The 56,404-nt window shown below is 61.1% G+C and carries 54 protein-coding genes (2 of these 54 cut by a window edge); 36 read left to right on the plus strand and 18 right to left on the minus strand.

From position 1 onward, the window contains the following. Together AMK02_RS26580 and AMK02_RS26585 are read right to left on the minus strand one after the other, a co-directional pair. Positions 1-121: the start of a hypothetical protein gene (locus AMK02_RS26580; RefSeq protein ID WP_064807639.1), read on the minus strand. 728 nt of this gene lie to the left of the window's left edge; only the first 121 of its 849 coding nucleotides appear in the window; the start codon lies at positions 119-121; its stop codon lies beyond the left edge, outside the window. Between the two features lie 52 nt (positions 122-173). Continuing rightward, on the minus strand, positions 174-1,967 hold the full coding sequence (locus tag AMK02_RS26585) for a heparinase II/III domain-containing protein (RefSeq protein WP_064807641.1): 1,794 nt from the start codon (positions 1,965-1,967) through the stop codon (positions 174-176). Between the two features lie 222 nt (positions 1,968-2,189). On the opposite strand from AMK02_RS26585, the gene AMK02_RS26590 reads away from it, so the two are divergent. From AMK02_RS26590 to AMK02_RS26620, 7 genes are all read left to right on the plus strand, one after another. Next, positions 2,190-3,146, plus strand: coding sequence for a carbohydrate ABC transporter permease (locus AMK02_RS26590; RefSeq protein WP_064807643.1), 957 nt, complete (start codon positions 2,190-2,192; stop codon positions 3,144-3,146). Continuing rightward, on the plus strand, positions 3,143-3,979 hold the full coding sequence (locus tag AMK02_RS26595; protein ID WP_064807645.1) for a carbohydrate ABC transporter permease: 837 nt from the start codon (positions 3,143-3,145) through the stop codon (positions 3,977-3,979). The genes AMK02_RS26590 and AMK02_RS26595 overlap by 4 nt, the downstream gene beginning before the upstream one ends. Positions 3,980-3,983: 4 nt before the next feature. After that, entirely contained in the window at positions 3,984-5,156 is a 1,173-nt protein-coding gene (locus tag AMK02_RS26600) for a glycoside hydrolase family 88 protein (protein WP_064807647.1), read from the plus strand. 15 nt (positions 5,157-5,171) lie between these two features. Further along, positions 5,172-6,281 carry an ABC transporter ATP-binding protein gene (locus AMK02_RS26605; RefSeq protein WP_064807649.1) on the plus strand — a complete coding sequence of 370 codons (1,110 nt, stop codon included), beginning with the start codon at positions 5,172-5,174 and terminating at the stop codon, positions 6,279-6,281. An 18-nt stretch (positions 6,282-6,299) separates the two neighbouring features. Next, positions 6,300-7,025, plus strand: coding sequence for a YesL family protein (locus AMK02_RS26610; protein ID WP_064807651.1), 726 nt, complete (start codon positions 6,300-6,302; stop codon positions 7,023-7,025). Between the two features lie 40 nt (positions 7,026-7,065). Continuing rightward, positions 7,066-8,340 carry an ABC transporter substrate-binding protein gene (locus tag AMK02_RS26615; protein WP_064807653.1) on the plus strand — a complete coding sequence of 425 codons (1,275 nt, stop codon included), beginning with the start codon at positions 7,066-7,068 and terminating at the stop codon, positions 8,338-8,340. A gap of 74 nt (positions 8,341-8,414) precedes the next feature. After that, the gene (locus AMK02_RS26620; RefSeq protein WP_064807655.1) at positions 8,415-10,265 is read left to right on the plus strand and encodes a DUF2264 domain-containing protein; all 1,851 of its coding nucleotides are present in this window, start codon (positions 8,415-8,417) and stop codon (positions 10,263-10,265) included. Between the two features lie 65 nt (positions 10,266-10,330). Here the strand turns inward: AMK02_RS26620 and AMK02_RS26625 are convergent, their stop codons facing one another. The 6 genes from AMK02_RS26625 to AMK02_RS26650 form a co-directional block, all read right to left on the minus strand. After that, positions 10,331-10,837 carry an HIT family protein gene (locus AMK02_RS26625; protein ID WP_064807657.1) on the minus strand — a complete coding sequence of 169 codons (507 nt, stop codon included), beginning with the start codon at positions 10,835-10,837 and terminating at the stop codon, positions 10,331-10,333. 88 nt (positions 10,838-10,925) lie between these two features. Continuing rightward, positions 10,926-13,262: a PAS-domain containing protein gene (locus AMK02_RS26630; protein WP_064807659.1), complete on the minus strand. Its 2,337-nt coding sequence runs from the start codon at positions 13,260-13,262 to the stop codon at positions 10,926-10,928. A 230-nt stretch (positions 13,263-13,492) separates the two neighbouring features. Continuing rightward, the gene (locus AMK02_RS26635; protein ID WP_064807661.1) at positions 13,493-13,912 is read right to left on the minus strand and encodes an HD domain-containing protein; all 420 of its coding nucleotides are present in this window, start codon (positions 13,910-13,912) and stop codon (positions 13,493-13,495) included. A gap of 5 nt (positions 13,913-13,917) precedes the next feature. Then, positions 13,918-14,244, minus strand: a complete 327-nt coding sequence (locus tag AMK02_RS26640; RefSeq protein WP_064807663.1) for a DUF2934 domain-containing protein — start codon at positions 14,242-14,244, stop codon at positions 13,918-13,920. A 221-nt stretch (positions 14,245-14,465) separates the two neighbouring features. Then, the gene (locus tag AMK02_RS26645) at positions 14,466-14,822 is read right to left on the minus strand and encodes a hypothetical protein (RefSeq protein ID WP_064807664.1); all 357 of its coding nucleotides are present in this window, start codon (positions 14,820-14,822) and stop codon (positions 14,466-14,468) included. A 108-nt stretch (positions 14,823-14,930) separates the two neighbouring features. Next, complete coding sequence (locus AMK02_RS26650; protein WP_064807666.1) at positions 14,931-15,221, minus strand: hypothetical protein; 291 nt, start codon at positions 15,219-15,221, stop codon at positions 14,931-14,933. Between the two features lie 353 nt (positions 15,222-15,574). Between AMK02_RS26650 and AMK02_RS26655 the strand changes: the two genes are divergently transcribed. The 3 genes from AMK02_RS26655 to AMK02_RS26665 all read left to right on the plus strand — a co-directional run bounded on the left by AMK02_RS26655 (position 15,575) and on the right by AMK02_RS26665 (position 17,977). Continuing rightward, positions 15,575-15,889, plus strand: coding sequence for a co-chaperone GroES (locus tag AMK02_RS26655; protein ID WP_064807668.1), 315 nt, complete (start codon positions 15,575-15,577; stop codon positions 15,887-15,889). 150 nt (positions 15,890-16,039) lie between these two features. After that, a complete protein-coding gene (gene groL, locus AMK02_RS26660; protein ID WP_064807670.1) occupies positions 16,040-17,668 on the plus strand; it encodes a chaperonin GroEL in 1,629 nt (542 codons plus the stop codon). 57 nt (positions 17,669-17,725) lie between these two features. Next, positions 17,726-17,977: a hypothetical protein gene (locus AMK02_RS26665; protein ID WP_064807672.1), complete on the plus strand. Its 252-nt coding sequence runs from the start codon at positions 17,726-17,728 to the stop codon at positions 17,975-17,977. 142 nt (positions 17,978-18,119) lie between these two features. Here AMK02_RS26665 and AMK02_RS26670 read toward each other — a convergent pair whose 3' ends face one another. Then, complete coding sequence (locus AMK02_RS26670) at positions 18,120-19,250, minus strand: HPP family protein (protein WP_064807673.1); 1,131 nt, start codon at positions 19,248-19,250, stop codon at positions 18,120-18,122. A gap of 56 nt (positions 19,251-19,306) precedes the next feature. Further along, a complete protein-coding gene (locus AMK02_RS26675; protein WP_064807675.1) occupies positions 19,307-20,212 on the minus strand; it encodes a LysR substrate-binding domain-containing protein in 906 nt (301 codons plus the stop codon). A gap of 315 nt (positions 20,213-20,527) precedes the next feature. Between AMK02_RS26675 and AMK02_RS26680 the strand changes: the two genes are divergently transcribed. Both AMK02_RS26680 and AMK02_RS26685 read left to right on the plus strand, forming a co-directional pair. Next, a complete protein-coding gene (locus AMK02_RS26680) occupies positions 20,528-20,839 on the plus strand; it encodes a hypothetical protein (RefSeq protein ID WP_064807983.1) in 312 nt (103 codons plus the stop codon). 162 nt (positions 20,840-21,001) lie between these two features. Continuing rightward, complete coding sequence (locus AMK02_RS26685; protein WP_082240395.1) at positions 21,002-21,202, plus strand: hypothetical protein; 201 nt, start codon at positions 21,002-21,004, stop codon at positions 21,200-21,202. A 6-nt stretch (positions 21,203-21,208) separates the two neighbouring features. Here the strand turns inward: AMK02_RS26685 and AMK02_RS26690 are convergent, their stop codons facing one another. After that, a complete protein-coding gene (locus AMK02_RS26690; RefSeq protein ID WP_064807679.1) occupies positions 21,209-22,111 on the minus strand; it encodes a GNAT family N-acetyltransferase in 903 nt (300 codons plus the stop codon). A 262-nt stretch (positions 22,112-22,373) separates the two neighbouring features. On the opposite strand from AMK02_RS26690, the gene argE reads away from it, so the two are divergent. From argE to AMK02_RS26720, 6 genes are all read left to right on the plus strand, one after another. Then, entirely contained in the window at positions 22,374-23,498 is a 1,125-nt protein-coding gene (argE, locus tag AMK02_RS26695; RefSeq protein WP_064807681.1) for an acetylornithine deacetylase, read from the plus strand. 18 nt (positions 23,499-23,516) lie between these two features. After that, positions 23,517-24,440 (plus strand): 2-hydroxyacid dehydrogenase, encoded by a 924-nt coding sequence (locus AMK02_RS26700; RefSeq protein WP_064807683.1) that lies wholly within the window; start codon positions 23,517-23,519, stop codon positions 24,438-24,440. A gap of 37 nt (positions 24,441-24,477) precedes the next feature. Continuing rightward, on the plus strand, positions 24,478-24,831 hold the full coding sequence (locus tag AMK02_RS26705) for a cupin domain-containing protein (protein ID WP_064807684.1): 354 nt from the start codon (positions 24,478-24,480) through the stop codon (positions 24,829-24,831). Between the two features lie 149 nt (positions 24,832-24,980). Beyond that, on the plus strand, positions 24,981-26,444 hold the full coding sequence (locus tag AMK02_RS26710) for an aldehyde dehydrogenase family protein (protein WP_064807685.1): 1,464 nt from the start codon (positions 24,981-24,983) through the stop codon (positions 26,442-26,444). Positions 26,445-26,453: 9 nt separating this feature from the next. Then, complete coding sequence (locus AMK02_RS26715; protein ID WP_064807686.1) at positions 26,454-27,497, plus strand: tartrate dehydrogenase; 1,044 nt, start codon at positions 26,454-26,456, stop codon at positions 27,495-27,497. Positions 27,498-27,571: 74 nt separating this feature from the next. Then, positions 27,572-29,029 (plus strand): NAD-dependent succinate-semialdehyde dehydrogenase, encoded by a 1,458-nt coding sequence (locus AMK02_RS26720; protein WP_064807985.1) that lies wholly within the window; start codon positions 27,572-27,574, stop codon positions 29,027-29,029. A 144-nt stretch (positions 29,030-29,173) separates the two neighbouring features. Here the strand turns inward: AMK02_RS26720 and AMK02_RS26725 are convergent, their stop codons facing one another. From AMK02_RS26725 to AMK02_RS26740, 4 genes are all read right to left on the minus strand, one after another. Further along, positions 29,174-30,448, minus strand: a complete 1,275-nt coding sequence (locus tag AMK02_RS26725; protein WP_064807687.1) for an NAD(P)/FAD-dependent oxidoreductase — start codon at positions 30,446-30,448, stop codon at positions 29,174-29,176. A 13-nt stretch (positions 30,449-30,461) separates the two neighbouring features. Beyond that, entirely contained in the window at positions 30,462-31,130 is a 669-nt protein-coding gene (locus AMK02_RS26730; protein ID WP_064807688.1) for a haloacid dehalogenase type II, read from the minus strand. 145 nt (positions 31,131-31,275) lie between these two features. After that, the gene (gene otnC, locus AMK02_RS26735) at positions 31,276-31,944 is read right to left on the minus strand and encodes a 3-oxo-tetronate 4-phosphate decarboxylase (protein WP_064807689.1); all 669 of its coding nucleotides are present in this window, start codon (positions 31,942-31,944) and stop codon (positions 31,276-31,278) included. Between the two features lie 16 nt (positions 31,945-31,960). Further along, entirely contained in the window at positions 31,961-32,959 is a 999-nt protein-coding gene (locus tag AMK02_RS26740) for a LacI family DNA-binding transcriptional regulator (RefSeq protein ID WP_064807691.1), read from the minus strand. A 232-nt stretch (positions 32,960-33,191) separates the two neighbouring features. Here AMK02_RS26740 and ltnD point away from each other — a divergent pair, with 232 nt between their 5' ends. The 10 genes from ltnD to AMK02_RS26790 all read left to right on the plus strand — a co-directional run bounded on the left by ltnD (position 33,192) and on the right by AMK02_RS26790 (position 44,355). Beyond that, the gene (gene ltnD / locus AMK02_RS26745; RefSeq protein ID WP_064807693.1) at positions 33,192-34,136 is read left to right on the plus strand and encodes an L-threonate dehydrogenase; all 945 of its coding nucleotides are present in this window, start codon (positions 33,192-33,194) and stop codon (positions 34,134-34,136) included. 11 nt (positions 34,137-34,147) lie between these two features. Then, entirely contained in the window at positions 34,148-34,924 is a 777-nt protein-coding gene (gene otnI, locus AMK02_RS26750; RefSeq protein ID WP_064807695.1) for a 2-oxo-tetronate isomerase, read from the plus strand. A gap of 3 nt (positions 34,925-34,927) precedes the next feature. Further along, the gene (gene otnK, locus AMK02_RS26755; protein ID WP_064807697.1) at positions 34,928-36,205 is read left to right on the plus strand and encodes a 3-oxo-tetronate kinase; all 1,278 of its coding nucleotides are present in this window, start codon (positions 34,928-34,930) and stop codon (positions 36,203-36,205) included. Positions 36,206-36,354: 149 nt separating this feature from the next. Then, a complete protein-coding gene (locus tag AMK02_RS26760) occupies positions 36,355-37,191 on the plus strand; it encodes a GNAT family N-acetyltransferase (protein WP_064807987.1) in 837 nt (278 codons plus the stop codon). Positions 37,192-37,202: 11 nt separating this feature from the next. After that, positions 37,203-38,579: an aspartate aminotransferase family protein gene (locus tag AMK02_RS26765; RefSeq protein ID WP_064807699.1), complete on the plus strand. Its 1,377-nt coding sequence runs from the start codon at positions 37,203-37,205 to the stop codon at positions 38,577-38,579. A 217-nt stretch (positions 38,580-38,796) separates the two neighbouring features. Then, a complete protein-coding gene (locus AMK02_RS26770; protein WP_225884108.1) occupies positions 38,797-39,150 on the plus strand; it encodes a hypothetical protein in 354 nt (117 codons plus the stop codon). A gap of 53 nt (positions 39,151-39,203) precedes the next feature. After that, positions 39,204-40,817 (plus strand): ABC transporter substrate-binding protein, encoded by a 1,614-nt coding sequence (locus AMK02_RS26775; protein WP_004678982.1) that lies wholly within the window; start codon positions 39,204-39,206, stop codon positions 40,815-40,817. Positions 40,818-40,898: 81 nt separating this feature from the next. Further along, a complete protein-coding gene (locus tag AMK02_RS26780; RefSeq protein WP_037145646.1) occupies positions 40,899-41,849 on the plus strand; it encodes an ABC transporter permease in 951 nt (316 codons plus the stop codon). Further along, the gene (locus tag AMK02_RS26785; RefSeq protein ID WP_064807701.1) at positions 41,846-42,700 is read left to right on the plus strand and encodes an ABC transporter permease; all 855 of its coding nucleotides are present in this window, start codon (positions 41,846-41,848) and stop codon (positions 42,698-42,700) included. The genes AMK02_RS26780 and AMK02_RS26785 overlap by 4 nt, the downstream gene beginning before the upstream one ends. After that, positions 42,700-44,355 (plus strand): ABC transporter ATP-binding protein, encoded by a 1,656-nt coding sequence (locus AMK02_RS26790; RefSeq protein WP_064807703.1) that lies wholly within the window; start codon positions 42,700-42,702, stop codon positions 44,353-44,355. The genes AMK02_RS26785 and AMK02_RS26790 overlap by 1 nt, the downstream gene beginning before the upstream one ends. 255 nt (positions 44,356-44,610) lie before the next feature. On the opposite strand, the gene AMK02_RS26795 is transcribed toward AMK02_RS26790, so the two are convergent. Beyond that, a complete protein-coding gene (locus AMK02_RS26795) occupies positions 44,611-45,312 on the minus strand; it encodes an aspartate/glutamate racemase family protein (RefSeq protein WP_064807705.1) in 702 nt (233 codons plus the stop codon). A 499-nt stretch (positions 45,313-45,811) separates the two neighbouring features. Here AMK02_RS26795 and AMK02_RS26800 point away from each other — a divergent pair, with 499 nt between their 5' ends. From AMK02_RS26800 to AMK02_RS26830, 7 genes are all read left to right on the plus strand, one after another. Further along, entirely contained in the window at positions 45,812-47,134 is a 1,323-nt protein-coding gene (locus tag AMK02_RS26800; RefSeq protein WP_064807707.1) for an NAD(P)/FAD-dependent oxidoreductase, read from the plus strand. Positions 47,135-47,191: 57 nt separating this feature from the next. Then, a complete protein-coding gene (locus tag AMK02_RS26805; RefSeq protein WP_064807709.1) occupies positions 47,192-48,319 on the plus strand; it encodes an NAD(P)/FAD-dependent oxidoreductase in 1,128 nt (375 codons plus the stop codon). Beyond that, complete coding sequence (locus AMK02_RS26810) at positions 48,300-48,602, plus strand: (2Fe-2S)-binding protein (RefSeq protein ID WP_064807711.1); 303 nt, start codon at positions 48,300-48,302, stop codon at positions 48,600-48,602. The genes AMK02_RS26805 and AMK02_RS26810 overlap by 20 nt, the downstream gene beginning before the upstream one ends. After that, entirely contained in the window at positions 48,599-50,080 is a 1,482-nt protein-coding gene (locus AMK02_RS26815; RefSeq protein WP_064807713.1) for an NAD(P)/FAD-dependent oxidoreductase, read from the plus strand. Before AMK02_RS26810 ends, AMK02_RS26815 begins: the two co-directional genes overlap by 4 nt. Before the next feature lie 193 nt (positions 50,081-50,273). Continuing rightward, on the plus strand, positions 50,274-51,269 hold the full coding sequence (locus AMK02_RS26820; protein ID WP_064807715.1) for an ornithine cyclodeaminase family protein: 996 nt from the start codon (positions 50,274-50,276) through the stop codon (positions 51,267-51,269). Beyond that, positions 51,266-52,234: a threonine/serine dehydratase gene (locus tag AMK02_RS26825; protein ID WP_189637036.1), complete on the plus strand. Its 969-nt coding sequence runs from the start codon at positions 51,266-51,268 to the stop codon at positions 52,232-52,234. The genes AMK02_RS26820 and AMK02_RS26825 overlap by 4 nt, the downstream gene beginning before the upstream one ends. A gap of 147 nt (positions 52,235-52,381) precedes the next feature. Then, on the plus strand, positions 52,382-53,809 hold the full coding sequence (locus AMK02_RS26830) for an aldehyde dehydrogenase family protein (RefSeq protein ID WP_064807719.1): 1,428 nt from the start codon (positions 52,382-52,384) through the stop codon (positions 53,807-53,809). 137 nt (positions 53,810-53,946) lie between these two features. Here the strand turns inward: AMK02_RS26830 and AMK02_RS26835 are convergent, their stop codons facing one another. Both AMK02_RS26835 and AMK02_RS26840 read right to left on the minus strand, forming a co-directional pair. Continuing rightward, entirely contained in the window at positions 53,947-54,303 is a 357-nt protein-coding gene (locus AMK02_RS26835) for a cupin domain-containing protein (protein ID WP_064807721.1), read from the minus strand. 301 nt (positions 54,304-54,604) lie between these two features. Next, positions 54,605-55,081, minus strand: a complete 477-nt coding sequence (locus AMK02_RS26840; RefSeq protein ID WP_064807989.1) for an Lrp/AsnC family transcriptional regulator — start codon at positions 55,079-55,081, stop codon at positions 54,605-54,607. Between the two features lie 236 nt (positions 55,082-55,317). Here AMK02_RS26840 and AMK02_RS26845 point away from each other — a divergent pair, with 236 nt between their 5' ends. Beyond that, a protein-coding gene (locus AMK02_RS26845) for an NAD(P)/FAD-dependent oxidoreductase (RefSeq protein WP_064807722.1) crosses the window boundary here: on the plus strand, positions 55,318-56,404 show its 5' portion. Its footprint extends 239 nt past the window's final position; 1,087 of the gene's 1,326 nt are visible here — the first part of the coding sequence; the start codon lies at positions 55,318-55,320; its stop codon lies beyond the right edge, outside the window.

Consider the following 56,404-nt stretch of genomic DNA (forward strand, 5'->3'; position numbering starts at 1 on the left):
CCACAATCACCTGCTCGCCCTCGCGATAGCTTTGGCGATAGACCAGGAACGTCTCATCCTGCCCAGTGGCGCTTGCCAATACGGACCCATCGGCATCCACGATCTTCAGCGTCAATTCCATGTTCGTCCTCCTCAGAGCCTGAAGAGTTCTGACAGCATCAGGCTCTAACTATCTAATTTATCAGTAATTTCAGGAGCTTTCCGGCAAGCGGAATGCGCAGGCGATAGAGCTTCTCCGGCCAGGCCGATTTCAGCCTGAGATCATTCACCTCGATCTCGTCGATTTCGATCGACCCGGCGCCGTCGACAAAAATGCTGCCGAGATCGGCAAGATCGATCCTGTCCCGGGTGATCGTCGGCGGCAGGCATGTCATCAGCGACAGAACCGCCGCTTTGTCGCCGTCATAGCTATCGACGATCTCGACATGGCGTCCGCGGATCAAGGAGACGGCACGCCGATAGCTGCGCAGTTGCGCTTCCACCGGATAGGCGCCAGCGATGTCGAGAGATATGCGCGCCAGGTTCTCACCGAATTCCGTTTCGACGTCCTGCGCGCCGAAAGCTTCGCCCGCGGACTGCATGACGCCGTCGAATGTCGGCAGGTTGTGATAGGCCGACTGCATCGTCCAGATCTCGTAGCGCCGCGGCGAAAAGGTCTTCGCCGTGTAGGTCTCGACGCCGACATCGATCAGGAATGGGCGCCCGTCCTTGTAGAGGGTCACGCTGCCGACGTCGTTGTGATTATGGCCCTCGCCATTGTTGCCGCCCTTGACCGCAAGCGAGAACCGATCGTCGCGAGCGACAAGCAGGCCGATGCCGGGATAAAAAATGTCCCGGGGCGACAGCGCATGCGGCTCGATGATCGGGATCTGCGGGCCGGCCAGCAGTTCCTGCACGCGATACCAGAGGTTCCATTCCTCGGGCAAATGCGGGTGTTCGACGGCAGCCCTGTCGGCTGCGGCGAAGTCCGCCAGCATCTGCGAACCAACCGCTTTGCCGAACAAATATTCCCGTGCGCTGCAGGGCTCGACGACGGCGGAGGAATCCGCGAAGTTGAAATAGTAGCGGCCGGCCACATGCATGTTGGCGATATATTCGGCCATGTTGCGGATCTTCGGCTGCTGCCAGATCCCGGCAAAAAGGCCCGGCGCCGCGGCGTCCAGAACCGTCAAGGCGCCATGAAGGCAGAGGGCGGCGTGACGATAGTAGACTACGCCCTCCTCACAGGCTCCATCCTCGGCATAGTCCTTGAGGAAAGCGTCTAGGCTACCGAGCGCCTTCTCGACAACCGCCCGGCGCGTCGCCTGATCAGTGTTCAGCGAGAAGGTCGCCAGCAGGACGTTCTGGGTAATCCAGGCTGTCCAGTTGTTCATCCTCTCATTGCCACGGCCCATCCACCAAAAGTGCCGCCCGAGATAAGGCAAGAGAATGCGGCCCTCGATCTCGCGCGCCACCCGTGTGGTGATCTCAGGGCTGACGCCGTCGAGCGCCTTGCCCAGCAGGGCGACGATCGTTGCGAGCAGGGCTGCCGTTTCGGCGGCGAAGAGGTCGACAACGGGCTGCGAATTATCGGGAAGCGACAGGCGCGGGCCACCACGTTCATAGCCATTGTGCGCCGGAAGCTGCCAGCCGCTCTCCTCCACGATCAGGAAGATGCCGTCAATGATCTTCGGCAGGAACCGCCCATTGCCTTCGACGAGTTCGCCGAGCACCACATCATTGAGCATCCGCCGCCGGGTGAAATAAAGCTCCTCAAAACGCGAGCGATTGCCGCTCGTCGTGTATTCGCGGTAATCTGAAGCCGTGATCAGAGGCCAGACCCGCGCAAGTGTGGCTTCGGCATCGCGAATAACCGCGTCGCGCATCGCCTGCGGCACCGCGCTCCATCTCCCGCGATCGGAAGAAACCGCTCCGGGCGTGAAGTCGCCCAAGCTGTCCGGCAGACCTCCTGAAATCTCGCTGAACATGTTCCTCACTACGCTGAAAATGCCGCCACGAGCGTGTGGCCTTCCATGCTCACCTATCATATGTTTCCAGCGTCCGCTATAAAATTTGTATGATCTATTCAGAACTTGTTTGACCAGTGCCAGATATGTGTTATGCCGTTGGTCGAGGGGAGAATGGCAGCGGCCGGCAGAGGAATCCACAAGCCGTCAGCCGCAGAAGATCCGCGCAGGAGGAAAGCATCGGTGTCCATATCGAATTCGATCATCGCAACGGATGGCGCCCCGGCAACTTCTGACCGGAAGGTGGCGGTCCTGTCCAAGCGGCAGCGCAAGATCCGCAGCGCGCTCGTCGCTTACTCTTTCATCGCGCCGAATTTCCTCGGCTTCGCCGTCTTCACGCTCGGGCCGATCCTCTTCGCTTTCGCGCTTGCTTTCATGCATTGGGACGGCTCGAACGCGATCACCTTCGCGGGGCTCGACAATTTCTGGCGGCTCTTCGAGGACAAGGCTTTCATCGCAGCCTTCTGGAATACGATCATCTACACGGTCGCCTCGGTGCCGGCGACATTGCTCTGCGCGCTCGGCCTCGCCGTTCTCCTCAACCAGAAGATCGTAGGCCGCGAGTTCTTCCGCACCGCGATGTTCTTTCCCTACGTCGCCTCGCTGGTCGCCGTCGCGGTCGTGTGGAACATGATCTTCAACCCCGAGATGGGGCCGGTGAACATGATCCTCTATACGCTCGGCCTCGATCCGAAAAACATGCCGGGATGGGCGGCCGACCGCCATTGGGCGATGGTCACTGTGATCCTCTTCGGCATCTGGAAGAACATGGGCTATTACATGGTCATCTATCTGGCCGGGCTGCAGGGGATCAATGCCGAACTCTATGAGGCAGCCGATCTCGACGGCGCCAATTCCTGGCAGAAATTCATCCATGTCACCGTGCCGCAGCTCGGGCCGACGACCTTCTTCGTCACCGTCATGCTGACGATCCAGTCCTTCAAGGTGTTCGACCAGATCTACATGATCACCCAGGGCGGCCCCGGCACCTCGACGCTGGTTCTCGTCTACCACATCTATAACGAGGCTTTCATTTCCTGGGATCTCGGCTATTCCAGCATGGTGGCACTCGTTCTGTTCTTCCTCGTGCTCGCCGTCACCGTCTTCCAGTTCCGCCGCCAGCGGGAGGACGAGGCATGAGGATCGCGGGACGCAAGGTGACCGCCAAAACGGTCTTGCTCTATGCCATCATTGTCACGGTGACGATTGTCATGCTGATGCCCTTCGCCTGGATGCTTTCGGCATCCCTGAAGCTCAGCCGCGACGTCTTCGCCTTCCCGATCGAGTGGATACCGTCACAGCCGCAATGGCAGAACTACGTCGACATCTGGACGAAGATCCCGCTTGCGCTCTTCATTTACAACACCTCGAAGCTGACGATCATCGTCACGCTGCTGCAGCTTCTGACTTCAAGCTTTGCGGCCTACGCCTTCGCCAAGCTGAATTTCCCCTACAAGAACACGCTGTTCCTCGGCTATATCGCCACCATCGCCATGCCTTGGCAGGTCTATATGGTGCCGCAATTCCTGCTGATGCGCGAGTTCGGCCTCAACAACACGCATCTGGCGCTGATCTGCCTGCAGGCCTTCACCGCCTTCGGCGTCTTCCTGATGCGGCAGTTCTACATGTCGATCCCGACCGAACTTTGCGAGGCGGCCCGCATCGACGGCATGAACGAATATCAGATCTGGGCGCGCATCATGCTGCCGCTGTCGAAGCCCGCCCTCTCGACGCTGACGATCTTCACCTTCGTCAGCACCTGGAACGATTTTCTCGGGCCGATGATCTATCTCACCAAGACCGAACTGAAGACCGTCCAGATCGGCCTGCGCATGTTCATCTCGCAATATTCGGCCGAATACGGGCTGATCATGGCGGCCTCCGTCGTCGCCCTCATTCCCGTTCTCGTCGTCTTCCTCGCGCTGCAGCGCTTCTTTGTCGAAGGCATCGCCTCGACGGGACTGAAGGGGTAAAGCCATGAATGCCGTTTCAACAGTCGCCCCGCAGCCGATCACTGATAAGGAAGTGAATACCGCGCTCGATCTTGCCGTCGAGCAGGTCCGGCGCAATCTTCCCATATTCACCTACGCCGCGCAGAACCATTCGAGCGTCAATAATTTCTATCCCGCCGTCGCCAACGACCAATGGACCGCCGGCTTCTGGCCGGGCGAGCTGTGGCTCGCCTTCGAGCATAGCGGCGATCCTGTGTTCCGGCATGCCGCGCAGATCCAGGTCCAGTCCTTCCTGCATCGGATCGTCAACCGCATCGAGACCGATCATCACGACATGGGCTTTCTCTATTCGCCCTCCTGCATCGCCGCCTGGAAGCTCGTCGGGGACGAGGACGGCCGCAAGGCCGCGATCCTGGCCGCCGACCAGCTGATCGAGCGCTTCCAGCCGATCGGCCAGTTCATCCAGGCCTGGGGCCGCAAGGGCAGGCCGGAGGAATACCGCTACATCATCGATTGCCTGTTGAACCTGCCGCTTCTCTACTGGGCCAGCAGCGAGACGGGCGATCCGAAATACCGTGAGATCGCGCTCACCCATGCTCGCACCACGCTCGCCAACTCGGTGCGTCCCGACGATTCCACCTATCACACTTTCTACATGGACCCGGTCACCGGCGCGCCGGTGCGCGGCGCCACCAAGCAGGGCTACCGGGACGACAGCGCCTGGGCGCGCGGGCAGGCCTGGGGCATCGCTGGCATGGCGGTCTCCTACCGCTACGAGCGGATCGAGGAATATCGCCAGACCTTCGACCGGCTGCTCGCCTTCTACCTCAACCGGCTGCCGGCCGACATGGTGCCCTATTGGGATCTCGTCTTTTCGGATGGCGATGGCGAGCCGCGCGACAGTTCATCAGCCTCGATCACGGCCTGTGGCCTGCTTGAAATGGCCGAGCTCGTCGAACCTGAAGCCGCCGAGCGCTACCGCACGCTGGCGCGGCGCATGATGAAGAGCCTTGCCGATCACTATGCGGTCAAGGACCCCGCGGTTTCAAACGGCCTGGTGCTGCACGCCACCTATTCGAAGAAATCGCCCTTCAACACCTGCCGCGGCGAGGGCGTCGATGAATGCGTCTCCTGGGGAGATTATTATTACATGGAAGCTTTGACGCGCCTGTCGCGCCGCTGGTCTTCCTACTGGTGAGGTGAGGAGAATCCGATGGCCAGCATTTCCCTTAAAGAGCTGAACAAATCCTACGGCGCGCTCACCGTCGTCCATGACATCGATCTTGAGATCGCCGATAAGGAATTCATCATCCTGGTCGGCCCCTCCGGCTGCGGCAAATCGACGACGCTGAGAATGATCGCCGGCCTCGAGGAAATCTCCGGCGGCGAACTCCGGATCGGCGGCGACGTCATGAACGATGTCCCTTCCAAAGACCGCGACATCGCCATGGTCTTCCAGAACTATGCGCTATACCCGCATATGACCGTCTACAAGAACATGGCTTTCGGCCTGCAGCTGCGGAAGGTTTCGCGCGATTTCATCGACAAGCAGGTCCAGGATGCCGCCAAGATCCTTGACATCACCCATCTCCTGAACCGCAAGCCGAAGGCGCTTTCGGGCGGGCAGCGCCAGCGCGTGGCGCTCGGCCGCGCCATGGTGCGCAATCCCGCCGTTTTCCTGCTCGACGAGCCGCTTTCCAACCTCGACGCCAAGCTGCGCGGGACGATGCGCTCGGAAATCACCAAGCTGCACAAGCGCCTCGACGCCACCTTCATCTATGTCACCCACGACCAGGTGGAAGCCATGACCATGGCGGACCGGATCGTCGTCATGAAGGACGGGCACATCCAGCAGGTCGATACGCCGCAGAACCTTTACGACCGTCCCGTCAACATGTTCGTCGCCGGCTTCATCGGCGCGCCGCAGATGAACATGCTGCCCTCGGCCATTCAGCGCCGGGGCGACGGCTTCATCGCCGTCTTCGACGGACGGGAACTGCCGCTGCCCGATCATTTCGACAAGGGCAGGATCGCCCCTTACGAGGGCCGCGAGCTGGTGCTCGGTATCCGTCCGGAGAACTTCCACGAACTGCCGCCGGCCGACATTCCGCCCGAGAACCTGGCACCGCTCAAGGCGGTGGTGGAATTGGCCGAACCGATGGGCTCGGAAGTGCATCTGAACATGGTCGCCGGCGGGCGCAATCTCATCGCTCGCGTATCGCCGCGCTTCCGGCCTGCGATTGGCGACGCGGCGACGCTGATGGCGGATATGAGCAATGCCCAGCTGTTCGACAAGGAAACCGAACGCTCGATTCTTTACTGAGGCCAGCGGGAGACGGCGATGCAGTGGCTGCGGGACATGTGGACGAAGGAGGGGCCGGGCATTCCGAAGGATGCGCCTGCGAAGACCGGCCTTGCCCTGTTCATCGAGACGCTCGTCCGCGAATGGTGGGAGATGGTCAAGCTCAACATCCTGTTCCTCCTGGCCTCGCTCCTCGTCGTGACGCTGCCGGCGGCACTCGCCGCCATGGCGCGGGTTTCGGTGGCTTTGGTGGAGGATCGCAACACCTATCTCCTCAGGGATTTCACGGAAGCGTTCCTGCATTATTTCTGGCGCGCCACCGCCTGGGGTCTGGCGCTGGCCGCGGCCTTTGCCATCTGCATCTATGTGATCCTCACCTATGGCGTCGGAGCGCGGGACAACTTGATTCTTGCCGCCCCGCTCGCCGTGGCACTTGTCGCCACCGCCTTCCTTGCGGTCACTGCCTGCCATCTCATCGTGCTGATGGTGATGCGCGACCTGCCGGCTCTGCGGCTCCTTCGTCTCGCCGCGCTCGCTTCCGTCGTCCGTCCGCTTCCGGCGATCGTGGCACTGGCCTTCAACGCTGCCCTGTGGCTGGCGCATATCCTCTTCTATCCGGTTTCCGTGTTCATGCCGGCGATCTTCAATTTTTCACTCGGAATGTTCGCCGTCGCATTCGGCGTCCATCGGGCGGCGGTGATGGTTCTGGACCAGCCGGAGACATCGCAGCCGCACCGTAAACCGCATGCACCAAACGCATCATAAAACAGTCGATCCAGAGACGATCCAGGGAAGGAGAACAGAAATGTATTTGGATAAATTCGGGAGGACGGTGAAACTCGCCGTAGCGGGTTTCACCTTGGCCGCAACAACGGCCGGCGCCGCACTTGCACAAGACGCCGTAACGCTGAAATGGGCTTTGTGGGACTGGGACAAGACAGCCTATTACAAGCCGCTGATCGAGGCCTATCAGGCCAAGCACCCCAATGTGAAGTTCGAGCCGATGGACCTCGGCTCGCAGGACTACCAGCAGATGATTTCGACGCAGTTGACCGGCGGCTCGAAGGACATCGACATCGTCACCGTCAAGGACGTGCCCGGCTACACCAACCTGGTGCGCGCCGGCAACATCGCCGATCTCAGCGGCTTCATGAAGGATCAGAAGATCGATCCGGCGCCCTATGGCGGCCTGATCGAGGAACTGACGATAGACGGCAAGATCTATTCCATTCCGTTCCGATCGGACTTCTGGATCGTCTATTACAACAAGGACATCTTCGATAAGGCCGGCGTTCCCTATCCCACCAATGACATGACCTGGGCGCAGTTCGATGCAACGGCCGAGAAGCTTGCCGGCGGCATGGGCACCAACAAGACCTATGGCGCGCTGCTGCATACCTGGCGCTCCACCGTCCAGTTGCCCGGCATCCTCGACGGAAAACACACGCTCGTCGATGGCGATTATGCTTTCCTGAAGCCGTGGTACGAGCGAGCGCTCACCCTGCAAAAGGACGGCGCCATTCCCTCCTACGCCTTCCTGAAGACGTCGAACACGCATTACTCGGCGCTCTTCTTCAACGGCACGATCGGCATGCTGCCGATGGGAACCTGGTTCGTCGGCACCCAGATCACCAAGGTGAAATCCGGTGAATCGAAGAGCAAGAACTGGGGCATCGTGAAGTTCCCGCATCCGGACGGCGTGGCCGCCGGCACGACGGCTGCGCAGATCTCAGGTCTGGCGGTCAACGCCAATTCCACTCACAAAGAAGCTGCGCTCGACTTCATCAAGTTCGTCACCGGCTCGGAAGGGGCGGCCGTTATCGCCTCGACAGGCACCTTCCCGGCGCTCAAGACCGCTGACGTCAGTGCAAAGATCGCGGCGACGCCTGGTTTCCCTGAGGACGCGGCCAGCAAGGAAGCGCTGATACCGTCGAAGACCTACCTGGAGATGGCGGTCAATCCGAACGCCGCTAAAATTGAGGTCGTCCTGAACCGCGCCCATGACGCGATCATGACCGATAACACCTCCGTCGACGACGGCTTGAAAGAAATGACTGAAGGCGTGAAGGCCATCAAGTAAGCGCCATACGACATCGCGGCCGCGGGTGAGCATTTCGCCTGCGGCCGGTTCTGTTTTAAAAATTCGGACTGACGATGATCTACGATCCCACCAAGGCCAATCCGCTTTCCGGCAACCCGCTTAAGACACGCGACGATCTGGCCAAGGCCGTCATCGATCTCTTCAGACCGCTGCTGCCCTATTTCTCCGAAGGCGGCGCCCGTGTGCGCCTTAGCGCTACCGGCGCGATTTTCGACCGGGCGGCAGCGGATCTCGAAGGATTTGCACGCCCGCTCTGGGGCATCGTTCCGCTCGCTGCAGGCGGCGGCCACTTCCCGCATTGGAATCTCTATCGGCGCGGACTGGCGAATGGGACCAATCCTGCGCATCCCGAATATTGGGGCGATCTGGCCGACCGCAATCAGCGGCTGGTCGAGCTCGCCGCCGTCGGCTTTGCGCTGGCGCTGGTGCCCGAACACATCTGGGAACCGCTGAGCGATGGCGAGAAAAGAACCGTCGCCGCCTATCTTCTTGCCGCGCGCGAACTGGAATTCATCGACAACAACTGGAAATTCTTCCGCGTCCTGATCGATCTTGGACTGGAGCGCGTCGGTGTCGCGTTCGACATGGCGAAAACCGCCGCCTATCTCGATGAACTGGAAGCTTTCGACATCGGCGAAGGCTGGTATCGCGACGGGCCGGTGCGGCGGGTCGACCACTACATTCCCTTCGCCGTGCATTTCTATGGCCTGATCTACACGGTACTGGCGTGCGGCGACGAGGCGCGAAAGAACCGGTTCCGCAATCGCGCCGAGATCTTCGCCGGGGATATCCGCCACTGGTTCGGCCCTGATGGCGCAGCACTCGCCTTCGGCCGCAGCCAGACCTACCGCTTCGCGGCCGGCGGCTTCTGGGGCGCGCTCGCCTTCGCCGGGGTGGAAGCGCTGCCTTGGGCGGAGATCAAGGGCTATTATATGCGCCATATCCGCTGGTGGTCGGCGATGCCGATCGCCGATCGCGACGGCGTGCTCTCCATCGGCTACGGCTATCCGAACCTGCTGATGAGCGAGAGCTACAATTCGCCTGGCTCGCCCTATTGGGCGCTGAAATTCTTCCTGCCGCTCGCCCTTCCCCGGGATCATCCGTTCTGGACCGTCGAAGAGGCGCAGCAGCCGGATTTCCCCAAGCCGGTGGCATTGAAGTCGGCCGGCATGGTCGCCATGCACACGCCGGGAAATGTGGTCGTGCTCTCTTCCGGCCAGCAGCACGACAAGATGCGCGGCGCAAACGAGAAATATTCGAAATTCGCCTATTCCACCCGCTACGCCTTCAACATCGAGGCCGACGACCGGAATTTTTCGGCCGCAAGCTTCGACGGCATGCTCGGTCTTTCCGACGACGGCGTTCATTTCCGTATGCGCGAAACCATGGAGGAGGCGCTGATCGCAGGCGACCGGCTCTACTCGCGCTGGCGTCCCTGGAACGACGTCAACATCGAAACCTGGCTACTTCCCGCCAATCCCTGGCATATCCGCATTCACCGCATCGCCACGCCGCGTTCGCTCAGCACCATCGAGGGCGGCTTTGCGATCGAACGCGCCGATTTCAACGCCGACCGATCCGAACAGGCAGAAGGCCGCGCCGTCTGGTACGGTCAGACCGATGTCAGCTCGATCGTCGACCTATCGCCGAAGCCCAGGGCCGGCCACGCGATGAGCCCGATCCCGAACACCAATCTCATCCACGCCAAGACCCTGCTGCCGCAGCTGCGCGGCGAAATCGGCCCGGGAACCGCCCTGCTGGTCACCGCGGCACTGGCTCTGCCTGTTCAGGAGAATTGGGCACAGGCACTGGAGCACCCGCCGGCCTGCCCGGATCTTGATGAAGTGGAGCGGCACTTCCGCGAAAAGGGCGTTCGGGTGCCGGCATTCGCTCTTCTGACATAGCTTGGTGAGGCGGGCGCCGTGCGGCTACTTTCCATACGCGTTGATGGCAGACCACCCGTCGCCAATCATGACGGGCTCAGCTCGACACGATAGGCTTCAGCAATCCGCCGCGCCAGCTCCGCCATCTCGTTATCGGGCATCTGCAGAACGCCATGTTCCGCCATCAACGCATGGTATTGCTGCTTCTCAAGAGGCACGCCTCCAGGCAAAGGAACGACATGAAAATGTAAGTGGCTGTTGGCCTGCTGGCTGCCGAGCGAAAGCACGTAAATTCGTTCGGCGTCGAAGACGCGTTTCAGCGCCCGAGACAAAACGTGCACCTTCTCCTGCAGTCGAAGATACTCATCTGTCGACATGTCTTGCGCCAAATCCTCCCGATGCTCCCTCGGGCAGACAAGGCAATAACCGGGCAGTGTCGGATATTTGCTCAGGAAGATAATCGTCTCATCGTCTTCGAAAATACGATGATGAAAACAAGCCGGATCATTCTCGATCAAGCCGCAGATAAAGCATGGCCTCGCCGCAGTGTCACGCACATAGGCCTTGAGATCGAAGGGTTGGCGATCGATCATTCTGAACCTCCATCTCCCCAGCGGCGAGCGCACTCAACAATGCGACCAACAGCGAAGGCAGCCGCCGCTCGGAGAAGATGCCGCCTGCCTATCCGGCAGCGACACGCAACTGGTCTGGCAGCTCCGCGCCGATCGGAATCCGCAGCGTAAACGTCGTGCCGTTTCCGCGGCTGCTTGCCACTTCTATCGATCCCCCGTGAAGTTCGATGATCTGCTTGACGAGATTGAGGCCGATGCCGGTGCCGGCAATGCCCGTGGAACTTCTGGCGCGGAAATAACGCTGGAACATCTTCGGGAGGTCATCGGCGTCGATGCCGATGCCTTCGTCGCGGACGGTGATGCAAACGCTGTCCCCTTCCTGCCATCCGGTAACGTGGACGTTCGGCGAATCCGGTGCGTATTTCACGGCGTTCGAGAAGAGATTGCTGAAGACCTGGTCGAGCGCAGGATGATCCCCATAAATGGCCGGAGGAAGCCGATCGAGGTCAAGCAGAAAGCGGTGGGTGCGCCGGATGCTCTCCTGGCGGGCGCCACAGACTTCGATGATTTCGGCAATCGAGCACGGCTTATGCACGATGGTGATCCTGCCGTGGTCCAACCGTCCGGCAGCAAGGATACTTTCCATCAGTTCGAGCATGCGCGAAACCGAGCTGCGGATCTGATCGGCTTTTTCGCAAAGAAACTCCGGCGTCGCTGCTTCTTTGCGCCGAATGAGCCGTTGCGCCGCGCCGTCGATCACCGCAAGCGGGGTGCGGAACTCATGCGATGCCATCGAGACGAACTGCCGCTGCAACTCGTTGATCTGCTTTTCCTGTTCGAGCATTCGTTCGAGCTCTTCTGTCTGCCGCGCCAGTTCGACCGTGCGGGAGCGCACCATCTCTTCAAGCGTGTCACGGTGCTGCAGCAATGCCTTTTCGGCGCGCTTGGCCTCGGTGACGTCGACGACAGCCATCAGCGATGCCGCCTTGCCCTTGTAGTTCAAGCAGGTGGAATAGACGGTGACCTCGATAGCCGTTCCATCTCCCTTGAAATGCCGGGAAAAGCGGGACGAGGCATTATCCTCGACATCGAAAGCGACGGCCTGCGGCGGGTTGGGTTCCTGCGCCTCGATGTCGGATAGTCGCATCGTCAGGAATTGCTCCAAACGATAACCGTAATGATCGATGGCGGCTTGGTTTACGTGGAGAAATCTCAACGTTTCATGATCGTAAACCCACATCGGCATCGGGTTACCTTCGAACAGCAGCCTGAACGACGCCTCCTGCATCTTGAGGTCGGTGATGTCGACACGTATGCCGACGCTACCGCCTTCGGAGATCTGGCGTTCTTCGATCCGAATCCAGCGATTTCCGGGTAGGCGCTGCTCGTGTTTGCTGGTGGGCTTTGCATGATGGGCCAGCCTCTCCGCCAGCCATTCCTCTTCGCGCCCGACCGCTTCCGGATATTGGCCGCGTTCGAGGCCTGCACGCAGGCGGTCTTCGAAGCGCATGCCGTTCACGAGCATATCGCCGCTTTCGGCGTAAAGCTGCTCATATCTCTGGTTCCACAGGACAAAGCGGTCTTCCTCGTCGAACAAGACGAGACCTTCCGGGACGACTTCGAAAGCCGCCAGAAGACGTGCATGCGCCGCCCGCGCCTCCTGCTCGGCGCGTTCTGCCTGGACATGCGCCTTCGCAAGGGCCTTTTCAGCCTGCCAGGCCTGCGTGATGTCCTCATGGGTCGATACCCAGCCGCCGTCCGACGTGCGCTGATGATAGCCGCGGATGATCTGGCCCGACTTGAGTTCCTTGATCCAGTCTCGGGGCGTATCACCCCTGTTGGTCGCTTCGGCCCAGGCGAGATATTCCGAGGTCGAGGTGGCGGGGACGGCGCCTACCCCCTGTCTCAGGTTGAGGATGTCTTCGAGTGACTGTCCCGGATGGATGACGGAGGGATCAAGTCCGTAGACTTCGGCATAACGGTTGTTTGAAAGCAGCAGCCGGCCGGCCTCGTCGAACAGGCAGACGCCTTGTCCCATGCTGGCAAGCGCCGTATCGAGTTGCTCGTTGCGCCGCTGCAGGCGCGCGTGGACTGCGCCGAGCTCTATATGTCGCTGAATGCGGGCGACGAGCTCCGCGGCGGAGACAAGATTGGAAACGCAATCGACCGCACCGGCGGCAAGCCCTCCGATCCGGCTCTCCTCGTCCTGCGGCGAGGCCACGATGATGACTGGAATATCACACGTTATCGGGTTTGCCTTGAGACGCCGGCAGTCTTCGAGACCACCTCCCTCCGGCGACAGGGCGTCCAGCAGAACGAGCGCCGGCAGCGGTCGTTTGGCGGCGCAATCATGAAACGCAGCTCGGTCGAGGTGAACGCGCAGCACGATACCATGTCGCTCAAGGGCGTCGCCGACACCATGCAGGCCTGCCAACGTGCCATCCATTGCCAAGATTGTGTGCAGTTCGCCGGACACGACCGTTCCCCCGTTCATCCACGTGGACGCGACTATAAGTCGTACCGGTTAACACGCCCCTCACCTCAGGTCGGCATCAGGGTGCTCCGCGTTCTATGGTTGAAGAATGGTTGCAGGCGATGCGGAAAAATATCAAGTAATGCATGAGGACGCGCGGCAGGTACATTCTTCGAGATTTCGCCGGCGCCGCCCCAACAGACCTAGCGTTCGTTCCGGATGTCGTGCAGGAGATCCAGACCGCGCTGGTATTTTTCGGTTTTCTTGCCGGCTTGTTCGGCCTGTCGGAGATTGTCTTCAAGGTCGGCCTGTTTGACTGGCAGGGCCAGCGGATTCGATGCGGCGCGTCTGACGAATTCGTCATCAGGCTCCTCGGGCCGCCGCGTCAAGGCATCCACCGCGGAGATGATCGCCGACGGGAAGCCTTCCTCCCTTAACCTGTCGAGCGTCCAGCCGCTGCCTTTTTCGGCGACATCGTGAAGATAGGCGACCGTTCGCGCATCGTCGCCCGACACGAGAAGCGCGATCCGCTGGCAATGCTCGAAGAATGGCCGGCCGGTCTTGTCCACCTGCCCCTCATGCGCCTCTAAGGCGATTTGCATGGCATGGTCGAGATGCTGCATGGCGGTTACGGTCCTTCGGTCCGTCTGATTTTTCGCCGGGAAGGCTTCTCCCCCGTTGTTATCTCGATATCGGGCGTCGTCGCGCCCGCAACTTGAGCAAGGCCGGCTCGCGGCGGATCGAGATCACCGCTTTCCCCGGCTCCTTGAAGCAAGGCCGCATCATCTCTGTCGTCTTGATCGAGAAGATCTTGCAGCGTCTCGTGCTCGTCTTCGCCGGCCAGCTCGTCGCAAGCTTGCATCCAATGGCGCAGGTCCGAACCTTCAGGGCGGCCTTCGGCTTCCCAGATTTCATAGGCGCGCCGCCGTATCTGCTCGTGTTTGTCTATGGCCATGATCTTCTCCAGTTTCGACCCAGGCTATCATCGACCTGAGATGCGCGGTTCCGTATGTTTTCCACCTGCCTCGAGGCAGCGGTTCATGGCCGTGCGAAGACAAACGCCGCAGCAGCGCAAGCAATTCTCGATGCATTCCTGCATTGCCGGATTGATCTCATGCATGCTCCTCCTTCGGAGCGTTCGGACACATCGTGCGACAACGAGCCGCCGGCTGTCTTTCAAGGCGTGTTGATGGTGGGAAGAAAATCTTCCACCTGCTTGCGCTCATCCTTTGAAAGCGTTTCCACCCGCTCTTTCCAGAAGCGTTCGGCCGCCGGGGGATCCTCATCCCATTGGCGAACATTGGTAATGTTGTCATCGATCTTGGACCGGCGGCGCCCACCCAGGCTCAGATACTCCTTCGCCAGTTTCAGGCTTGGGGTCTCATTGCCCCCATCGCGATCCAGCGTCGAACGGACGTTGCGCCGGGCGGCCTCCGATGCCGCCTGGCGATCGGCCTCGGCTTGCGGCGTGTCGAAGGACCGCGCGTCGTCGGTTCCGCTCTCGGGTGACATGTTGGTTGGGGAAGTGGTCATGGATCACCTTTCGATGCTGTGATCCAATAACCTCCGCCGGCCGCGAGAGTTCCGCATTACTGGCGACTGATTCGAGCGGGCGGTCGAGCCAGGCCGTGCTGCCGGCAATCAGTGAACGGCCATGCTCACCATGCGATAGGGGTGGACGGCCTCGAACTGCGTGATCATCGCGGTTGCCTGGAGCAACACGCGCTCAGCATTCTCGGGATCGTCGCGGGCGAGTTCGTCGGCATTGACGCGAATTGCTTCGGCCATGTTGTTTGAGAGCACGGCGAAGTGCGTATTGCCTTCGACAAGAGCCTCACGCGCCGTATCCTCCAGCGTGCGAGCGATATCGACGAAGATCTCCTCGCGTTCCTCGATACTGAGGTCTTTGATTATATTGGTCTTCTCTTCCATGTCACTCACTCCTAAAGACGTGGGACGGTGATCGAGCTCATCGAGCCTCGATCGCCTGAGAGCTAGGAACGCCGACATCCGGATTCAAGCCATGTGCAGTTTGAACTCGCCTTCGAGACGAGGGAACGACCATCGTCATTATGTCGAACGCCGGAGCCGGCCTTCTGTTCCCGGGAGAGCTATTAGCAGTCGTCGATAGAGAGTGCTAATTTTTCTCCTGCGCCTCTTGAAATCGAAAAACCCTCGAACCAGATCATTCGCGCAAGGCGCGCGACTTTGCGCCCGCCCGGATCTCGTCAATCCGGTCCGGCGAGCGCTAACACCGGCGTCATTATTCGTCTATGGAGGAAGACATGTCGTTCCGACCGCTTCATGACCGCATTCTCGTCCGCCGCGTCGCTTCCGAGGAAAAGACCAAGGGCGGCATCATCATTCCCGACACCGCCAAGGAAAAGCCGCAGGAAGGCGAAGTCATCGCCGTCGGCCCCGGCGCCCGCAACGATGCCGGCCAGATCGAGGCGCTGGACGTCAGGGTCGGCGATCGCATCCTGTTCGGCAAGTGGTCCGGCACGGAGATCAAGATCGGCGGCGAGGACCTGCTGATCATGAAGGAAAGCGATGTGATGGGTATCATCGAAGCTCAGGCCGAGCGGAAAGAGGCCGCCTGAGTCCATCACGTCGGAAGTCAACGCTAAAGCGCGTTGCGATCTCTGAGATTCGCTTCTCGCGCTTCAGATCTTAATTTCAACGCATGTCGTTCTCGCAAAACCGCTGTACACTTGGCGACATGCGCTAGCTGCCGATGAAGGAGTGAGGACATGGCTGCTAAAGAAGTCAAATTCAGCGTCGAAGCCCGCGAAAAAATGCTGCGTGGCGTCGATATCCTGGCCAATGCCGTGAAAGTGACCCTCGGACCAAAAGGCCGTAACGTCGTCATCGACAAGTCGTTCGGCGCGCCACGCATCACCAAGGACGGCGTCTCGGTTGCCAAGGAAGTCGAGCTCGAAGACAAGTTCGAGAACATGGGCGCGCAGATGGTCCGCGAAGTCGCTTCGAAGACCAGCGACATCGCCGGCGACGGCACCACGACCGCCACCGTTCTTGCCCAGGCAATCGTCAAGGAGGGCGCCAAGGCCGTGACGTCAGGCATGAACCCGATGGACCTGAAGCGCGGCATCGACCTCGCCGTCAGCGCTATCGTCGAAGAACTGAAGGCCAACGCCCGCAAGATATCCAATAATGCCGAAATTGCCCAAGTCGGAACGATCTCCGCCAATGGCGATGCCGAAATCGGCCGCTTCCTGGCGGAGGCCGTGCAAAAGGTCGGCAATGACGGTGTCATCACCGTTGAAGAAGCCAAGACCGCCGAAACCGAACTCGAAGTCGTCGAAGGCATGCAGTTCGACCGCGGTTATCTCAGCCCCTATTTCGTCACCAATGCCGACAAGATGCGGGTCGAATTCGAGGATCCCTATATCCTCATTCACGAGAAGAAGCTGTCGAACCTGCAGTCGATGCTGCCGATCCTCGAAGCCGTCGTTCAGTCCGGCAAGCCGCTCCTCATTATCGCTGAAGACGTCGAAGGCGAAGCGCTGGCAACACTCGTCGTCAACAAGCTGCGCGGCGGCCTGAAGATCGCTGCCGTCAAGGCGCCTGGCTTCGGCGACCGCCGCAAGGCCATGTTGGAAGACATCGCCATCCTCACCGCCGGCACCGTCATCTCCGAAGATCTTGGCATCAAGCTTGAGAATGTGACGCTCAATATGCTCGGCCGGGCAAAGAAGATCACGGTCGAGAAGGAAAACACCACCATCATCGACGGCGTCGGTTCGAAGGAGGAGATTTCGGGCCGCATCGCCCAGATCAAGGCCCAGATCGAAGAAACCACCTCCGACTACGATCGCGAGAAGCTGCAGGAACGTCTTGCCAAGCTCGCCGGCGGTGTAGCCGTCATCCGCGTCGGCGGCTCGACGGAGGTCGAGGTGAAGGAGAAGAAGGATCGCGTCGACGACGCGCTGCATGCAACAAGGGCAGCGGTCGAGGAAGGCATCCTGCCCGGTGGCGGCGTGGCGCTGCTGCGCGCGGTCAAGGCGCTCGACAATGTCAAGACCGCCAATGACGACCAGCGGGTCGGCGTCGACATCGTCCGCCGGGCGCTTGAGGCCCCGGCCCGCCAGATCGCTGAAAACGCCGGCGCCGAAGGCTCGGTCGTTGTCGGCAAACTGCGGGAAAAGAGCGAATTTTCCTACGGCTGGAACGCTCAGACCGGCGAATTCGGCGATCTCTACGCGCAGGGCGTCATCGATCCGGCAAAGGTCGTTCGCACCGCGCTGCAGGACGCATCCTCCATCGCCGGTCTGCTGGTGACGACGGAAGCGATGATCGCCGAGAAGCCGAAGAAGGATGCTCCTCCGGCCATGCCGGCCGGCGCCGGTATGGACTTTTAAGACAGGGTCGCAGGCTCGCCCGGACACGCCGAGCGAGCCATTTCCAAGGGAATGAAAATGGTTCAAACGATCCTAAACCGATCGCAGGTGCCGCTGGACTCCCGCGATCTCGAAACCTGCCAGCGCGTCTTCGACAAGCTCAGGGCCGATTACGCAGTGGCAAGAGACAGCGACGAAGCCGAACGAATGGCGAGCATCGTCATCGAGCTCTACCGGCAGGGCGTGCGCGACCCCAATCATCTGCAGTCGATGGTCGAGGCGGCCCGCGGCCTGTTTGAGACGAACGGACGCCCGACTACACGCCGGTAATTGCCGCACGAAATCGATGACGAGCGCATCCAGCGTCCGTTTCAGGTCATAGCCGAGATCCTATCGGAAGGGCTGACGCCGAAGGCATGTCGCCTTCGGCGGCCGTGACGGGCCGGCGGCAATCCGGGCCGCTCCGCACGTTTCAAGCCACGGCCGCGATCGTGTCGCCGTCGTTCGGCAGCAGCCGCGCCACGGCGCTCAAGAGGTCGGTCTGCGATATCAGGCCGAGGATCCGGTGGTCGTCGTCGACAATGATGACGGCATGGGTGCGCCCGTCCGTCAGAACGGGCAGCAGCGACAGGGCAGCATCCGAAGCTCTTGCCACCGCCGGTTTGGTGATCGCGTGGGCAATCGTATCGCCGCCCGCAAACAATTCACGCAAGCCGACAGTGCCGATCAGACGGCCTTCCGGATCCTTCACCGGCAGGGTGCGGATATTATGCTTCAAAATAAGATGTCGCGCGGCGTCCGGCTCGGACGTCTCGCCGATGGCGATCACGTCACGCGACATGATATCGGCGCAGCTGATCTTGTCGTTTGATCGGATGGCCGCCTGCAGTTCGACCTGCTGCAGCAGTCTTCCGAGGTCTGCCCGATCGATATCGAAGGTTTCGTCGAGCGCCTCGAGGGCCGCATCGACATCCTCCTCGCGAAAGCCCACCCGCGCGGCGGATGGCGGATCGATCGTCTGGTGGGTGTTCTCCGCCGGCTTCGGAACGACGTGTGGATAGTTCCGTCTGGAAAGCTTGTGGAACAGCAGCCCGAGCCCGACGAGAATGCAGGAGTTCAAAGCGACCGGCACGAAGGGAAAGAGGAACCCCCAACCGGCGACGACAGGACCGCCGAGCACCGCGGTCAGTGCCGCAGCCCCTCCCGGCGGGTGAAGGCATCGCGTGAACGACATTGCGCCGATGGCCAGCGAAACGCCGACGCCCGTGGCGATGATCGGATCACGAATGAAATAGGCGGCAATGATGCCCATCAGGGCGGAAATTGTGTTGCCGCCGATGATCGCCCACGGCTGCGCCAGCGGACTTGCCGGCACCGCGAAAAGCAGCACCGCCGATGCCCCCATCGGCGCGACGATCAGCGGAAGATGCGGCCCCTGGCCGAACAGATAGCCGCTGATGACACCGGTGAGACCGATGCCCAGCAACGCGCCGAAACAGGCGATCAATCGTTCTCTTAACGTCGCGCCGGCCAGGATCGGCGAAAACAGGCGAAAGCGGCCGATACGGCTCGGCCCCACTTTCGGTGAAACGGGAAACTGCATGCGAAGACCAATGATGAGTGAGGATAATCTGAGGGGTGAAGGAGGAGAGGCAGGAGCTAGTTCGCCGCCAGCCTGACATCTCTGCCTTTGGTTGCGCCAAGCACCTCATGGAAGGCACTGAAGGCGCTCGGGCAATCGTCCTTGCGGTGAACCAGCAGCGTTTCGACCGGCCCGAGCTGATGGGTCTGAACGGCAGTCGGCCAGTGCATGAGATCGAGAACGGACCTTGGCATCACGCCCGCCGTATTCCCGGTCGCAACGCTCGCCAGGATCGCATGGTAGGAGCCGAGCTCGCTCGTCGGCAGGTCGCTCGATTTTCGCGCCCAGTTTTCGGCAATCCGGCGATAAGTGCAGCCAGGTTCCAAAGCTGCCAGCGATCCGACACGCAGGTCGGCCGCGGATTTGATGGCGGGATGGCCGGATGGCAGCACGATCAACAATTCTTCGACGAAGACCGTCTCCATCTCGAGCGCCTTGAGTTCGGCATCGAAATCCAGATCCTCCTCGCGCATCGTCTTTGGTGGGCGGGCAATCAGCGCGCAATCCAGCGCATCGGCCAGAACGTCGCGGGCGAGATCGCGAGACGCGCCCATCGTCAGATGCAGCGACACATCGGGCCACATCTGGTTGAATTGCGTCAACGCCGCCGGCAGCCGGCTTGCCGCCGTGCTCTCCATCGTGCCGACCCGCAATGTTCCCGATGGAGCGAGAGGCCGCACGGCCTGACGCGCTTCGAGCGCCAGCGCCACAAGTCGGTTGGCATAGACGAGAAAGGTTTCGCCTTCCCGTGTCAGCGTCATCTTCTTGCCGTCACGGCTGAACAGGCAAGTGCCAAGGTCCTCCTCCAGTTGCTGGATGCGCGTCGTCACGTTCGACGGCACCCGCCCGACTGCCTTTGCGGCCTTGGTAACGCTGCGATCGCTGGCAACGGCGAGGAATATCTCGATCGACGAAAGGTCCAATGAAAAATCTCTTTTCCGGAATTAAAGCGAGTCATTGTTCTCTATATAAAAATCATCACCCGAGCTCAAGCGGGTTTAGACATAGGCGAAAAACCGGAACCAGGGCCGTGCGTGAAGGCTCCCGGGCTCGACCTTCTCATTAAAAATGTCCGCGCCATCCGCAGGCCAGACAGCCAAGTGATTGCCGAAAAAAAGATCGAGACGCCGCCGAAATAGCCACGCAAACCGCTGCATCGTCCCGGCTACCGGGCGTTTTGCGGCTGGCATGGGGATTGCGTCTCTATGCTGATCTGTAGAACGACCGGCGCCGACCATATGCTGCACCTAGTCTTGACCTGCCTTCTTCTGAGCGTCGCTTCAGGCCTCAGCATGCGGCGTTTTCTTCTGCCGTATTTTTCCGGCGGCGATCTCGCCGAGAAATCCGCTCCAGTGACGGTCGTCGCAAGCGCCGTCTTTCTGGCGGCAGTCGCCTTCACCATTTCCGACCAAAATCTCTGGGCCAAATCCGTCGTGCTGATGCTCTGCCTTTTGCTGGCGGCAATGTTCGACGACGCCCGCCCGAGGCTGACGATCGCCCTTTCTGCCGTCAGCTTGGCCGCCTATCTTGGGCTACGCTCGATTGGCTGAGTATCCGGCCGTCTTGTCCGCGCAAGCGGCGGTGAGACAATTGGCTGAGCAACTTCGCGCGGCGCCAAAAAACGATCTTCGCGACAGAATAGTTTCGTAATATAATTCTCTCCTGCTGAATATTTTTCGAAGCGGATCGCTTCAAGAATGGGGAGAGGGGCGATGAATATCGAGCGGCGAGAGAGGATCTGGTCGGAGTGGTATGCCTGGCATCCTGTCCTGCCGATCGATGACACGGTGTTCTGGCTCGAGACCGTATACCGGCGGGAAACGGCGGAAGGCCTGTGGCAATATCGTTCCTTCCGACCCGAAGCCGAACGTATCAAGGCTTCGGCCGCCATGCCCATTTATCCCGGCGCTTAATTCCCGTCAGCCGAGCGCCTGGCTGACGAGCGCATAGGTTTTCGGCCGATGCCCCACCTGACCTCCCGGACTTGGAAGCCAAGGGTCGCCCAGCGACATGGTTGTCACGAAGTCAAAGACAGCAAGGCCACAGCGCGAGAGAAAATCGGCAAATATCCCGACTTTCTCGCGCGTATCGAGGCGCAGGAATGACCCCGCATGCTCAAGCGCATGCGGATGGACGACGGCAATTGCGTCTGCGTCACTGACCGCCACCACCGGGCCGACGACATGGCCGCGCCCGAACCTTCGGCAAAGCGAGAAGGCCTCGATCCGGCCGCCGCGGACCAGCAGGACGCCCTTCGAATTTGTCATGAGCCGAGCCAGAAGTGGCGTGCGGTCCGTGCCGAAGGCCACGCGATCCAGTTCCGCGATCGCCTCCAGATCTTCAGCTTCCACGGGCCGTATTGCAGCACCGGCCGGCAAGTCCACATCCGGTGGCGCTATCGCTTCACCCTGGCATTGAAAGACAGGCGCCTCACGAACAAAATTCAAGGACAGATAAAGGCGTCGCGCCGCCCGCGTCGCGTTCAGCCCAAGATTTCGTCCGGCGACCTGGTCGAGCGCGTGGCCCATCAACCACTGCCCGGCGCCATTGGCCTGCAGGCGCGGCGAGGTGATGACCATACCGATTGTGGCGAACCGGTCATCATAGGGAAACCACATCGCGGAGCCGAGGATGCGCCCGATTTCATCGATGGCCGCAATGCCCTGGCCGAATTCGCGCAGGAATTGCCAGTCTTCACGGCGATGCGGCCAAGCGACGGACATCGAAAGCGTATGCAGTTTGTCGAGGTCGACACTGTCGATCCCGGTTATGCGCGTCTCGAAACTATCGACCAACCTGGATTCGGATGTCAGTGCACTCACTCCCGCCCTCCTGCGGTGTTGTCCGGCCACCCCATAGGGAAAGCTGTGCCCGGAAGTTCCTTCGTCGAGATTAGGATGGATCGCGCGATACAATTCACTGGCGAAGCCCGTGCAAACACAACAATCGTCCAAATCCGATGCAGTTTCGGCAAATAAAGCCTGGGCGGGTCCCTACAGTCATTGACCAGATCCCGACCGCCGCCCGTGCCGTTGACCGCGAGTGGGCCGGTGCAATTCTATATCCCGCGATGCGAGGAAGCTCATGCAGGCAATTGAAATCCTCGAAAGGTTGGTCGGCTTTCCCTCGGTCGTCGGCACGCCGAACGGTGAGATCGTTGGGTGGATCAGGCATTACCTGCAAAGGCACGGTATTGTCGCCACGGAGATTGCCGGCCCCGAGGGCGACCGGTCGAACCTCTTTGTAACGATCGGTCCAAGGGAGACGCCGGGCTACATCCTCTCCGGCCATATGGACGTCGTTCCTGCCACGGAAGGCGGGTGGAGCAGCGATCCGTTCCGTCTCCGCGCCGAAGCGGACCGCCTCTACGGTCGCGGAACAACCGACATGAAGGGCTTTCTCGCCGTCGTGCTTGCCGCCGTCCCGGCACTCGCGGCGGCACAACTCCGCCGACCCATCCACTTCGCTTTTTCCTACGATGAGGAGGCAGGCTGCCGCGGGGTCCCGCACATGATCGCCCGCCTGCCTGAGCTCTGTGCACCTCCGCTCGGCGCGATTATCGGCGAGCCGAGCGGCATGCGGGCGATCCGCGCCCACAAGGGCAAGGCGGCCGCCCGGCTGAAGGTCAGAGGCCGATCCGGCCATTCCTCGCGCCCCGACCAGGGACTAAATGCAATCCATGCCATGACCGAGGTCTTGGCTCGCGCCAGCGCCGAAGCCGATCGGCTGACGCAGGGTCCGTTCGATCCTGGGTTCGAACCGCCCTATTCCTCGCTCCAGGTCGGCACGCTAAAGGGCGGCCAGGCGGTCAACATCATTCCCGAGAGCTGCGAGGCCGAGTTCGAGGCCAGGGCGATTTCCGGAATCGACCCGGCCACGCTGCTGGCGCCGCTGCGAACGATGGCCGAAGCGCTGCCGCAACGCGGCTTTCAGTCGGAATGGCGCGAACTTAGCGCCTATCCGGCGCTGTCGCTTGCCGCCGATGCGCCACTTGCGCACTTGCTTGAAGAACTCACAGGTATCGAGCCGCTCGCCGCCGTCAGCTACGGCACCGAGGCCGGCCTTTTCCAGCGCGCCGGCATCGATGCGATCATCTGCGGCCCAGGCGATATCGCCCGTGCTCACCGACCGGACGAATTCATCCTCGCGAGCGAACTCCTGGCCTGCCAGGGCATGATCGAGGCACTCGCCCGACGTTGCACCGCCTGACGATCAAGGAGCGTTGCCATGACCTTTCTCTTCAATTCCGATGCGAAGCGCGGCGCCATATTCGCCGAGGCCTTCGCGCGCGAACTGCCCGACATAGCCTTCGCCATGGATCCGGCATCGGTCGAACCGGAGGCTGTGCGCTACCTCATCACCTGGACCGTGCCGGATGATCTCGCCCGTTACAATAATCTTGAAATCCTGTTTTCCATCGGCGCCGGCATCGATCAGTTCCGCATCGATGCCGTGCCTGCGCAGGTCAAGGTGGTGCGCATGGTCGAAGACGGCATCGTCAGAATGATGCAGGAATATGTGACGCTCGCCGTGCTCGCTCTCCATCGCGATCTGTCGGCCTATCTCGGCCAGCAGCGGCGCGGGAGCTGGCAGCCGCTCGCACCCGTTCAGGCGGCGGAACGCCGCGTCGGCGTGCTTGGGCTCGGCATGCTGGGAAGCGCGGTGCTTGAGCGTTTGCACCCCTTCGGTTTTCCGCTGTCCGGCTGGAGCCGCACTCCGCGCACGATTGACGGCGTTCGATGCCTCAGTGGCGGCGAGGGGCTCGAGACCCTGCTTGCCACCACTGATATTCTCGTCTGCATGCTGCCGCTGACCGAGGAGACGCGCGGCTTCCTGAATGCCGAGCTCTTTGCCAGGCTTCCCGCTGGGGCCGCACTCGTTCATGTCGGTCGCGGCGCTCAACTCGATCATCAGGCGCTCGTCGGTGCGCTCGACGCCGGCCATCTCTCCGGCGCTGTCGTCGATGTCACCGATCCCGAGCCGCTGCCATCGGGCCACGCCTTCTGGAATCATCCGAAAATCCTGCTGACGCCGCATATTGCCAGCGTCACCCAAGCCGAAACCGCGGCGGCCGTGGTGATCGGCAACATCAAACGGCACCGGGCGGGCCTCGACCCGATCGGACTGGTCGATCGCAGACGCGGCTACTGATCCTCTCTCCCACCATCTGCACCTCGAAAGGAAAACCATGTCCCTGCTCAAGACGATCGATACCAACCCATCCCATCCGCCGCGCGAGTCCGGCCCCCTGCCCGAGCGTCTGATCGCGGGTAATCCCATCTTCAAGACCTGGGCGCAGGACGTCGCTCGCGCAGAGACGGTCCATACCGGCGTATGGGAGGCAACGCCGGGTGAGACGCGTTCGATCAAGGGCGAGACATTCGAGTTCTGCCATATTCTTGCCGGGCTGGTCGAACTTACACCGGACGGCGGAGAACCGGTGGTCTACGGGGCCGGCGACAGTTTCGTCATGAAGCCCGGCTTCGTCGGCGTCTGGAAGACGATCGAGACGGTTCGCAAGATCTACGTGACCGTGACGTGACGGCGAGCGGCCCGTCGCGATCACCGGCCGTAGATTTGACTGGCGGCGGCGCGGAAAACGCAATTTTCATCCGCTGCAGCAATTCCGGTCGATGCATGCTGCTCGGTTTCCCAGGCTAGGCTTAAGCAAGCTCATGCCGAGGACACGCAATGACACTCAGCTTCGATCCAAACTCGATTTCCCTGCCCATGGGACATTTCATCGGCGGCCGGCTGGTTCCGGCCGAAGCCGTCATCGATATGCATCGGCCGTCCGACGGCAAGCCCTATGCCGGCTGTCCGCTTGCCGACGCAGCTCTTGTCGATCAGGCCGTGGAGACGGCAAGGGGGGCGTTAGATAGAAGCAATTGGGGTGGTGTGCGGCCGCGCGATCGCACCAAGGCGCTGCAGCGCTGGGCGGACCTGATCGAAGCCGAGGCGGAGACCCTCGCCAAGCTCGAAGCGCTTTCCTCGACCCGCCCCGTCGGCCATCTCGTCGCCGGCGATATCGCCGTCACCGCCGAGCAGATTCGCTTCTTTGCCGAATTCGCCGACAAGGAAGGCGGCGATCTCGTCCCGACCGACGACGCGAATTTCGGCATGATCGTGACGGAACCCTATGGCGTCGTCGGCGCCATCACGCCCTGGAATTTTCCCCTGTCGATGGCAGGCTGGAAGCTTGCCCCGGCGCTGGCGGCGGGCAATGCCGTGGTGCTGAAGCCATCGGAGATGACGCCGTTCTCGACACTCTATCTCGCCGAGCTTTCGGTGCGGGCCGGCCTGCCCGCCGGCCTCGTCAATGTCGTCCTTGGCGACGGTCCGATCACCGGAACCGCCATCACCGGGCATCCCGGGATTTCCAAAGTGAGCTTCACCGGCTCGACCACGGCCGGTGCAGCCATCATGGCCAACATTGCCCGCACCGGCGTGAAGCCCATGACGTTGGAGCTCGGCGGCAAGAGCCCTCAGCTGGTCTTCGCGGATGCCGATCTCGACCTTGCGGCAGGCGCCATCGCCACCAGCATTTTGTCCAACGCCGGCCAGGCCTGCATATGCGGATCCCGCCTCATCGTCGAGGCGAAGGTGGCGGACGCGCTCGTAGCGGCCCTCGTCGCCAGACTGGCGGCAGTCCGACCGGGGCCGACCTGGGAGGAAACGACCGATTATTCGCCCGTTATCTCCGAACGCCAAATCGCCCGCATGGATGGTATCATCCGCGCCGCCATCGACGGCGGGGCCGAATGTCTTACGGGTGGCGGCCGGCTCGATCGTGAGGGCTATTTTTACGCTCCGACGCTGATTTCGGGCGTGACCGCAACATCGCCCGCGGTTCTCGAGGAAATCTTCGGACCGGTCCTGACCATCCAGACCTTCGAGGATGAGGAGGAGGCGCTAAGCCTCGCCGACCACCCATCCTATGGCCTGGCCGCGGGCCTCTTCACCCGCGATCTCTCGCGCGCGATCCGCTTCACCCGTCGCCTGCAGGCCGGCACCGTCTGGGTTAACCGTTACGGCCGATCGCGCGACCATATCCTGCCGACCGGCGGCTACAAGCAATCCGGCATCGGCAAGGATCTCGGCCGCGAGGCCTATCACGCCAACCGCAAGAGCAAGAGCGTGCTCATCAGCCTTTAAGGAGCTCAGATGAAGACCTACAAGATTGCCCTTCTGCCCGGAGACGGCATCGGCCGCGACGTGACCGAGGCCGCCTGGGTCGTGCTCGAAAAGACAGCCGGATCCGGCGGACTTTCTCTTGAAGCGACCCGCTTCCCCTGGTCCTGCGACTACTATCTCGAAAACGGCAGCATGATGCCTGCCGACGGGATCGAGACGCTGAGGTCTTTCGACGCCATCTTGCTCGGCGCCGTCGGATGGCCCCGAAAAGTGCCGGATTCCGTATCGCTGCACGGCCTCCTGCTGCCGATCCGCAAGGCTTTCGTGCAATATGCCAGTATCCGCCCGCACCGTCTGCTCCCAGGCGTGCAGGGACCGCTGCGGTCTGATGATTTCGACATTCTCTGCATTCGTGAAAACACCGAGGGCGAATATTCCGGCGCCGGCGGCCGCGTCCATCAGGGCACGGACAACGAAGTGGCGATCGAAACCGCGATATTCACCCGCAAGGGGGTCGAACGCATCCTGCGTTTCGGTTTCGAGCAAGCACGGGCGCGGCGCGGCAAACTCGCCTCGGTGACGAAGTCCAACGCGCAGAAATATTCGATGGTCTTCTGGGACGAGATTACCCGCAAGCTCTCGGCGGAATATCCCGATGTCGAGGTGACCAGCTATCATATCGACGCCATGGCCGCCCGCATGGTGATGGCGCCCGAAAGCCTCGATGTCGTGGTCGCCTCCAATCTGTTCGGCGACATCCTGACCGACCTTGGCGCCGCCATCCAGGGCGGGCTCGGCTTTGCGGCATCCGCCAACATCAATCCTGACCGCTCGGCGCCGTCCATGTTCGAACCGGTCCACGGCTCCGCGCCCGATATCGCTCATCTGGGAATTGCCAATCCGATCGCCGCCATCTGGTCGGGCGCAATGATGCTGGAGCATCTCGGAGAAGCGGCTGCCGCCGGAAGGATAATGGCCGCGATCGAGACGACGACCGCGCGCGGCATCGGCGCCACTCCCGGCAAGGACAAGACGGAGGCGATCACGGCATCGGTGCTTTCGGCACTCGACTAGAGCACGTCGCAAAAATTGCGCCGCGGTTTTGCGCCCGGAATTGTGGAGAGGACGCTTTGATGAAAGAGGACAAGATGAACGGATTGAGGGATGGAAGCCTGCTGCGCCAGCAGGGGCTCATCGACGGAGAATGGCGCGGGGGCGCAGCCGGGCGCACGATCGAGGTCATCGATCCGGCGACGCAGCACGTGCTGGGCAGCGTGCCCGACATGGACGGAGCCGACACGCGGGTCGCCATCATGGCGGCAGAAAAAGCTCTTGGTCCATGGCGGGCCAAGACCCATGCCGAGCGCGCCGCCCTGCTCGAGGCCTGGCACGATCTGATGCTCGACAATATCGAGGACCTGGCGCTGATCCTGACCACGGAACAGGGCAAGCCGCTGACGGAAGCCCGGGGCGAAATCCGCTACGGCGCCTCATTCATCAAATGGTTTTCCGAGGAAGCACGCCGCATCGGCGGCACGACCATTCCCTCGCCGACAGCGGATCGGCGGATCGTCGTCCTGAAGGAGCCCGTCGGCGTATCGGCGATCATCACGCCCTGGAATTTTCCCAATGCGATGATCACCCGCAAGGTGGGGCCGGCGCTTGCGGCGGGTTGCACGGTTGTCATCAAGCCATCCGACCTGACCCCGTTTTCGGCGCTGGCGCTCGCCGTTCTGGCGGAACGCGCCGGCATCCCCAAGGGCGTGATCAACATCGTCACCGGCATGCCGACCGCAATCGGCGACGAATTGATGGCGAACCAGACTGTGCGCAAGATCTCGTTCACCGGCTCGACCCGCGTCGGTTCGCTGCTGATGCGCGGCGCCGCCGACAGCGTCAAGCGGCTCAGCCTCGAACTCGGCGGCAACGCCCCTTTCATCGTTTTCGACGATGCCGATCTCGACCTTGCCGTCGAAGGCGCCATCGCGTCGAAATTCCGCAATGGCGGCCAGACCTGCGTCTGCGCCAACCGTCTTCTTGTTCAGTCCGGCGTCTACGATGCCTTTGCCGCCAAACTCGGCGCGCGGGTCTCGGCCATGAAGGTCGGGGCAGGCACCGAGGCCGGCACGGATATCGGACCGATGATCAACAAAGCTGCGATCGAGAAGATCAACCGGCACGTGGAGGATGCGGTAAACAAGGGAGCAAAGATCCTCGCCACTGCCGATTCCATGCCGGCAGGCGATCAATATGCCGCTCCGATAGTGCTTGGCGGCGCGACCACCGACATGCAGCTTGCCAGCGAAGAGACATTCGGACCTGTTGCCCCGCTGTTCCGGTTCGACACCGAGGAGGAGGCGATCCGCATCGCAAATTCCACCCCCTTCGGCCTTGCGGCCTATTTCTACACCGAGAGCCTGAAGCGGTCCTGGCGGGTCGGTGAGGCGCTCGAATTCGGCATGATCGGCCTGAACACCGGCGCCATTTCCACCGAGGTCGCTCCGTTCGGCGGCGTCAAGCAATCCGGCCTCGGGCGTGAGGGCGCCCAATGCGGCATTGAGGAATATCTGGAAATGAAGAGCTTCCACATCGGCGGGCTCTCCTGATCGACAAGAAAACAAAGGGCGCCGGAAAGTCATTCCGGCGCCCTTCCTAAATAATATCGCAAGCTTCGGATCCTGTCTCGCACCGCTGCAATGTTTTGCGACACACACCAGAGAACGGCTGAACCGCTCTCGTCACGCCGCGGCTTACATGAAGCGATCGAGTGTCTTGTAATAGAGCCCGACGACCGGCAGGAACCACGGCTTGCCGAAATGGCCGGGAACGGCGGGCCATTCGAGCCCTTTTACCGGATTGCGATCCGCCTTGCCCATGATGGCATCGCCGATCATCATGCCGAGGTGGGTGGAGAGCTGGGCGCCGTGGCCGGAATAGCCCATGGCGTACCAAACGCCGTCGACATACCCCGCGCGGGGATAGCGGTCTTTGGTCATATCGACGAGCCCGCCCCAGCAGTAGTCGATCTCGACGCCGGCAAGTTGCGGGAAGATTTCAGCCAGACCGGCGCGCAGAATATCGCCGCTCTTTGCATCCGATCGCTGATCCGAGGTGGCGGAAAAGCGTGCGCGGCCGCCGAAGATCAGCCGGTTGTCCGGCGACAGCCGGAAATAATTGCCGATGTTCAGCGAGGTGACACAGGTCCGGTTCCCCGGCATCGTCGCTGCGATTTCGGCGTCGTTCAGCGGTCGGGTGGCGAGCAGAAAGCTGCCGACGGAAACGATCCGGCGGCGGAAATAGCCGAAGAGCGACGGCGTGTACGCGCCTGTCGCGACGAGCACATGGTCGGCGGTGACGGTGCCCTGCCCGGTCTCGAGGCTGTGGCGGCCGTTGCCTTGCCTGTGGCCGGTCACGGCAGCCTTTTCGAAAATGACGGCGCCGTGGCGGACGGCCGCGGCGGCGAGCCCGGCGACATAGCGGCCCATATGCATCATCGCGCTCTTCTTCGAGAGCATGGCGCCATGGAAGGGCGAGCCGACCTCACTCTTCAAGTCATCCGCCGAAAGAAGCGCCGTCTCCGGATCGACCTCCCTATGCACAGCCTCGAAGTTGCGGACAATGGCATCGAAATGCTGCGGCTTGGAGGCAAGCTTCAGCTTTCCGGCGCGACGGAAATTGCAGTCGATCCCCTCCTCGGCAATGATCGCCTCGATCGTGTCGATGGACTCATCGAATGCCCGGTAAAGCGCGATAGCCCTCTCCGCGCCGAGCGCTGACTTAGCGGACAGGAAGCTGTGGGCTAGTCCGTTGTTGAGGTGACCACCATTGCGTCCCGACGCCCCCCAGCCCACGCGTTCGGCCTCCAGCACGACGACCTTGACGCCGGCTTTCGCAAGCTGACGCGCTGCCGCAAGCCCGGTGAAACCGGCGCCAATGACGGCGACGTCATAATGTCCTTCGACAGGACCTTGAGCCGCATCGGCAAAAGCACGCGCTGTGTCGTGCCAGTAGGACTGGAACCGCATCCGCTTGTCTCCGTCAGAGGCCAACGACGCCAGGCAAACCCGATATATCGGGGATTTCGACATAGCCGTAATAGGGATTGGCCGGCTCGTGACCGCGATTGACCCAGACCTTGTTCTTGATGCCGAGATCGTGGGCCGACATCAGATCGTAGCGGAAGGAGGACGAGCAATGCAGCACGTCCTGCGGTCCGCAGCCGAGCATATCGAACATATATTCGAAGGCCTGGAAACGCGGCTTATAGGCATTTGCCTGTTGCGCGGTGTAGACCGCGTGGAAGGGCGCGCCGAGCTTTTCGACATTCGACATGATCTGCGCGTCCATGGCATTGGACAGGATCACCAGCGGAATTTCCCGGGCAACCCTGGCAAGACCCTCGGGTACGTCGCGATGCGGCCCCCAGGTCGGAACACGTGCGTAGACCATCTGAGCGGCTTCATCGCGAAACGTCACGCCGTTGCGCTTGCATGTCCGCTCGAGCGAGTTGTGCACCACCTCCGCGTAGGGCTTCCAGGCGCCCATGATCTCGTCGAGACGATAGGCGGCGAAATTCTTGACGAACTCCGCCATGCGCGGTTCGTCGAGTTGGTCGCCGTAGAGATCGCGTGCCGCTTCCGCCATCTGGAAGTTGGTGAGCGTGCCGTAGCAGTCGAAGGTGATGTATTTCGGGCGGAACGTCGTCATCTGCGTATCCTTGAATGATTGGAACCGGGATGTTTCACAATCATAGGCACCGCTTTATCCGCGGCTTACCTGAATTGGGCGGCATCGGAAGCAGAATCTATCGTATAGAAAGCGGTGTTTGGCAGAAGGTTGCGTGCTCTCGGGTTCAACCGTGATCGTGGTCATGATGCGACGGAAGATCGAGGCCGAAGGTATTGACGAGATCGGCCACCTGAGCCGGGCTGAGGAACCGGGGATTGAGGTTGCGCAACAGCAGATAGAGCTTCGCCGTTTCCTCCAGTTCCTCGGTCGCGAAGACCGCCGCCTCCAGGCTGTCACCGGCGACAACAGGTCCATGATTGGCGAGAAGCACCGATGAATATTTGCCGGCCAGCCCCCGGATTGCATCGGCCACCGCGGGATCCCCGGGGCGATAATACGGCACCAAAGCGGTCTCGCCGGCGCGCATGAGGTAATATGGTGTCATCGGCGGCAGGGCCGCGCGCGGATCGATCTCCGGCAGCATGGTCAGCGCCACCGCATGGGTGGAGTGAAGATGAACGATGGCGCGAGCGCTGCCGCGTGTATCGTAGAGGGCGGTGTGAAGCGGGATTTCCTTGGTCGGCTTGTCGCCGGAGAGCAACCGGCCTTCCGCGTCGAGCCTCGAGATCCGGGCCGGGTCGAGAAAACCGAGCGAGGCGTTGGTCGGCGTCACCAGCCAGCCGCCGTCCTCCAGCCGCAACGATATATTGCCGGACGAACCGGGCGTCAGTCCGCGCTCGAACAACGAGCGACCGTATCGGCAGATTTCCTCACGCAGGCGCGCATCGGACATGGCGGTTCCTCCAATATTACGCAGTTGCCCCTTCGATCAGTTCAAAACCGAGATCGATGGCCTGCGGCGGCGCGTTGGCGATGACCAGCTCAGCGGCGATCTGCCCCGTCGTCACGCGCGGCGTCCGGATGGTCGATAAGGGTTGCGGTATTGCCCGGCCGATATCGAGGCCGTTATAGCCGAAAATGGCGAGCTGCGAGGGGATGGCGATCCCTTGGGCGAGACAGTGAAAATAACCGCCGAGCGCCATGTCGTCGTTGGAAAAATAGACCGCGTCGAGGTCGGTTGCTCGTGCCAGCAGTCGCTCCAGCCCCTGCTTACCGTTTTCCACCGACGAAGCGCCCGCCACAATTTCGCGAGCGATGAGCGGAGTTCCGTTGGCGTCGAGAGTGTCACAAAAACTCGAAAAACGCTTGCCGGCGCGGGTGTCGCGGTCCAGGTCGTGACCGACATAGCCGATCCGTCGATAGCCCCGCCTGAGCAGGAAGGCAGCACTCTCCCGCCCGGCCGCGCGGTTCGAGAAGCCGACGGCGATATCAAGGGCATCGCCGTCCAAATCGAGCAGTTCCACAACACGACATCCGCTGGCGCGCAACATCTTCGTCGTGCCGTCGGTGTGCTCATACCCCGCCAGCATCACTGCCGCCGGCCGCCAGGCAAGCATTGCGGTTGCGAGCGCCTCCTCCTTGCCCGGATCATAGTCCGTCACCGAAAAGACCGCCTGATAGCGGTTTTCTTCGAGAACGGCGCTCGCTCCACGCAGCACGTCGGAAAATACGATGTTGGACAGCGAGGGAATGACGAAGGCGACAAGACGCGAACCGGTGGAGGCAAGCGTTCCGGCGATCCGGTTCGGGACATAGCCCAGCCGCTCGACGGCAGCCATCACCCGCTCCCGCGTTCTGCCGGAAAACGAACCGTGGTTGCGCAGCACGCGCGACACCGTGCTCTCGCCGACGCCGGCCGCTTGCGCGACCTCTGCAAGGGTCACCGTCGACTGATGTTTGAATTCCATGGTCACTTTCGAACCCGGCCTCTGGAATCTTTGGACGCGCGAAGCAATCCTTGGGGCGCCTCAGTGCGACATCCATTTTTCATCACTTCCGGCCAGAAGCAAGATTTTTTTGGCAGCGCTGCCAATTCACAGTTGGCAGCGCTGCCAAAAAGGAGTAGGAAAATGGCAGCGCTGCCAAAACAGCTGGCCGCAGGTCCCAGGGCATGGATCTTTCAAGACTGGAGAAACTCCCATGACACCGCTTGCCGAAAACTCGCGCCCCACCGTCATTGCGGCCGTCATCGGTCTAGGCTCTATGGGACTGGGAATGGCCCGGTCGATGAAGCGCGCAGGTCTTGACGTCATCGGATATGACATAACGCCGGCGGCAGTGGACCGCTTCGTCGCCGACGGCGGGCGTGGCGCGGCGACTCCTGCCGACGCCGCCAGGGAGGCCGACATTGTTGTCTGCGTGGTGGTCAACGGCGCGCAAACCGAGGCCGTGCTGTTCGGCCCTGAAGGCGTTGCAAGCACGATGAAGGCAGGCGCCGTGTTCATCTCATCGGCAACCATGGATCCCGCCGTCGCACGCAATCTCGCACAAAGAGTAGAGGCCCTCGGTCTGCACTATCTCGATGCGCCGATATCGGGCGGCGCAGCCAAGGCGGCGCTTGGCGAACTGACGATCATGGCATCCGGCTCCAGCCAAGCCTTCGACAGCGCGCGCCCAGGTCTCGACGCCATGGCCGGCAAGGTCTACGAGCTCGGCGGCGCGGCCGGAACCGGCGCCGCCTTCAAGATGATCAACCAGCTTCTCGCCGGCGTGCATATCGCAGCCGCATGTGAGGCCATAAGCTTTGCGGCCAAGCAGGGTCTCGACCTCGACAAGGTTTATGAAGTCATCACCGCCTCGGCCGGCAATTCCTGGATGTTCGAAAACCGCGTGCCGCATGTACTTGCCGGGGATTATACGCCGCTCAGCAGCATCGAGATCTTCGTCAAAGACCTCGGTATCGTCCAGGATATGGCGCGCTCCGAACGATATCCGGCGCCGCTCGCGGCAGCCGCCCTGCAAATGTACCTGGCGGCGGCCGGAGCCGGCATGGGCCATGACGACGATTCCTCACTCGCACGCCTCTATGCCCTGCTTTCCGGCGCAGAATTGCCCGGCCGCGTCAAGGAGCCGCAGAGCCTGTAAAGGAAGCCGACATGCCTGTGTTCGCCGCCAACCTGACGATGATGTTCAACGAATGGGCCTTCCTCGACCGCTTCGATGCTGCAGCCGATGCGGGGTTTTCCGCCGTCGAATATCTCTTTCCCTATGAAGCCGCGCCGGAGGCCCTCGCCGAACGGCTCGCCCGCAACAATCTGCAGCAGGCTTTGTTCAACCTGCCGCCAGGCGACTGGGGTGCCGGCGAACGCGGCATCGCGGCCCTTCCCGGACGGTTCGATGAGCTGAAGACTTGTGTCGAGCGGGCTTTGGATTATGCGGCGGCGACCGGCGTCAGACGGTTGCACCTGATGGCAGGCATCGCCGATCCTCATGATCGAGACGCCTCTGCCTCCTACCGGCGCTCCGTCGCCTACACCGCCGGCCGGCTCGGGGAAAAGGGCATAGACCTTCTGCTTGAGCCGATCAACGGGCGCAATATGCCGGGATACTTCCTTAACGACTTCGCCATGGCCGAGCGTTTGATCGCCGAATGCGGCCTGCCGAACGTGAAGCTTCAATTCGACATCTATCACCGTCAGATCATCCATGGCGATGTCGCCATGGCATTGCGGCGCCTGCTGCCGGTCACCGGCCATATCCAGATCGCCAGTGTGCCGTCCCGCAATGAGCCGGATGGGGAGGAGCTGAATTATCCCTATCTGTTCAGCGAAATCGACCGGCTGGGTTACGACGGTTTTATCGGCTGCGAATACATTCCGCGGGGCCGCACGCTGGACGGTCTAGGCTGGTTCGCCCCTTTTGCACGGAGCTAGATAATGGCCATTTCACTCGGATCGATTGCTGACGACTACACGGGCGCGTCGGATCTCGCCAACACGCTGACAAAGAATGGCCTGCGCACGGTGCAGACGGTCGGCATCCCCGATCCCTCGCTCGCGCTGCCCGACGTGGATGCCGTCGTCGTTTCCCTGAAAATCCGCTCGGTCCCTGCCTCTGAGGCCGTGACGGCTGCCACGGAAGCCGAGCGATGGCTGCGCCATCGGGGCGCGGGCCACGTGCTTTACAAAATCTGCTCGACGTTCGATTCCACCGACGCCGGCAATATCGGCCCCGTCACCGAGGCCTTGCGCGATGCTGCGGACGGCGGCAGCGTGCTGGTTACACCAGCCTTTCCAGAAACAGGGCGGACTGTCTACCTCGGCCATCTGTTCGTCGGCGGCCAAACATTGAACGAAAGCCCGCTCAAGGATCACCCCCTCAACCCGATGCACGACGCCAATCTCGTGCGGGTTCTCGCCCGGCAAACGCGCGGCGCCGTCGGCTTGATCGATCTGGCAGCCATCGCGGCCGGCCCTGCCGCCGCCAGGGCGAGGCTCGATGCGTTGCGCACGACAGGCGTGACCATGGCTGTTGCCGACGCAATTTTCGAAAAGGATCTGGAAACGCTCGGCGAGATCGCGCTCGAAACGCCGATATCGACCGGTGCGTCCGGCCTTGGCCTCGGCCTTGCCCGGGCGCTCGTCCGTTCCGGCCGCATATCCGGCAGCGCAACAGCTGAAGACATCATTCGCCCTGTCGACGGGTTTTCGGCGATTATTGCCGGCAGCTGTTCGAAAGCAACGCTACGCCAGCTCGAGGTCGCCGAACGGTCGATGCCTGTGCTGCGGCTTGATCCAGAGCGCCTGATATCAGGCCCGGATGAGATCGCCGCCGCGATTTCCTGGGCCGGAGACCGCATCTCCGCCGGCCCGGTCGTGGTCGCCGCGAGCGCGGCGCCCGAAACCGTATCCCGCCTGCAATCGCAATATGGGCGGGAGACCTCGGGCCACGCGATCGAGACCGCAACGTCGATTATCGCAGCCGAACTGGTTGAAAGAGGCGTGCGGCGTCTGGTGGTCGCCGGCGGTGAAACCTCGGGGGCCGCCGTCGACAGGCTCGCCATCCCGGCGTTTCTGATCGGCCCGGAGATTGCGCCCGGCGTGCCGGTGCTGCGCACGGTCGGCAATAGGCAGGGCGATATGCTTCTGGCGTTGAAATCAGGAAATTTCGGCGGCGAAGATTTCTTCGCCGCAGCGCTGGCGATGATGCGGTGACACGGTTTTGCGAAAGGCTCGGTCCTCCAGCATAAGATGCGGCGGCCGGTGATCGCAAAGCCATAAGATACTGCCTGAACCACGGCCTTCAGACGATCTGCCCGCCGGCGCTCCGGCAGACTGGCGGGCACGACATGAAGGACGCCCCCATGCAAGCAAGCCAGATCGAAATCGTCCCGTTCAGCCCCGACCACCTGGCCGCTGCCGTCGCGCTCTCCAAACAGGCGGGCTGGCCGCATCGGACGGAAGACTGGCAGATGGCGCTCGCCTTGAGCGAGGGGATGGTCGCAATCGAAGACGACAGGGTCGTCGGCACTGTGCTCGTCACGCCATACAAGCAAGATTGCGCGACCATCAACATGGTCATCGTCGACGAAACTATGCGCGGGCGCGGCCTCGGCCGCAGGCTGATGGACGCCGCGCTGCGGGTCGCAGCAGACCGGCCGCTGCGGCTGGTCGCGACGACGGCGGGCCTGCCACTCTATCAAAAGCTTGGCTTCCATGAAACCGGAATCGTGCTGCAGCACCAGGGCCTTGCCCGAGAAATCACTGCGCCTGCCGGCATCGAGGCCGCCGCAGCCGAGGATCTCCCTGAAATCATGACGCTCGATCGCCTTGCCTTCGGCGCCGACCGCGAAAACCTCCTCTCCTATCTCGCCAAGGTCGGCGAGTTCGCCGTCGTCCGCCGCGACGACGGCGTCTCGGGCTTCGCGTGCATGCGCGCCTTCGGGCGTGGCGAAGTGATCGGACCCGTGGTTGCAACGAACATCGAGGACGCCAGGAAACTCATCGAACATCACATCGCGAGACGCCCAGGACACTTCCTCAGGGTGGATACCACCGCCGCAACAGGACTTTCCCCTTGGCTCGCCGAACACGGCTTCGCCCATGTCGGCGGCGGCATTGCAATGAAAAATTCATCGGTCGGCCACGCCGCCGCCCCTGCTGCCACCACCTTCGCCCTTGCCAGCCAGGCGCTCGGCTGATCGGAGACCACATGTACGCCAACTCGCTCATCGAACTCGACCGCGCCCATCTCATCCATCCTGTGGCCTCCTACCGCAGTCACGAAAAGCATGGCGTGCGCGTACTGGCCTCGGCCAAGGGAGCAACGGTCACCGACGCCTCCGGCAAACAACTGATCGACGGTTTCGCCGGCCTCTGGTGCGTCAATGCCGGTTACGGCCACGAAAGCATTGTCGAGGCAGCGGCCCGGCAGATGCGGGAGCTTCCCTATGCAACGGCCTATTTCGGCCTCGGCTCTGAGCCGGCGATCCGGCTTGCCGCAGAACTCGCCGATCGGGCGCCGGGTGATCTCAACCATGTCTACTTCACGCTCGGCGGCTCCGACGCGGTGGACAGCACGATCCGGTTCATCCGCTACTACTGGAATGCTCGTGGACGGCCCGAGCGCGATCAGTTCATCTCGGTCGAACAGGGATATCACGGCTCCTCGACGGCGGGTGCGGGCCTGACCGCCTTGCCTGCCTTCCATGCCGGCTTCGGCCTTCCCTTCGACTGGCAGCATAAAATTCCGTCCCATTACGCCTATCGCAACCCGGTCGGCGAGGATCCGCAGGCGATTATCGAGGCCTCGCTGGCAGCGATGAAAAGCAAGGTCGAGGCGATCGGGCCGGAGCGCGTCGCCGCCTTCTACGTCGAACCGATTCAGGGTTCGGGCGGCGTGCTCGTACCGCCGAAAGGCTGGGTGAAGGCGATGCGCGAATTTTGCCGCGAGCACGACATCCTCTTCGTGGCCGATGAGGTGATCACCGGCTTTGGCCGCACCGGGCCGCTTTTTGCCTGCAGCGAAGAGGGAGTCGTGCCGGATTTCATGACCACCGCCAAGGGTCTCACCTCCGGCTACGTCCCGATGGGCGCCGTCTTCATGGCCGACCACGTCTATGAGACGATTGCCGAGGGTGCCGGCGCCGCCGCTATCGGACACGGCTACACCTATTCGGCCCATCCCGTCAGCGCCGCCGTCGGCCTTGAAGTCCTGACGCTTTATGAAAACGGCCTGCTCGACAATGGCGTCAAGGCCGGGACGCGGCTGATGCAGGGGTTGGAATCGCTGAGAGATCACCCGCTCGTGGGTGATGTCCGCGGCCGCGGAATGCTCGCCGCCGTCGAGCTCGTGGCCGACAAAATCAACAAGACGCCGCTGCCGGCATCCGCCGAACCCGCCCGCCGGATCTTCGATCGCGCCTGGGAAAACGGCCTCGTCATCCGCGCCTTCGGCAACGGCGTGCTCGGTTATGCGCCGCCGCTGTGCTGCACCGAAACGGAAATCGATGCGATCGTCGAGCGCACGCGTTTGACGCTGGACGAGACGCTTGAGGACCCGGATGTGCGCGGGGCGCTGCGGGTCTGAGAATAGCGCGAAACGGTTAGATTCGGTGTTTTGTGCCGCGCCAGGGCGCCTTTTCGGAGAATCCGGCGCAGCGCAAGTGACAAACTGAAACAGACGAAAGGCACGGATCACAACAAATCCGGCCTTGATACAAGAGCGGGACAACGATCCTGCCGGGAACGGAATATTCTTCTTTGAGAAGCCGCGCTCCATCGGAGCCGAACACTGGGGAATTCGCGTGAGCAAAAGTCTTCCGGAAATCAGCTACATGGGCTTCGACGAGGTCGGCTTGCTCATCGCTTCAGCCGAAACGGGACACGAGATCAATGGCGAGCGGGCGACGCTCAGCCTCTATCGCGAGGCCCACCGCTATTCAGACGATGATGACCTCTTTCCCGACGATCTCGTGCGCGCCTATCTCGCGAGCGGGACGGAGCTTGGCCTGCCCGCCGGCGGGCCGCTGCGGGAGCGGCGGCATGCCCACAAGGGCTGCGACGGCACGATCGAGCCGGCGGAGTTCACCGCACCCGATCATTTCACGTCGATGGCCGCCCCGCGGAGGCCGTGGCCACTTCGCGCGCCTGACTTTTAAAACCGGATCGGCTCGCCGGCAGGCGGCCGTCACAGAAAGAAAAGGGGAATGCCATGACCGACTTAAGGACTACGAACTGGACCCGCGCCGACGACGCAGTGGTCGAATGCGCCATCAGACGCGGCGCCACCCGCCGTGAACTGCTGCAGATGCTTCTCGCTGGGGGCGTCGCCATGTCCGCTGGCGGCGTCATCGTTGGTCGCGCCACTAAAGCGATCGCCGCGTCTCCGATCACCGGAGGACATCTCAAGGCGGCAGGCTTCACGTCTTCGACCGCAGACACGCTCGACCCGGCCAAAGCATCGAATTCAACGGATTATTCACGGTGTTCCGCAGTCTATAGCCGCCTTTCCAACCTCGACAGGTCCGGCGCGGTCGAGATGGAGCTGGCGGAAAGCATCGAGAGCACCGATGGCAAGGTGTGGACTGTGAAGCTGCGCAAGGGCGTCACCTTTCACGACGGCAAACAACTTACGTCCGCAGATGTGATCTACTCGCTCAAGCGCCACCTGGATCCCAACGTCGGCTCCAAGGTCAATGCCATCGCAAAGCAAATGACGGGGTTCAAGGCGCTCGACGATCTCACTCTCGAAATAACACTCGCAGACGCCAACGCCGACCTGCCGACCATCCTGGCACTACAGCACTTCATGATCGTCGCGGAAGGGACCGCCGACTTCTCGAAGGGGAACGGCACAGGGCCTTTCGTTCTCGAAAACTTCGAACCCGGTGTGCGCTCGCTTATGCGGCGGAACGACCATTACTGGAAGTCGAAAGGACCATTTGTCGACTCATTTGAGTTCTTCGCGATCAGCGACGACAGCTCGCGCGTGAATGCCTTGCTGTCGGGAGACATCCATGTCGCGGCCGCTATCAATCCCCGCTCGGAACGGCTCGTCGAAGGCAGGCCCGGCTTCGTTCTGTCGAAATCGAGCGCCAACAGCTACACCAACCTCAACATGCGCCTCGATACGACCCCTGGTCAAAACAGCGATTTCGTCGCGGGCATGAAGCACCTGGTTAATCGTGAGCAGATCCTGAGGGCAGCCCTGCGCGGGCGCGGTGAAATCGGCAACGACCAGCCGATTTTCCCGGGCAACCCCTATCGCAACGACGACCTCAAGCCTAAGCCGTACGACCCTGAAAAGGCAAAGTTCTATTTCAACAAGGCGGGCGTTCTCGGTCAGTCGATCCCGGTGATCGCGTCCGAGGCCGCGAACTCCGCAATCGACATGGCGATGATCATTCAGGCCGCCGGCGCCGAAATCGGCATGAAGCTCGACGTCCAGCGCGTGCCCTCCGACGGCTATTGGGACAAGTATTGGCTCAAGGCCCCGATCCATTTCGGCAATATCAATTATAGGCCGACGCCCGACATCCTGTTCTCGTTGCTATATGCGTCCGGCGCACCCTGGAATGAGAGCCATTACAAATCGGATAAATTCGACAAGATGCTGATCGAGGCGCGCGGCTCGCTCGATCAGGAGAAGCGTAAAGCGATTTACAATGAGATGCAGGTGATGATTGCAGATGAGGCCGGCACCATCATTCCGGCCTACCTGACCGGGATCGACGCCATCACGGACAAGCTCAAGGGCATGGAAACGAACCCACTCGGAGGTATGATGGGTTATCGCATGGCCGAGCATGTTTGGTTTGAATCGTGATCGCCAAAGTAGTCTCGGGGCTGCCGCCACATTGCTGTGGCCCCTCTGCACTTTGGTCCCGATAACTGGAAGGAAGCGAGTGTGAACAAAGAGGTCCTATCCCTGGTGCTGAGCAGATTGCTCATCGCCGTGATCACCTTGGTCATCGTCTCGTTCGCGGTCTTTACAGCGACGACGCTCCTGCCGGGGGATACTGCTTCGATCCTTCTCGGCCAGGCTGCAACGCCGGAGGCCGTCGCCGGATTGCGCACGGCCATGCATCTCGACGACCCGGCGTTTCTGCGTTTTATCTATTGGATGGGCGGACTGCTATCGGGTGACCTGGGCACGTCCTACGCCAACAACATGCCGGTCGCCGACCTGATCGGCGGCCGGTTCGCGAACTCGATGAAGCTTGCGGGCGTCACGGCCTTGTTCGCAGTACCGATTGCATTGACGCTCGGCATCACCGCCGCCATGGTAAGGGGCTCGCTTTATGATCGAGCGGTCACCGTATTTACGATCGGCGTCATATCGGTACCGGAATTCATGATAGCGACATTGGCTGTCATGTTCTTTGCAGTCTATCTGCAATGGCTGCCCGCGATTTCACTCACCAACGAAGTCCACACTATCACCGACATAGTGCGCGTCTACGCGATGCCGGTGATCACCCTCACCTTCGGGGTGTCCGCGCAGATGATCCGCATGACGCGGGCTGCGGTGGTGGAAACACTGAATACACCCTATGCCGAAATGGCACTATTGAAGGGTGCCTCACGAAGCCGCATCGTGTTGAAACATGCGCTGCCAAACGCCCTCGGTCCGATCGTCAACGCAATTGCCCTCTCGCTTTCATACCTTCTGGGCGGAGTAATCATCGTCGAGACGATCTTCAACTATCCCGGCATCGCCAAGCTGATGGTCGACGCCGTCGCCACCCGCGATCTCCCGCTCATCCAATCCTGCGCGATGATATTCTGCGTCGGCTATCTGATCCTGATCACGACGGCCGATATCATCGCTATTCTTGCCAACCCGAGGCTACGATGATGACCACGATCGAAACACATGCGCTAAAGCGTCGGAAATTCGCCTATCGCATCAACCTGGTCGGTGTGGTCGGCTTCGCCGTCATTGCTTTCTGGGCAATCATCGCCGTCATTGCTCCCTGGATCATCCCCCATCCGGTGGGTGAGATACTCGATTTTGACTATTTCGGCCCCATGAGCCAGCAGTTCTGGCTCGGTTCAGACTATCTGGGACGTGACATGCTTTCGCGCATCCTGATGGGAGCACGCTATACGGTCGGCATTTCGTTAGTCGCGGTTAGCATCGCCTGCTTCTCGGGCGTCGTGCTCGGCATGATCGCGGCGGTATCTGGGGGATGGGTCGACACCTTTCTCAGTCGCTTTCTCGATGCCCTGAATTCCATTCCAAGCAAACTTTTCGGCCTCGTGGTCGTGGCGGCGGTCGGATCGTCCATTCCCGTTCTGGTGCTGACACTTGCGGCGATCTACACGCCCGGCTCCTATCGCTTCGCCCGGGCTCTCGCAGTCAACATCAATACGATGGACTTCATCACCGTGGCCCGCGCTCGCGGCGAAGGTATAGCTTACTTGGTCGCGTCCGAAATCCTGCCCAATATTGCCGGGCCGGTTCTTGCCGACCTGGGCCTGCGCTTCGTCTTCATCGTGCTGCTCCTATCGGGTCTTTCGTTCCTCGGGCTTGGCGTGCAGCCGCCCTACGCGGATTGGGGAGCCCTGGTGCGCGAGAATATCGGCGGCCTCCCGCTCGGCGCACCCGCGGTGATTTTCCCCTCGATCGCTATCGCCACGCTGACGATCAGCGTCAATCTGCTGATCGACAACCTTCCTCAAAAAATACGCGATCGGAGCGAATGATGGCCAACCTCGTCGAAATCCGTGACCTCAAGGTCGAAGCCAAGACCGACTCCGGCCGCATCGTCGAAATCATCCGTGGCGTCAGTTTCGAAGTCGCTGAAGGGGAGATCGTCGCTCTGATCGGTGAAAGTGGGTCAGGCAAGACGACCATCGCTCTAACCCTGATGGGCCATGCCCGCGCCGGCTGTCGGATCAGCGGCGGCTCCGTCGTGCTCGCCGGTCAGGACATGGCAAGCCTTCCGGAGCGAAAACGGGCCAAGATCCGGGGAACCGTCGTCTCATATGTACCACAAAGTGCCGCCGCGGCCTTCAACCCGTCACAGACGATCATGGAACAGGTCATCGAGATCGCTCGCATCCATGATCTGATGCCCGCCGAAGAGGCCCGCACCCGCGCGGTAAGCCTATTCAAGGCGCTCTCGCTTCCCGATCCGGAAACGATCGGTTCCCGTTATCCGCATCAGGTTTCCGGCGGTCAGTTGCAGCGCCTCTCGGCCGCGATGGCCCTGATCGGTGATCCAAAACTTGTCATCTTCGACGAGCCCACGACGGCGCTTGATGTGACCACACAGATCGAAGTGCTGCGCGCCTTTAAATCCGTAATGCACAAGGGTCGCATCGGCGGCGTGTACGTCTCGCACGATCTTGCCGTAGTGGCCCAAATTGCCGATCGCATCGTTGTCCTCAAAGGAGGCGAAGTCCAGGAGATCGGAAGCACCGAGCAAATCCTCAGCAGACCGCAGCATCCTTATACCAAGGAGTTGTTAGGCGCTTTCAAGCCGGAAGCGCGGGCCAAATCCCCTGACAAGCAGCAGAGCAAAGCGATTCTTCAGGTGCAAGACCTTATCGCAGGCTATGGACCCATTCAGGCCGATGGCACACCCCTCGTCAAAGCCCTGAAATCCGTCAGCGTCGAGGTTGAGAGCGGTTGCAATCTGGGAATTATCGGTGAGTCCGGCTGCGGCAAATCCACCCTGGCTCGAACGATTGCCGGCATCATTCCCGCAACCGCGGGCAAGATCACCTTCAATGGACAGACGCTGGCGCCAGCCGCCGGCGCCCGTACGCGAGAACAGTTGCGAGAGCTGCAGATCGTTTTCCAATACGCCGACACCGCACTCAATCCCGCCAAATCGATCAGCGATATTCTCGGGCGACCGTTGGCCTTTTATCACGGCATGACAGGTGAGAAGCGTGAGAAGCGGATCGACGAACTCCTGGATATGGTTCGGCTGCCCCGGGCCTTGAAGCACCGGCGCCCGTCAGAACTGTCCGGGGGTCAGAAGCAGCGCGTCAACTTCGCTCGCGCGCTCGCTGCCGAGCCAAAACTGATCCTGTGTGACGAGGTTACGTCGGCACTTGATACCGTAGTTGCCGCAGCCGTCATCGACCTTCTCAAGGAGCTGCAGCGGGAGCTTTCTCTCTCCTACATTTTTATCAGCCACGACCTCTCCGTGGTCGAGGCGATCTGCGACGAAGTCGCGGTGATGTATGCGGGCGAAAAGATCGAGCAGCTCCCTCCCTCGGCCATGAGCAGCAGCGCGAGCCACCCCTACTCACAGCTACTGTTCTCCTCCGTCCCGAAGCTCGACCCGGCCTGGCTCGACGGGCTCAAGCAGGATCCGAAGCTGATCCGCGCCGTCGGAGGCGGATAATTGCGGGAAGGAGGCTCTCAGCGGCAGGTGCGACTTGACGGTCGGCGAGTTTCAGCGCACGTGGCGCAAATATTTGTCGATGCCACATCCATTGTTCATCAGGTCGCTCCACGATTTCCTGATGTTCGCCGATTTTGCTGGCCGCCAGTTGATCCTTGGATGAGCACTGCGCCTATCATTTCTGCCGCGTCGCCCCTGAACGACGCGAACCCAGTCTCAACCATCCGTTGAGCTGCCGGAATATCGATGGGTTACCTAGCCTCTCAGGGCTTTCCCCGACGTCGCGCTCTTCAGCGCTGAGGACATGTGCAGCACTCCAAGTTCGGGACTAGCTAGTATTGGCACCGGTGTGCCTTTCATCTCGCTCAGCGCATTTGCCATCGATGCTTGAGCTAGAACAACCACGTCAACGTTGCCCAACAGAGCAGCAAGGCCTTCACGTATCAGCGCATCATGCGCCGCTCTGTCTCCGTCCCGCAGTTTCTCAAACGCCCCTTCGCAGAGATGACTTGTAAGGAGAATTTCGCGACCCATTCGCTGAGCATGGCGTTCGATCAAATGGGTCGTCGGGCTCAATGTTGTAAACAGCGTTGCGAGGACGCCAATTCGATCTCCGCATTGCAAGGCCTCAATTGCCACCCCATCATCTATACGAAAGAGAGGTACGGGGCAGAGTGGCATTGCCGCATCCACTGCAGGGCCGAGCGACGAACAAGTGACGAGGACTGCGGAAGCCCCCGCATCCACCGCCGACCAAATGTGAGTCGCAAGCCGCCGCATGGTCTGACGTGACAGCGCGCCTTCGCGGATCGTGTGCCCCAGCAAGCTCTCATCCAACATATTAAACGGGCGCCAACCGGGCAGATGGCGGCTAACGAGTTCGTTGAACGCGGGGATGATCCCGTGGACCGTGTGGATCATGGCAAGCGCAGGGGACTCATAAGTGCCTGTAGTCATAGAATATCTCGGTTTTTTATTGTGCACGCTCTTTATCGTGAGGCTGTAGAAGCGGGGGTGACATGGACCTGATCAGGGCATCTGTCGTGCTCGACGGGAAACCAATTCAAAAACCGCTGTCGTCAGACGATGCTCTGTAGCTTACCCGGTCGACCGTCCTAGCTGTGACTGTCGCGCCGCCGAAAACGGAATTTCCTGCCGCCCCTGCATTTGCATTCGATACATGCTGCTCGCCTCCGCTCGGTAGCTTCACATGACCTGCCCTGTCCGTCGGGAATTTCCTGCGTCCGGCAGAAGGCGTCATCGAAATGCATCCGTCCGAACGGCTAGGCTTGGGCGCTTCCCGCCCGACTCGCACGTCGTTCCGGTACCGGAACTTCACTAGGGTTATCTCGTCGAAGTCGATGCGATAGCCGTCATTGCCTCAATTGCTCCCGCCGGAGGAGCAGGAAACAGTGCCGTATAGATCGGCCGCCAAAATCAGTTCAGGTCAGCCCCCATGTCTCCAATTGTCAAGCGCATACCGAACGATCAAGAGCTTCCCGCAAAGGCTGATGTTGTCGTCATTGGCGGCGGCATTATTGGTGCAACGGCAGCTTTCTTTCTCGCGGAGCGGGGACTGTCCGTAGCTCTGGTCGAAAAGGGCTATGTCGGCTGCGAGCAGTCGAGCCGCAACTGGGGTTGGTGCCGGCGGCAGAACCGGGATGCACGCGAGTTACCGCTCTCGGGCATCGCTTTGCAAGCTTGGGATGAGTTTGCGGCTAAAATCGGTGAGGACGTGGGCTTCCGCCGATGCGGTCTGCTTTACGCTACGGATAATCCGCGGCAACTGGCGGAATGGGAAGCATGGCGTGAGACCGCCCGGAAGTTCAATGTCAATACGAAGATGCTCAGCGCAAAGGAAGCGGCTGCCACGATCCCGGCAAATGGACGCCGATGGGTCGGCGGCGTGCATTCGATCGATGATGGCAAGGGCGAGCCCGCCATCGCCGCGCCGACGATCGCGTACGGCGCTCGCAAATTTGGCGCGACGATCCACCAGGAGTGCGCTGCGCAAGGCCTCGATCTGGTCAATGGGGCGGTGGCGGGGGTCATCACCGAAAAGGGAACCATCCGGACACAAGCCGTCCTTTGTGCTGGCGGTGCCTGGACGTCGATGTTTTGCCGCCAGCACGGCATTGTGTTTCCACAGGCGAGCGTGCGCCAGACAGCGCTTCGTACGCGGCCCACGAAGGATCTGGGTGAGGCGATCTATACGCCGGACTGCGCGCTGACCCGCCGGTTGGATGGCAGTTACACGCTTGCGATCAGCGGTAGGGCAATGCTGGATATCACTCCACAAGGCATTCGCTACGCCCGCTGGTTCATGCCGATGTTCATGAAGCGTCTGAAAGCGGTGCAGTTCGGCATCGGCAAATCCTTCCTCCAGGGTCCGGAGGCATTCGGAAGCTTGAACAAGAGTAAACCGTCGGCCTTCGAGCGGATGCGCGTTCTCGACCCGCCGCCGAGCCGCCGCACGATCGCGGCCATTTTGAAACGGGTCATCGAGCAGTTTCCTGCGTTGGCGGGCGTCGAAATCGCCGACAGCTGGGGAGCCTACGTGGATTTCACGCCGGACGCGGTGCCGGTCATCTCGCCGGCCGATGGTGTGAAGGGCCTTTACCTGGCCGCGGGCGGCTCCGGGCACGGCTTCGGCCTCGGCCCGGGCATCGGCCGCCTGGCCGCCGACCTCGTTGCCAACGATACACCCTGTGTCGACCCCACCCCCTTCCGCCTGTCGCGCCTGGTGGACGGTTCGAAAGTTAAGGTAGGTGCCATCTGAACGTGAGTGCCGGCCAGCAAGAGGCCGTTGATACACGCATGGAAGGAAGCTAGCGAAATGGATTACGACGTAATCATCATCGGCGGCGGCCTCGTGGGCGTATCGATTGCCTGGGGTCTGTCCACGTGCGGACAAAGGATTGCCGTCATCGATGAAGGCGATGTGGCAAACAGGGCGGCACGGGCGAATTTCGGTCTCGTATGGAGTTCAAGCAAGGGCCTCGGCAACGCCGCCTATTCGCGGTGGTCGCGAATCTCGACTGCAAACTGGCACCAGTTGGCGGCCGAGCTCAAGGCCGAAACCGGCGTCGACACTGGATTCGTCCAATCGGGCGGCTTCTCAATTCGGCTCACGTCTACGGAGCTGGAACGCGGGATCACATCCATGGCGAAGCTGGCCGGCCAGCCCGGAATGGAGGCGGAAGGAACCCCACCGCTCGAATATGAGATACTCGATCAGGCGGAGACGCGTCGCCGCTTGCCGCTGGTCGGCGAGACTGTGGCAGGGGCGATTTTCAGCCCGCTCGATGGACATGTTAATCCGCTGCGGCTGTTCGCGGGCTTTCATAAGGCGCTTAAGCAGCGTGGCGTTCATTATCTGCCGCATCGGCAGACGATTGCGATCAGTCATCGCGCAGGTACGTTCGAATTGGCAGGAGACGGGTGGCGACTCGGTGCCGGCAAGATCGTCCTTGCTGCCGGGATCGGCAATACCGCGCTCGCTCCGATGGTCGGGCTGAACGTTCCGCTCTCGCCCAGCCGCGGCCAGATCATTGTGACCGAGCGGCTGAAGCCTTTCCTAAGCCATGCCACCGGCCATCTGCGGCAGACAGACGAGGGATCTGTGCTGATCGGCGAAAGCAAGGAAACCACAATCGATCACCAGCGGCCGCGCGGGCCGATTACTGCGGTCCTGGCTGAGCGCGCCGTGCGCACATTCCCACTTCTAAAGGACGCCAGTACAGTGCGGATCTGGGCCGCATTCCGAGTGGTGACGCCGGACGGCTACCCCATTTACGAGCAGTCAGAGAGGTTTCCTGGTGCGTTCGCATGTGCCTGCCATTCCGGCGTGACTCTGGCGGCCAATCATGCGCTGGTCCTGTCGCGGCAGATTTCAGCCGGCGCGCTTTCTGACGATCTTTCCGCATTTCATTCCCGGAGGTTCCATGTTCCGGCGGCTGCCTGACCGAAAGGAGAGTTCAATTTCATTCACATTCAACGGCATGCCGACCATGGCCAGACAAGGCGATAGCGTTGCCGCCGCACTGTTGGCCGCGGGATATGGCAGCACGCGTCGCAGCCCGGTCTCCGGCGCCGCCCGTGGTCCTTACTGCATGATGGGTGTCTGCTTCGAGTGCCTCGTCAAAATCGATGGCCGGCCGAACCAGCAGGGTTGCATGACCAACGTTGCGGAGGGGATGCGGATCGAAACACAGGAGGGCGCGGCCATGCCGGGGCAGGAAGGGTGATTAGAAACATTCAGTCTGCCACCGATCTCGCGCCTGCCTATGACGTCGTCGTCGTTGGCGCGGGCCCTGCCGGCCTCTCGGCAGCCATCGAAGCCTCGATCCACGGTCTCGCGGTTTTGCTCGCTGACGAAAATGAATCCCCTGGCGGGCAGATTTATCGGTCGGTCGAGCATGCATCAGATGCCGACCTCGCCCGCATGGGGCCGGACTACGCTGCCGGGCGGAAGCTCATCGAGCGATTTCGGCAAGGAAATTTGAGCTACGCCCCCCGTGCGACTGTGTGGAGTGTCGGGCCTGCTGACGAAGAATTGGACGGCGCGCATCCGCTCGAGGTCGGGATTTCCCTCGGCGGGATTGCTCGACCGATCGCCGCCCATCGGGTGATCCTCGCAACAGGCGCGCTCGAACGCCCGTTCCCGTTCCCAGGGTGGACCATGCCGGGTGTCATGACGGCGGGAGCGGCGCAGATCTTGATGAAGTCGTCAGGTCTCGTGCCGTCCGGGCGCACCATCCTCGCCGGAACCGGGCCGCTGCTGTACTTAGTGGCAAGCCAGCTTCTCCAGGCAGGCGTAGATGTCATCGCAGTTGTCGACGCCACGCCACGCGAGAACTGGCGTACGGCTCTCGTTCATCTGCCCGCCTTTGTCACCTCACCCCATGCCCTTAAAGGCCTGAAATTTCTCTTCGATGTTCGCCGTAGGGCCCGAGTCGTTCGCGGGGTGACGGCAATCGAGGCCGTCGGGCAGGAAAAATTCAGCGCTCTGCGAGCGAGCAGGGGCAAGAATTCCCTGGAAGTTGAAGGCGACCTTCTCCTCCTGCACCAGGGACTCGCGCCAAACCTCAATCTCACGCTGGCGGCGGGATGCGATTATTACTGGGACGACCATTCGGCCGTTTTCCGCCCGAGCGTCGATGCCTGCGGCGCAAGTTCCGTTCCAGGTGTTTCGATCGCCGGCGATGGGGCCGGCATCGTCGGCGCGGTTGCCTCCGCACTCCAAGGGCAGTTGGCTGGCCTCAATGCCTCATTCGACTTAAACCTCATTGACCGAAATGCCTACGGAGAGCGTTGGACACGGCTCACTCGAGAGCTAGCTCGTGCCATGAGAGGCAGGACGTTCATCGAGCGTCGCTTTCGTTCTGGCGAGAAATTCCGGATCCCGGAGCACGACAGCACCATCGTCTGCCGCTGCGAGGAAATTACGGCTGGGAAGCTGCGCGAGGTTGCAGCGCTCGGCGTGCCGGGCCCGAACCAGATGAAGGCGTTCACACGATGTGGAATGGGCCCATGTCAAGGCCGGCTGTGCGGCCTGACTGCGGTCGAACTGCTGGCAAAATGCCGTGGCGGCTCGCCCAGCGAGGCTGGTTACTATCGGCTGCGCCCGCCCATCAAACCAGTGACGCTGGGCGAGCTAGCCGCTTGGCCGCACACGGATGCAGCCATCGTCGCTGTCGCCGGATTCTTAGAAACGCGGCGCTGATGGCGCACAGGACACAATCCATGGGCGCCACCAAGGCGCGGGCCGCACTCTCTGCCAAAAGCTGAGCGCAATGTAAAATAATCTGCGTGGGGCTCCGCGCATATGGCTAATAAAGCCAAAGCTCGGCGATTATGATGATCGCGGAATTGGGCAATCGAAGCGTTGGTTGAATCAAGAAATAGAGAGCTGGTGCATGAAAACGCTGCTGCTTAAAAAGGACGAGGTCAGTCGACTAATCAGCGTGACGGAAGTCATCGCTGCCGTGGAAGAGGCGTACAAGGCCTTTAGCAGTGATCAGGTGGAGCAACCTGACTATATGGGGATAGATCTTCCGTCGCCTCGGGGGGAAATCGACTTTAAGCTTGGCTACTACAAAGCCAATGAAATAATCTCCATGAAAGCCTCTTCCGGCGGGTTCATTGATAACCCGACTGCACACGGAGTGCCCAATGGCATGGCGACGATTTTCCTGTTCGACGCCAGGAGCGGTGCGTTGATTTGCGTTATGGATGGAAGTTTGATTCTTGGTCTCAGAACGGGAGCGTCTGGAGCCGTCTCCGTCAAAGCACTGGCGAGGAAGAACGCCACGACGGTCGCATCGATCGGCACTGGCAATCAAGCGAGAATGCAAATCCGTTCGATCAACGAGATCATGAAGATCGAGGAGATCCACGCCTGGGACAGCAACCCCGACACGCTCTTCAAATACAAGACGGATATTGAAAGCGAGCTTGGCATTCCTGTCATGATGGCGAACTCCAAAAAGGAGGCCGTCGAGCAGGCCGATATCCTTGTTACCACGACCCGCGGAAGAGGCTCGCTCGTAGAAGCGGGTTGGGTCAGGCCCGGCACGCACATTGTTGCGATCGGCACGGATCAACAAGGCAAGCAGGAATTGGATCCAGAGATATTCAGGAACGCAAAGCTAGTCGTCGACTCGATGGCGCAGTGCACCGAGAAGGGCGAAACCTGGCATCCCCTGAACAAGAATATCATCACCAAAGACGACATTCATGGTGAAATCGGCGAGATATTGCTGGGAAGGAAACCTGGACGAGAAAGTGATGACGAAATCACGATCTTCGACTCCACGGGCATGGCCATACAGGACAATACGACGGCCAGCAAAATTTATCATAACGCCATAGCCAATAACGTCGGCACCTTCTTTCAGTTTTTCGAGCAATGACCATGCGCAATTTCCCCACCATTCACGACATCCGTGAAGCTCAAGAGCGGCTGAAACCGCACGTCAGACATACCCCCCTATTGCGTGCGGACAAGATCGAGAAAGTGGTTGGTTGTCAGCTCTATCTCAAGCCCGAAACCCTGCAGATTACTGGCGCGTTCAAGATCCGCGGCGCTCTGAACAAGGCTCTCTCGCTCTCCCGAGAAGAGATCGCCAACGGGATCATCGCGACCTCGTCGGGCAACCATGCCCAAGGGCTCGCTTATGCCGCCAGGATGCTGGGTGTGAAAGCGATTTTGGTCCTTCCGGTCACCACGCCCAAGATCAAAATCGAAAACACCAAGGCCCTCGGAGCGGAAGTTATTCTTTTCGACGGCGACACCGCCGCCAGATGGAAAAGGGTGTATGAAATCGCCGAAGAAAACAGATACGCGGCTGTTCACGCTTTTGAGGACCCCATAGTAATGGCCGGTCAGGGAACGATCGGTTGTGAAATATTGCAGGATCTGGAGGATGTGGATACCATCATCGTTCCCGTAGGGGGCGGAGGGCTGATCTCGGGAATCGCGACCGCCATAAAGGAAACGAACCCATCCGTGCGGATCATAGGCGCGGAACCTGCGTTGACACCGAAGTATTTCCATAGCCGGATCAACAAGGAGCGGACAACGCTTCCCTTGAAGAACACAATTGCCGATGGCTTGAGGATAAGCGTCCCGGGGCAAAACCCCTATCCCATTATCGAAAGATATGTGGACGAGATTGTTCTTGTTGACGACGAACACATCATTGCCGGGATGCGTGCCCTTGCCAAAGATGCAAAATTGATCGCTGAACCGGCCGCCTCCATTGGAATCGGAGCCTTGTTGGCAGGCAGCATACACGTGAAGCCAGAAGAGAAAGTCTGTACGGTGCTGTCCGGCGGGAACTGGGATCTACACGACCTGGCCGAGATTTACAATTAGCGCTGTGATCCATTCAGCTTCGGTCAATGCACCACCCGGTCGCCGTTGAAGGTCTGCGATCATCCTTTGGCAACTACAAGCTGTCCGCCGTTCGGCGTATCGCGGACTGCGTTCGTCGGCAGACCAAGCAACAGATTGGAGCCATCAATGATGCATGCCCACAGATTCTATATCGACGGTGAGTGGGTCGAACCCTGCGTCTCGAAAACACTCGAAGTCATCGATCCCTCGACGGAGCAGCCGGCGGGCACGATTGCGCTCGGCAGCGCCGCCGACGTGCAGAGGGCGGTCACGGCAGCGCGGCGGGCGTTCGCCTCCTTCTCTCAGACCTCCAAGACCGAGCGCATCGATCTGCTGAAGCGCATAGTGGATATCCTCAAGCGCCGCAATGACGAGCTCGGCGATGTCATCTCGCGGGAAATGGGCGCTCCCCTCGCCATGGCCCGGGCAGAGCAGGCCGGTATCGGAGCTACCCATTTCGAGCAGACGATCAAGGCCATCGAGACTTTTGCCTTCGACTACATGCAGGGCTCTACCCGCATCGTACACGAGCCTATCGGGGTCGTCGCGATGATCAGCCCCTGGAACTGGCCGATCAATCAGATCGCCTGCAAGGTCGCTCCAGCGCTCGCTACGGGATGCACTATGGTCCTGAAGCCATCGGAGATCGCTCCGTTCAGTGCCGTGATCTTCGCCGAGATCATGGATGAGGCCGGCGTGCCGAAAGGCGTCTTCAACCTCGTCCAAGGCGACGGACCTACTGTCGGAACCGCACTGGCCAGCCATCCGGATGTGGATATGGTGTCCTTCACCGGCTCGACGCGGGCCGGCATTGCCGTGGCACAGGCGGCGGCACCGACCGTCAAGCGAGTGCATCAGGAACTCGGCGGCAAGTCGCCGAACATCATCCTGCCCAGCGCCGATTTCGCCGCTGCGGTCAGCGCTGGCGTACGCCGGTGCTTCGGCAATTCCGGCCAGACCTGCACCGCGCCAACGCGGATGCTGGTGCCGGCGTTGCGAATGGAGGAAGCAGGCTTGATCGCCGCGAGGGAAGCAGCTGCGCTCGTCGTCGGCCCGCCCTCGGATCCACGCACCGACCTCGGACCGGTCGCGAGCGGCGCCCAGTTCGACAAGATCCAGACGCTGATCGAACGCGGCATCGCGGAAGGAGCGGAGCTCGTCGCCGGTGGTCCTGGGCGCCCTTCGCATCTCAATTCCGGCTATTACGTGCGCCCGACCGTGTTTGCCCGCGTCACCAATCAGATGACGATCGCACGGGAGGAGATCTTCGGCCCGGTACTGTCGATCATCGGCTATGATAGCGAAGAGGAAGCGATCGCGATCGCCAACGACAGCCCCTACGGTCTGGCGGCCTACATTCAGGGAGATCCGCAAGAAGCGCGGGCGCTCGCAGGCAGGCTGCGCGCCGGCACTGTTCGCCTCAACAGCTGCGCCTGGGACAGCGCCGCCCCTTTTGGCGGCTACAAGCAATCAGGCAACGGTCGGGAGTACGGCAAGTTCGGACTGCACGAGTTTAGCGAAACCAAGAGCATCGTCGGCTTCTTGGACGAGTGAATGTCCAAACTTCGGTATGTCCGTTCGGGGATGTTTACGCGAGGCGCTGTAGTAACGTCGGTTCAGGTTTCTGAAGTCGCCTCATCTGGAATTCTCAGGTGCGCCTTTATTCTAGTGGGCGCACCTGAGATCTGCTGTCACTCGTAAACACAAACGTAGATCTTGCGTACGGTCTCAATAGTACGCCAAACCCCAACGAACCCGGGCTTCATGACGAAGCTGTCACCACCCCGATAGGTTTTCGTCTCGCCGCCCTTCTCCTCGATTTCTACGAGGCCCGAAATAATATGGCAGAATTCGTAGGTGGTGCCTTTGATCGAATGATGCTCGCCAGGCGTCGCTTCCCAGACGCCGGTTAACACCTTCTCCACCTTTGAAGCATCCTGGGCCCAGGTCTTGAAAAAGGGATTGCCCGAAATCAGACGCTCCGGCCCCGGGACCGCGTCCTTTGGCGTGAAATCCGGATTGGTGTCGATGGTGACCAACAGTGACATGTCATCTTCCTTCTTTGAGAGGCGGTTCTGATCTACGAGGCGAGGGTGGGACTGTTTCCGAGCGCGACAGCTGGGCAGTACGGGCTGCCAATGGCCTCGACCGTCCCGGCCTGCCTCTGGGATGGGTCGTGGTGTCATCCGAGATTAAGGCGATGCGGAAGTCGGCGTTACCGAATAAGGCCTTGTTTCAGTCGTAAATTTCGAAATCTCTCCACGACCCAGCCACACCTGCGGACTGTTGCGACAGCTGTCACCGAGGAGGGCAAGTGCGGATCATACATGCCGGGGCGATCCGCGCTCTCTAATGTGGAAATAAAGTGGTCAGCGGCATATGCGCTTTGATGATCGGAGATTTCAGCACGACGAAGCTGAAATATTTGTCGATGCCGACGTCCATATCGGTGAGCCGTTCCATGATCGTTTGGTATTCGTCTATTCCAGCGGTGACGAATTTCAACAGATAATCATAGCCGCCCGAAACCAGATGGCATTCGATCACCTGGTCGACCTTCTCGATCGCCCCGAGGAAGCGGGCGAAGTCGATCTGCCGATGGTTTTTGAGGGTAATCTCGGTGAACACGGTCAGCGTCTGCCCGAGTTTGCTGACGTTGATCTGAGCCGAATAACCTTCGATATAACCTTCCGACTGCAGCTTCTTCACCCGCATCAGGCAGGGGCTCGGCGACAGATTGACCAGCTCGGCGAGCTCCACATTGGTGACGCGGCCATTCTTCTGCAGTTCGTAGAGAATTTTTATGTCGATCCGGTCGAGTTTCATCATCACACGCGCCTTCGCTTGCTCGAGATCGCCAACGGCGCAGCAGATTATGCTGCAGCCTTTTGAGCGTCGAGCTTAACACATCACAAAGGGGTGTCGACCGGATTGCAGGACATGCCGAAGCACAAATGGCTGCTGGCTGGCCCGCAAGACGGAATCTTCTGCTGCCGCCTGATGATCTCCGGCAAAGTCGCAGCGGTGAATCCGCTAGACTGGTCTGAAACGGAGACCATGCCATGCCCGCACCGCTCACGCGTGTCGAAACTACAACGAAGCTGCCCGCTGCCGCCGATGCGGTCGTGATCGGCGGCGGCATCGTCGGCGTTTTCGCGGCCTATTATCTGGCCAGGCGCGGATTGAAGGTGGCCCTCGTCGAGAAAGGCCTTGTCGGGGCGGAACAATCGAGCCGCAACTGGGGCTGGTGCCGGCAGCAGAACCGCGATGCCCGTGAATTACCGATGTCGACGAAGAGCCTCGATCTGTGGGAGCGCTTCGCCACCGAAACCGGCGAGGACACCGGCTTCCGCCGTTGCGGTCTCCTCTATCTCAGCAATAGCGAGGAAGAACTTTCCGGCTGGGCCCGCTGGCGCGATTTCGCCCGATCGGTCGGCGTCACGACGCACATGCTAAGCGGCGCGGAAGCCACCGAACGCGGGCGGGCCACCGGCACCGCATGGAAAGGCGGGGTCTTTTCGCCGACCGACGGCACCGCCGATCCTGGAAGAGCCGCGCCTGCCGTCGCGCGTGCGATCCTGAAGCTCGGCGGCACGGTGCATCAATCCTGTGCGGCCCGCGGCCTTGAGATTGAAGGCGGCAGAGTTTCAGGCGTCGTCACGGAGCATGGCACCATCCGGACAAAAATCGCGATCCTGGCCGGCGGCGCCTGGGCCTCGTCCTTCTGCCGCCAGCTCGGCATTCGATTTCCGCAGGCCTCGATCCGCTCGTCGATCCTGTCAGTTTCGCCGGGAGCACCCGGCCTGCCGGATGCGCTGCATACATCAGCGGTATCGGTGACACGTCGCGGCAATGGCGGTTACACGCTGGCGATCAGCGGCCGCGGCCGCGTCGATCCCACGGCGCAGCAGTTTCGTTTCGCGCCGCAGTTCCTGCCGATGTTCGCTCGCCGCTGGCGGAGTCTGGCACCCGGCGGACTGGAGGGATATCGCTCGGGCCATGAATCTCTGGCACGCTGGCGGCTCGACAGGCCGACGCCGATGGAGCGCATGCGCATCCTCGACCCGGCGGTCGACCAGGCTACCATTGCCCTGACGCATTCACGGGCGCTCAAGCTGCTGCCCGCCTTGAAGAACACCGAAATCAACG

This window comes from Rhizobium sp. N731 (assembly GCF_001664145.1).
GTDB lineage: Bacteria > Pseudomonadota > Alphaproteobacteria > Rhizobiales > Rhizobiaceae > Rhizobium > Rhizobium esperanzae.

What these genes read in the sequence shown, in the direction of transcription:
- AMK02_RS26585 (WP_064807641.1), bottom strand. Translation starts at nt 1,967, where the DNA reads ATGTTCAGCGAGATTTCAGGAGGTCTGCCGGACAGCTTGGGCGACTTC.
- AMK02_RS26595 (WP_064807645.1), top strand. Translation starts at nt 3,143, where the DNA reads ATGAGGATCGCGGGACGCAAGGTGACCGCCAAAACGGTCTTGCTCTAT.
- AMK02_RS26600 (WP_064807647.1), top strand. Translation starts at nt 3,984, where the DNA reads ATGAATGCCGTTTCAACAGTCGCCCCGCAGCCGATCACTGATAAGGAA.
- AMK02_RS26605 (WP_064807649.1), top strand. Translation starts at nt 5,172, where the DNA reads ATGGCCAGCATTTCCCTTAAAGAGCTGAACAAATCCTACGGCGCGCTC.
- AMK02_RS26610 (WP_064807651.1), top strand. Translation starts at nt 6,300, where the DNA reads ATGCAGTGGCTGCGGGACATGTGGACGAAGGAGGGGCCGGGCATTCCG.
- AMK02_RS26615 (WP_064807653.1), top strand. Translation starts at nt 7,066, where the DNA reads ATGTATTTGGATAAATTCGGGAGGACGGTGAAACTCGCCGTAGCGGGT.
- AMK02_RS26620 (WP_064807655.1), top strand. Translation starts at nt 8,415, where the DNA reads ATGATCTACGATCCCACCAAGGCCAATCCGCTTTCCGGCAACCCGCTT.
- AMK02_RS26625 (WP_064807657.1), bottom strand. Translation starts at nt 10,837, where the DNA reads ATGATCGATCGCCAACCCTTCGATCTCAAGGCCTATGTGCGTGACACT.
- AMK02_RS26630 (WP_064807659.1), bottom strand. Translation starts at nt 13,262, where the DNA reads ATGGATGGCACGTTGGCAGGCCTGCATGGTGTCGGCGACGCCCTTGAG.
- AMK02_RS26635 (WP_064807661.1), bottom strand. Translation starts at nt 13,912, where the DNA reads ATGCAGCATCTCGACCATGCCATGCAAATCGCCTTAGAGGCGCATGAG.
- AMK02_RS26640 (WP_064807663.1), bottom strand. Translation starts at nt 14,244, where the DNA reads ATGGCCATAGACAAACACGAGCAGATACGGCGGCGCGCCTATGAAATC.
- AMK02_RS26645 (WP_064807664.1), bottom strand. Translation starts at nt 14,822, where the DNA reads ATGACCACTTCCCCAACCAACATGTCACCCGAGAGCGGAACCGACGAC.
- AMK02_RS26650 (WP_064807666.1), bottom strand. Translation starts at nt 15,221, where the DNA reads ATGGAAGAGAAGACCAATATAATCAAAGACCTCAGTATCGAGGAACGC.
- AMK02_RS26655 (WP_064807668.1), top strand. Translation starts at nt 15,575, where the DNA reads ATGTCGTTCCGACCGCTTCATGACCGCATTCTCGTCCGCCGCGTCGCT.
- groL (WP_064807670.1), top strand. Translation starts at nt 16,040, where the DNA reads ATGGCTGCTAAAGAAGTCAAATTCAGCGTCGAAGCCCGCGAAAAAATG.
- AMK02_RS26665 (WP_064807672.1), top strand. Translation starts at nt 17,726, where the DNA reads ATGGTTCAAACGATCCTAAACCGATCGCAGGTGCCGCTGGACTCCCGC.
- AMK02_RS26670 (WP_064807673.1), bottom strand. Translation starts at nt 19,250, where the DNA reads ATGCAGTTTCCCGTTTCACCGAAAGTGGGGCCGAGCCGTATCGGCCGC.
- AMK02_RS26680 (WP_064807983.1), top strand. Translation starts at nt 20,528, where the DNA reads ATGCTGCACCTAGTCTTGACCTGCCTTCTTCTGAGCGTCGCTTCAGGC.
- AMK02_RS26685 (WP_082240395.1), top strand. Translation starts at nt 21,002, where the DNA reads ATGAATATCGAGCGGCGAGAGAGGATCTGGTCGGAGTGGTATGCCTGG.
- argE (WP_064807681.1), top strand. Translation starts at nt 22,374, where the DNA reads ATGCAGGCAATTGAAATCCTCGAAAGGTTGGTCGGCTTTCCCTCGGTC.
- AMK02_RS26700 (WP_064807683.1), top strand. Translation starts at nt 23,517, where the DNA reads ATGACCTTTCTCTTCAATTCCGATGCGAAGCGCGGCGCCATATTCGCC.
- AMK02_RS26705 (WP_064807684.1), top strand. Translation starts at nt 24,478, where the DNA reads ATGTCCCTGCTCAAGACGATCGATACCAACCCATCCCATCCGCCGCGC.
- AMK02_RS26710 (WP_064807685.1), top strand. Translation starts at nt 24,981, where the DNA reads ATGACACTCAGCTTCGATCCAAACTCGATTTCCCTGCCCATGGGACAT.
- AMK02_RS26715 (WP_064807686.1), top strand. Translation starts at nt 26,454, where the DNA reads ATGAAGACCTACAAGATTGCCCTTCTGCCCGGAGACGGCATCGGCCGC.
- AMK02_RS26720 (WP_064807985.1), top strand. Translation starts at nt 27,572, where the DNA reads ATGAACGGATTGAGGGATGGAAGCCTGCTGCGCCAGCAGGGGCTCATC.
- AMK02_RS26725 (WP_064807687.1), bottom strand. Translation starts at nt 30,448, where the DNA reads ATGCGGTTCCAGTCCTACTGGCACGACACAGCGCGTGCTTTTGCCGAT.
- AMK02_RS26730 (WP_064807688.1), bottom strand. Translation starts at nt 31,130, where the DNA reads ATGACGACGTTCCGCCCGAAATACATCACCTTCGACTGCTACGGCACG.
- otnC (WP_064807689.1), bottom strand. Translation starts at nt 31,944, where the DNA reads ATGTCCGATGCGCGCCTGCGTGAGGAAATCTGCCGATACGGTCGCTCG.
- AMK02_RS26740 (WP_064807691.1), bottom strand. Translation starts at nt 32,959, where the DNA reads ATGGAATTCAAACATCAGTCGACGGTGACCCTTGCAGAGGTCGCGCAA.
- ltnD (WP_064807693.1), top strand. Translation starts at nt 33,192, where the DNA reads ATGACACCGCTTGCCGAAAACTCGCGCCCCACCGTCATTGCGGCCGTC.
- otnI (WP_064807695.1), top strand. Translation starts at nt 34,148, where the DNA reads ATGCCTGTGTTCGCCGCCAACCTGACGATGATGTTCAACGAATGGGCC.
- otnK (WP_064807697.1), top strand. Translation starts at nt 34,928, where the DNA reads ATGGCCATTTCACTCGGATCGATTGCTGACGACTACACGGGCGCGTCG.
- AMK02_RS26760 (WP_064807987.1), top strand. Translation starts at nt 36,355, where the DNA reads ATGCAAGCAAGCCAGATCGAAATCGTCCCGTTCAGCCCCGACCACCTG.
- AMK02_RS26765 (WP_064807699.1), top strand. Translation starts at nt 37,203, where the DNA reads ATGTACGCCAACTCGCTCATCGAACTCGACCGCGCCCATCTCATCCAT.
- AMK02_RS26775 (WP_004678982.1), top strand. Translation starts at nt 39,204, where the DNA reads ATGACCGACTTAAGGACTACGAACTGGACCCGCGCCGACGACGCAGTG.
- AMK02_RS26785 (WP_064807701.1), top strand. Translation starts at nt 41,846, where the DNA reads ATGATGACCACGATCGAAACACATGCGCTAAAGCGTCGGAAATTCGCC.
- AMK02_RS26790 (WP_064807703.1), top strand. Translation starts at nt 42,700, where the DNA reads ATGGCCAACCTCGTCGAAATCCGTGACCTCAAGGTCGAAGCCAAGACC.
- AMK02_RS26795 (WP_064807705.1), bottom strand. Translation starts at nt 45,312, where the DNA reads ATGACTACAGGCACTTATGAGTCCCCTGCGCTTGCCATGATCCACACG.
- AMK02_RS26800 (WP_064807707.1), top strand. Translation starts at nt 45,812, where the DNA reads ATGTCTCCAATTGTCAAGCGCATACCGAACGATCAAGAGCTTCCCGCA.
- AMK02_RS26805 (WP_064807709.1), top strand. Translation starts at nt 47,192, where the DNA reads ATGGATTACGACGTAATCATCATCGGCGGCGGCCTCGTGGGCGTATCG.
- AMK02_RS26810 (WP_064807711.1), top strand. Translation starts at nt 48,300, where the DNA reads ATGTTCCGGCGGCTGCCTGACCGAAAGGAGAGTTCAATTTCATTCACA.
- AMK02_RS26820 (WP_064807715.1), top strand. Translation starts at nt 50,274, where the DNA reads ATGAAAACGCTGCTGCTTAAAAAGGACGAGGTCAGTCGACTAATCAGC.
- AMK02_RS26825 (WP_189637036.1), top strand. Translation starts at nt 51,266, where the DNA reads ATGACCATGCGCAATTTCCCCACCATTCACGACATCCGTGAAGCTCAA.
- AMK02_RS26830 (WP_064807719.1), top strand. Translation starts at nt 52,382, where the DNA reads ATGATGCATGCCCACAGATTCTATATCGACGGTGAGTGGGTCGAACCC.
- AMK02_RS26835 (WP_064807721.1), bottom strand. Translation starts at nt 54,303, where the DNA reads ATGTCACTGTTGGTCACCATCGACACCAATCCGGATTTCACGCCAAAG.
- AMK02_RS26840 (WP_064807989.1), bottom strand. Translation starts at nt 55,081, where the DNA reads ATGAAACTCGACCGGATCGACATAAAAATTCTCTACGAACTGCAGAAG.